Raw genomic sequence first — 57,671 nt, 5'->3', positions numbered from 1 at the left:
GCTATGGCGTTGTCGTGTCGGGCGCCGGTACGGTGACGGTCACTTCCGGTGTCACCGGTGGTACAGGCGGCAATGGCGGCAATGGCGCCAGCGGTGAAGGGACGGTGTCTACAGACCAAGGCTATGGCGGCGGTGGCGGTGATGGCGGCGTTGGCTTCTTTGCCAGTGTTGACGCGGTGACCGTTCAGGTCGATGCGGCGGGCCGGATTGTGGGCGGCGATGGCGGCTTGGGTGGCTCCGGTTTTGAAGGCGGCAGTGCAGGGAAGGGCGGCACCGGCATCAAGGGCGCCAACATGCTTGTCGTCAACGCAGGCACCATCTCGGGTGGCCTTTCGGGCGATGGCGTTACAAGGGCGCTGGCCCTTGAATTCACCGGCGGCAGCAATACGCTCACCCTTGTCTCGGGCGCGGTGCTTGAGGGCGGTGTTTCCGTAACGGGTGACCTGACCATCGATCAGACGGACGATTTTGTTCTGAGCAACAGGATCTCCGGCACCGGCAATGTGGTGAAGGCCGGAACTGGCACGCTGACGTTCAGCGGCGAGAACTTTTATACGGGCACCACGACCGTCAGCGCCGGAACCCTGGTGATCTCCGGCGGCGTTGCTCTTTGGGATAATGGCCAAGTCATCATCGATGGCGGGGCAACGTTTCAGGTCAACAGTGCCGAGAGGGTGGGGGCGCTTTCGGGAAGCGGCAGTGTTGTCCTCAACGGCGCTTCCCTGGCCATTGGCCACGGCGGCGGTTCCTCGTCCTTTTCCGGCACCCTGTCCGGATCCGGGACGCTGGTCAAGTTTGAATCTGGAACGTTCACGTTCTCCGGCACAGGCACCAACAGCTTTTTTTTTTTCGGCGATGGCGGCACCAGCGGTGAAGTCACAGGACCCATCGTCAACAATGGCACGCTGATCTTCAACCGGTCCGACAATTACACGGTGCCGGGCACCGTCTCCGGTACGGGCCGCATCGACTTCACGGGCAGCGGCCGGGTGCAGTTTGCGGGCGCCTATTCCGGGTCCACGGCTGTTCTGGATGCAAGGCTGGTGCTGGACGGCAGCGGACTGGCGGGATCTCCTGTTACCCTCGGCGGCCTGGCCGGAGAGACGGGCACCCTCGCGGGCAATGGCACCGTCGCCAGCCTGACGGTTCTGTCGGGCGGCATCGTGGCACCGGGCAATTCCATCGGCACCATCAACGTGGCCGGGCCGGTGTCCTTCGGGGCAGGGTCCGTCTATGAGGTGGAAGTCAATGCCAATGGCACGTCCGACCGGGTGATCGCCACCGGCGCAGTGACCATCGACAGCGGCGCATCCGTGCGTGTGCTGGCCGAAAGCGGCACCTATTCCCCCTCCACCACCTACAGCATCGTGAGCGGCGCCAGCGTGTCGGGCCAGTTCAATCCGGTGGTCACGACCAACTTCGCCTTCCTGACTGCGGAGCTCGGCTACTCGGCCACCGATGTGCTGCTGACGCTGACGCGCAACAGCACCGACCTTCCCGATGTTACGGACACGCCGAATGGCGGCTCAACGGCTTCCGGCCTTGAGAGCCTTGTGGGCTCGTCCGATCTGAAGACTGCAGTGACCGGCCTGTCTGCCGAAGGGGCCCGCAATGCCTTCAACCAGCTCTCGGGCGAACTGCATGCCTCTGCGGCCGGGCAGATGCTGGAAGACAGCGCCATTGTGCGCGGCGCGGCCCTCAAGCGCCTGTCGCAGGAAGCGTTTGACCGCCGGTTCGAGGGGGGCGACCTCAGCTTTGAAGGCACGCGGGTGTGGGGTGAGGCGCTTGGCAGCTTCGGCCGGACACGGGCGGCGGATACGGCCTTCGGCTTCAGCCGCAACATGGGCGGCCTGATGGCAGGCATCGAGGCGCGGCCCACGGATCAGGCGCTGGCGGGCGTCATGGCCGGTTACACGGGCAGCTATCTGGACAGCAAGCCGCTTGGCTCCACCGCAACCGTGACGGCCTATCACGCCGGCATCTACGGCAGCTATGACTTTGCGGCCACGGACATGGGCGCCCTGTCGCTGCGCGGCGGTGCTGCCTACAGCTGGCAGGACTTCTCGACCCGGCGCAATGTCAATTTCGCCAGCATCTCCCAGCGGCTGGAGGCGGATTATGACACCGGCCAGGTGCAGGGCTTCGGCGAACTGGCCTATGGCCACATGTTCAGCGGCGTGATGCAGGGGGCCTTCGTGGAAGGTTTCACCGGGCTTGCGCTGGTGCATCAGGATGGGGCGAAGTTCACCGAAACCGGCGGCACCGCCGCCTTGACCGGCCGTGGCAAGTCTCTGGAGACTGCCTTCTCCACGGTGGGTGTGCGCGGTGCGGTGCAGACCGGGGTTCAGGGCATTCCCGTCCGGCTGACGGGCGAGTTCGCCTGGCGCCATGCCTTCGGCGATGTTGCCGCAACCCAGACCATGGTTCTGGCCGGTGGCAACCCCTTCGCCATCCGCGGGCGGGCGCTGGACCGTGATGCGTTCCTGATCGGCACCGGCGTTTCGATGACGATGACGGAAAAGCTGGACCTCACGCTCGCCTATCAGGGCGAGCTGGCGGCAAAGGCCACGGACCACAGCGTCAAGGGCAGCTTCCGCCTGAGGTTCTGAGCCTTCCGCAAAGCCAATCTCCAGAACCGCCCGGATGCCAGCCATCCGGGCGTTTTTTCATGCCTGGGCGGGGAGGCCCTGCCATCATGCCGGTGCATTCTTCCTCCGTGCGTCCAAAGCAAACACTGCCCCCTGGTGGAGAGCTACCGGATTCACACATCAGGTTCGGAAACTGCCCGCAATGAGGCGTTTGCTTTTCGGGAGGACGCCTGCCGCCCCCCTCCCCACGAGGGGGAGGGGGGCTGAAACGCCGCGCTGAGTGACCAGATTGCAGCCTTTCCCCAAACCGTCTCCGGCTTCAAGCACGATGCGCATACAGTAGCCAGAGGAGGAGGAGAGGGGCACTGCACGGATTTGCCCTCATGCCCCTGAACTTGCGCAGAGGGCAGGGCCGCAGGCTGCGCCAGGTCATCCGGCGGCTGCCAATGAACTGGCGCGGCCAGTCACGGCAGATCCGGCGCAATAGCGGGAAACACATGAATGACGCAGCGGAATATGATGAAAAGACAGGGAGGACAGGGGGGAATTGTCTACGGCCATATACATTTCCGGAGTTACCAGCTTTTTTGCGTGGAGACTTCAATCCAGCCGCCATAGGCGATTGGTTTTTCCGCTGTAACTGTCCTGAGAAAGTACTGGCTGGATGCAAAGGAAGTTCAAGTAATTATCAATTAATGCAAAAATATACATATGAAATGCAAGTACAAGATATGTGATTTAATGAAAAATCTGCAACTTTTGAGTTTTGTTGGCATATTGACAGTGCTTCCATTTGCCTTTATTCCAATTTGATATTGTTTGGAAGTCTGTCTGTCCGGCTGATGCTGTAGCTCTCGTGGGGAGAGGCTGCCAGCTCCGCTGAATTGTATCCCCGGGGGAATAAATGCGCGAACGCCGCCATGTGAACGAAACTGTGCGTGCTCTTTCAGGTGCGGCGCGCCCGCGCCAAGCGGCCTTCCGGAGCGGTCTGCTGCTCACCACGGCGGTGGTGCTGGCCATGGCTGCCCAGGCCCCGGCCTTTGCCGGCGGTGGAGCCGGTGGTGCTGGCGGGAGCTCCCAGTTTAATCCTGGAGGACAGGGCGGCGCGGGCGGCGCGGCGGGAGCTGCCGGTCAGGCGGGAACTACGGGTAATGCAGACGCTGGTAATGGTGGAGCCGGCGGCGATGGCGGCGCGACAGGCAGCTCCGTGTCTGATACAGGCGTTGGTCTTAACGTAACCACCGGTACCACCGGTCAAGCTGGTGCTGCTGGTGGTGCAGGTGCACCTGCGGGGTTTACGAACGGCGCCGGCGGCGGTGGCGGCGGTGGTGGCGAGGGCGGCACGGGGCTGGTACTCGGCGCTCCAGGTTCCTACACCATTGGGAATGAGAGCGTCATTACAGCTGGTGCGGGTGGTGCGGGCGGTGCCGGTGGCAATACTTCCGGCTCCGGCTTCGCTGGCAGCGGCGGCGGTGGCGGCGATGGCGGCACGGGTGTCTTTATCAGCCAGACCGGGACGTTGCTGACCGTCGACAACGAATCGAGAGTTCTGGGCGGCAACGGCGGTGCAGGCGGCGCGGGCGGCACGTCTGCCTCTAGCGGTGCTGCTGGTGCCGCTGGCGCCGGCGGCTCCGGCATCGTGGCCTCGATGGCGACGATCAACAATTCCGGCGAAATCGTTGGCGGCAACGGCTTGACCGGTGGTTCCGGCGTCAAGGGCTCCAACCTCACCGTCACCAACGACGGGATCATCCGTGGGGGTTTGGCCGCCGATAACGTGACGAGGGGGCTGGCCCTTGAATTCACCGGCGGCAGCAATACGCTCACCCTTGTCTCGGGCGCGGTGCTTGAGGGCGGTGTTTCCGTAACGGGTGACCTGACCATCGATCAGACGGACGATTTTGTTCTGAGCAACAGGATCTCCGGCACCGGCAATGCGGTGAAGGCCGGAACTGGCACGCTGACGTTCAGCGGCGAGAACTTTTATACGGGCACCACGACCGTCAGTGCCGGAACGCTGGTGATTTCCGGCGGCATTGCCCTTTATGACAATGGTCAGGTGATCGTGAATGGCGGGGCGACACTTCAGGTCAACAGCGCCGAGAATATCGGGTCGCTCGCGGGAAGCGGCAGCGTTGTCCTCAATGGCTCCCTGGCGGCTAACAACGACGATTCCACGACATTCTCCGGCAACCTGTCCGGAGCCGGGACGCTGCTCAAGCGTGGTACTGGTACGCTTACATTATCCGGTACCAACACCAACAATGGCGGCATCGCGGTCGAAGCCGGCCATGTCATCCTCTCCGGTGGCAATACGGTGGCCGACACTGCTGGGCTGACGCTGAACGGCGGCACGGTTGAATTGCAGAGCAGCGAAACGGTTGGCTCCCTGTCGGGGTCGAGCAACCTCAGCCTCAATGCCAACACCCTGACGGTCGCTGGCGCTGACACTACGTCTTATTCCGGCGTCATTTCGGGCAGCGGCGCGCTGGTCAAGAGCGGCACGGGCACTCTGACCCTGTCCGGCAGCAATGCCTACACCGGCACGACGACTATCTCCGGCGGCACCCTGTCCATCGCCTCGGACAGCAACCTTGGCGGCGGCGCGCTGACGCTGAACGGCGGCACACTGGCGGTGACCGGCACGACGACGATTGACAATGCCGTAACCCTCGGGGCCAGCTCCGGCACCATCAACATCGCCACCGGCAATGCGGTAACACTGAGCGGCGTGATCTCCGGCAGCGGTAATCTGACCAAGACCGGCGCTGGCACGCTTGTCCTGTCCGGCACGAACAGCTACTCCGGATTCACAACGCTCACCGCAGGCACCTTGTCCATTGGGTCGGGCAGCAACCTTGGCAGCTCAGAGCTGAGGCTTGAGGGCGGCATGCTGGCTGTGACCGCCGGTATGTCCCAAACGCTTGGCAACAATATTGTCCTTACAGGCGCAAGCAGCGCCATTGATACCGGCAGCAGCAATGTCACCCTGAGCGGCGTCATTTCCGGCAGCGGTGATTTGACGAAGACCGGTACGGGCTACCTTAGACTGATTGGCAGCAATACCTTTACAGGAACCCTGTCCATTGCGAATGGAGCGGTGTTCGTTTCTTCCGGTGACCAGCTGGGAAATGGCACGCTGGCGCTCTCCGGTGGAAGTCTGACTCTTCTCGGCGATGTGACAAGCAGCGGCGATCTCGTGGTTTCTGCCGACGGCAGCACAATTGACACTGGCTTCAGCACGGCGGTGTTCAGTGGCGGCATCTTCGGTTCTGGCAGCTGGACCAAGGCAGGTATCGGCACGCTGAGGCTGACGGGGACCAACAATTCCAGCGGGACTGTCGCTATCAGCAACGGCACCCTGTCCATCGCCTCGGGTGACAACCTTGGCACCGGCGCGCTGGTGCTGAATGGCGGCGCGCTGGCGGTGACCGGGAGCACGACGATTGACAATGCCGTCACCCTTGGGGCCAGCTCCGGCATCGTCGATGCCGGTAGCGGCAATGCCGTGACGTTGAGCGGCATCATTTCCGGCACCGGCAATCTGTCCAAGACCGGCAGCGGCACGCTTCTTCTCTCGGGCACCAGCACCTACACCGGCACGACGACCGTTTCGGCCGGCACGCTGCAGGTTGAGGGCTCGCTCGGCAACACGGCCGTCAGCGTCGAATCCGGCGCCACGCTTGGCGGCAGCGGCACCCTTGGCGGTACGGTGACAGTGCTTGATGGCGGCAGCCTCAACCCCGGCAGCAGCCCCGGCACGCTGACGGTTTCCAGCCTTGTGCTTCAGAATTCCAGCCTGCTGACCTATGAGCTGGACACGCCGGGCGTCGTGGGAAGCGGCGTCAACGATCTGGTGTCCGTCACCCATGGCCTGACGCTCGACGGCATTCTCAACATCATCAGGGGCAGCAACTTCGGCACCGGCACCTACCGGCTGTTCGACTACGGCACGCTGACGGCGGACAACGGGCTGGTGTTCGGCGATGTGCCGGCCGGCTACGAGCTTTCCGTTTCCACCGGCACGGCGGGGCAGGTGAACCTTGTTGTCGATTACACCGGCCTGCAGTTCTGGAACGGCAGCCAGACCACGGCCAATGGCAGCGTCAATGGCGGCGGCGGCTTCTGGGACAGCAGCTCCACCAACTGGACCAGCCAGGCGGGCAATGTCGCCACGAGCTGGGCCGGCCTGACGGCGGTCTTCGCCGGACCTTCCGGCGGCCTTGTTGCGGTGACCGGTGACCAGACCGTGGCTGGCCTGCAGTTCGCCACGGGTGGCTACACGCTGAGCGGCACGGACAAACTTGTGACCGGCTCCGGCGGCATGGAGCTGCGCATCGACACGGGCTTGACGGCCACCATTGCAACCAGCGTCACCGGTTCCGGCGCTGTCAGCAAGACGGGCGCGGGCACCATCGTCCTGTCCGGCAGCAACAGCTACACCGGCGGCACGCTCCTGAATGCAGGCACATTATCTGTCACTGGCGATCACAATCTTGGCGATACGAGCGGCAGCATCACCTTCAATGGCGGCACGCTGGCGGCGGCGGCGGGTTTCTCTTCTGCCCGCAACATGGTCTTCAACAGCGCGGGCCGGTTTGATGTGGCAGGCGGGGCCAATCTGCTCCTGGACGGCACGCTCTCGGGCACCGGCGGCTTTGTGTGTTCTGAGCCTTCCGCAAAGCCAATCTCCAGAACCGCCCGGATGCCAGCCATCCGGGCGTTTTTTCATGCCTGCCGTTTGGGCCGCTGCCGCATATTTTCCAGCCGGGACGTACCGTCAGGGCTTCTGTTCAGGAAAAATCCGGGACCTCAATTTGCTATGATGAACATGGCGAGCAGAGTGTTATTTCAATCAATTAATAAAATATTAAATCATTGAACATGAGTAAACATTCAAAATACATGATGACTTAACACCTTATTAAGGTTGTTTATCTTGCGTTAATTTTCGTAAGTATTGACAAGTTTCCAGTATATATTTATCAAGGCAAGAAGTGAGTTGTGTCCTTTTTAAGCTTGCCGTCCGGGTTCGGCCAGAAGCCGTGGCTGGCCTGATGATTGATCCTGCTGGAGGCATGAATGCGCGAAATCCGCAAAGCGACCGAACGTGGGCCGGCTCTGTCAGGTGCGGCGCGCCCGCGCCATGCGGCCTTGCGCAACGGCCTCCTTCTGACGAGCGCGCTGGCTCTCAGCCTTGCCTCGAACGCAGCGCTGGCCGGTGGTGGCGCGGGTGGTGTGGGCCAGCAAATCAATCAGCTTACCTTTGGCGGACAGGGCGGCACGGGCGGCGCCTCTGGGGGCAATGCCGGTCAGCCGGGAGCTGAGGGGCGAGCCATTGTCATGGAATTCTTTCCGGGCCGTGGCGGGCACGGCGGTACCGGTGGCACACATGGCTTCACGGCCAACGCGTCTGGTGGCAGTGCCGATGTGCACAGCAGCACCGGTGGCGCGGGTGGCCAGGGACAGGCAGGCGAGAGTCTGCCGTTCACGCCGGACTTCGGGCCGATGATTGCCGGCGGCGGCGGCGGTGGCGGCGAGGGTGGCGCTGGTGTCGCCACTGGCTCCCCGGGCACCTACACAATAGTGAGCGGGGCAACCATTGTGGGCGGCACAGGCGGCCCCGGCGGGGCCGGAGGTGCTATCGTGTTCCCTCAGGGCACTGCCCCCGCCAGCGGCAACGGCGGCGATGGCGGCGCCGGTATTCTTGCTGGCCAGAACCTCACTGTGCTGACGGTCAGCTCCGGCGCGCAGGTTCAGGGCGGTGCCGGTGGAACTGGTGCTGCTCAAGGGTCGGGCGGTGCCGGCATTCAGGCCACCATGTCCACGGTCAACAACTCAGGCACGATCACTGGCGGCAACGGGCTGACCGGCGGGTCCGGCATCAAGGGATCGGGCCTCACCGTCGTCAACACCAATGTCATCCGGGGCGGTCTGGCGGCCGACAATGTGACGAGAGCACTGGCCCTCGAATTCACCGGCGGCAGCAACACCCTCACCCTTGGTTCAGGCGCTGTGCTGGACGGCGGCATTTCCGTCACCGGCACGCTGACCATGGAACAGACGGCCAGTTACACCCTCGGCAATGTGATTTCCGGCAGCGGCAGCCTCATCAAGTCCGGCGGCGGCACGCTGACCCTGACAGGTGCCAACACCTACAGCGGCGGCACGCAGATGAACGCGGGCACGCTCGCGGTCTCCTCTGACGGCAACCTGGGCGCCGCAAGCGGGAGCCTGACCTTCGGCGGCGGCACGCTGTCCACAACCGCCAGCTTCTCGACTGCCCGCGCCATGGTCTTCACCGGCGCTGGCCAGTTTGATGTCGCGGCCTCTTCTGGCCTGACATTGACCGGCGCGATGAGCGGCTCCGGCGGGCTGGTGAAGTCGGGCGGCGGCGCGCTGGTTCTCACCGGCACCGGCAGCTATTCCGGCGGCACCACCATTTCCGCAGGCACGCTGCAGGTGGGCAATGGCGGCACCTCCGGTTCGCTTGGCACGGGAAATGTCATCAACAACGCCGCGCTTGTGTTCAACCGCTCCGATGCAATGGTCTTCGCCGGTAACATCAGCGGCACGGGCACGGTGCAGCAGACCGGCGGCGGCACGCTGTTCCTGACCGGGGATATCTCGCATTCCGGCGGGACGGAGATTGCCTCTGGCCGCAGCCTGAGCATTGGCAATGGCGGCAAGTCGGGCAGCATCTCAGGTAGCATCAGCAACAAGGGAACGCTGCTCTTCAACCGCTCGGATGCCTATACGGTGGGCGCGAACATCATGGGCCCCGGCACGGTGGGCGTGACCGGCGGCGGCACGGCGTCCTTTGCCAGCTCATACGGCGGCCAGATCGGGGTCTTTGATGCAACGGTGCGGCTGAATGGCGCGAGCCTCAGCAACGCGTCGGTGTCGCTCTACGCCCTGGGCACCCTTGCCGGCAATGGTTCGGTAGGCTCGGTCAATGCCGGGTATGGCAGCACCGTCTCGCCCGGCAATTCCCTCGGCACGATCACGGTGAACGGCAATGTGACGTTTGAAACGGGCTCGGTCTTTGCGGTGGAGACGGCGGCCGCCGGGGGCTCGGACCTTCTGACCGCGACGGGGCAGGTGACCATTGCCAGCGGCACGCAGCTGCAGGTGAATGCCGAACAGGGCAGCTATGCCCCCTCGACCATCTACACCGTCCTGAGCGCGCAGAACATTTCCGGCCGGTTCGACCACGTTCTCTTGACCAACTTCGCCTTCCTCGACGCAGCCTTCAGCTATTCGGCAACGGATCTGAAGCTGATGCTGCTGCGCAACAACGTCAGCTTTGCCGATCTGGCAGCCACCGTCAACCACAAGGCGGCGGCGCACAGCACCTCAAACCTGCCGGACTCCTCGGATGTGAAGAAGGCCGTGACCGGCCTGACACCCCAGGGTGCGCGCAATGCCTTCGCCCAGCTTTCCGGCGAAGCACAGGGCGCCGTTCTGAGCCAGATCATGTCTGGCAGCACGCAGGTGGGGCAGACGGCGGTCAAGCGCCTGACGAACGAGTCCTTCAATCAGCGCTTCCAGGGCGGCGACTTCAGCTTCACCGGCGCCCGTGTCTGGGGTGAGGCGCTCGGCAGCTTCGGCAAGGAGCGCTCCTCCGGTTCTGTACCCGGCTTCAGCCGCAACACCGGCGGGCTGATGGCGGGCATCGAGGCAAAGCCCACGGACAACGCCATGGCGGGTGTGTTTGCCGGCTATACCGGCAGCCATCTGGATGGCAAGGAGCTCGCCTCCACGGCCACTGTCTCGGGCTATCATGCGGGCGTTTACGGCAGCTATGATTTCGACGCCACGGACTGGGGCGCTGTGTCTCTGCGCGGCGGTGCAAGCTACAGCTGGCAGGATATCTCGACCCGGCGTAACGTCAGCTTCGGCAGCATTTCCCAGCGGCTGGAGGCCGATTATGACACCGGCCAGGTGCAGGGCTTCGGCGAGCTGGCCTATGGCCAGATGTTCAGCGGCGTGATGCAGGGGGCTTTCGTGGAAGGCTTCACCGGTCTTGCGCTGGTGCATCAGGACGGGGCGAGCTTTACGGAAACCGGCGGCAGCGCGGCGCTGTCCGGGCGGAGCAAGGCGATGGACACCGCCTTCTCCACCGTGGGCGTGCGCGGCGCGGTGCAGACCGGGCTGCAGGGCATTCCCGTCCGGCTGACGGGTGAACTCGCCTGGCGCCATGCCTTCGGGGATATCACGCCCCTCATGAGCATGGCCTTCGCCGGTGGCAGCCCCTTTGCCATTCAGGGCCGGGCGCTGGACCGCGATGTGTTCCTGATCGGCACCGGCGTTTCGATGACGATGACGGAGAAGGTGGACGTCACGCTCGCCTATCAGGGCGAGCTGGCTGCCAAGGCCAGCGACCACAGCGTCAAGGGCAACCTGCGCATGAAGTTCTGATCTTCAGAAAACCCGATATCCCGAGCCGCCCGGATGCCAGCCATCCGGGCGGTTTTTCCTTGCGCAGGTGGAAAGCCCCCTCGGCGGGTGTCATCATCGCGCCATAATTAATACTTGACTCTTAATATCAGGTTTTATATCCCGGCATGTACATGACCGGCTGAACCTGTGCCGGTCATCCCAGCCAGCCCAAAGCAAGCAGTCAAACTGTAGACCGGCTCCATCCGCACAGCGGGGAGCTGCCGGGGAGCTATTTTCATGTCGAGATACGAAGGGCGCAAAGCCCTCTGGCTGGCGGGCTGCGCCGGCCTCGCCCTCCTGTGCGCGCAGCAAGGCCAGGCCCTTGCGCAAACTGCCGCCCAAACCGCCGCCCAACCGGACGCTGCGGCCACTGATGTGCAGGCAAAGGCTGATGCGCAGGGGCTGATCACCCAGCTCAGCCGCGTCACCCTTTTCGCAGACCGGCAGGAAACGGCGGTTCTGGATGTTCCCGCGCATGTGTCCGTCGTCACGGGCGCGGATATCGAGCGGCTGGGCATTTCCGACATGCAGCAGCTGACGCGCTATCTGCCCGGCGTCACCGTGGCCCGGCAGACCAGCGCCACCGATCCGTTCAACACCTTCAGCGGCTTCACCGTGCGCGGCGTTGGCGGCAACCGGGTGCAGATGCTGGTGGATGGCTCACGCGTCGCCGAGCGCATCACCGATGGCACCCGCGACTATCTGGACCTCAACTTCGTGCGGCAGGTCGAGGTGGTGCGCGGCCCGGCCTCCGTGCTGTGGGGCGCGGATGCCCTTGGCGGCATCGTCGCGGTGGAAACACTGGACCCGGAAGACGTGCTCAAGGGCCGCAAGATGGGCGGGCAGGGCAGGCTTGCCTATGACAGCCTCAACGGCTCGGGCACCGCATCAGGCGTGTTTGCGCAGCGCTGGTCGGACACATTTGCCGTTCTGGCGGCGGTGTCCCGCCAGTCGGCGCATGAGGCGCGGCTCTCCAACGCCCGCGCCGATGGCGGCCTCTATGGCTGCCCGCGCAATCTGGCTGCCGGACAGCTGCCCTGCAACAAGCTCGACAGGATGGGTACGGACAGCTACCGGGGCCTGCTGAAGTTCGTCTGGACGCCCACTACCGAGCACCGGCTGGAGCTTTCCGCCGACATGATGCGCCGGGACACGGATGTGGACTACACCCGCACCCTCGGCCGCCAGACCAATGGCAGCACGCTCACCTCCTATGACCGCAAGCTGGAGCTGACGCGCCACCGCTTCGGCGCCGAGCATCAGTGGACGCCGGAAAACGGCCTGCTGGACTCGCTGAAGACCTCCTTCGCCTATGCCCCGCACAAATATGACCGCAGCGGCCTTCAGCGCGGCGTGACATCTGCCCGGCAGGCCTACACGACCGAGGACCTGCTTGGCTATTCGGAAGACTTTTACGAACTCGACCTGCAGGCCACCAAGGGCTTTGCCACCGGCGCGCTGTCGCATGAGCTGACCTTCGGCTTCGACGGAGATTATTCCACGCAGGACTATGTCCGCCGCGACCGCACCACCAACCTCGCCACCGGCGCGGTGACCGAGGCGCGGGCCGGGGGCTTCAACTTCGCCAATGCGCAGACGCGCCGGGCGGATGTGTATGCGCAGGACAAGATCGGCCTGTTCGACGGCAAACTGGAGCTGACGCCCGGCCTGCGCTTTGCCACCTACCGCATCGAGCCCAAGCCCGATGCCGACTACAAGCTGGTGGCCGGCTCCCCGCCGTTCGTGCGCCAGGACAACGAGCTGCTGAAAAGCCTCGGTGCACTCTACCGGGTCGATCAGACCTGGTCCGTCTGGGGCAAATATGGCGAGGGCTTCAAGATGCCGACCGCCCAGCAGCTTTACACCTCCGTGCCCGGAACGGCCTTCGATCTCATCCCCGCGATGGATCTGAAGCCCGAACATGTGCGCTCGCTGGAGGCCGGTGCAAGGGCCGAGATCGACAACGGCTATGTCGCCGTCACCGCGTTCCATGCCCGCTACACCGACTTCATCCAGAGCTTCTACAACCCGCCGGGCACCAACAGCTACACCTACCGCAACCTCTCCAAGGTGCAGGTCTGGGGCATCGAGGTGGAAGGCGCCTACAGCCTGACGCGGGATCTGACGGCCACCGCCAGCCTGTCCTGGCAGAAGGGCGTCCAGAATGTCTCGGCGGATGCGGACACCACGGCGCACACGCTGCCGCCGCTGACGGCGGTGCTGGGCCTCAGCTACGCCATCCCCGACTACAACCTGACGCTGGATGCGGTGACGACCCTGGCAAGCCCCGTCTACAAGGTGGGCGAGGTCAACGGCTTCAAGCCGGATGGCTATGCGCTGCTGGATCTCTTCGCCAGCTGGAAGGTCAGCGGGATGGCCTCCTTCGATGTGGGGGTGAAGAACGTCTTCGACACCCGCTATTTCGAGGCCTCCGCTGCGGGCATGACCCTGCGCCCCTCCACCTCCGTTGCCAGCCAGAACCCGCTGGAACTGCAGACCGGCGCCGGGCGCACCTTCTCCGCCGCCTTCAACGTGAAGTTCTGAGCCCATGCGCACAGTTCTTGCCCGTATCTTCCGCCTGACGCGGCTTGCCGCGTCGGGCCCCGGCGCGCCGGTGGCGCTTGTCCTTTATGCTGTGGTTCTCGGCCTGCAATTTGCCGCCGTCTGGGTGTCGGTGCAGCTGATCAACTGGTTCAAGGTCTTCTATGACGCGCTGGAACAGCGGGATGCAGCGGAGGCGCTGCTTCAGGTCGGCCATTTTGCCCTGCTGACAGCCGCCTCCGCCGCCTGCTTCATCACCGGCGACTGGCTGCGCAAGCGGCTGCAGATGCGCCTGCGCGAGCGGCTGACGGCTTGCGTGCTGGAGGCCTGGCTCGCCAACAAGGCCTACTGGCATCTGCGCCCCGGTTTTTCGGCGCAGCCGGTGGACAATCCGGATCAGCGCATTGCCGAAGACTGCCGCAAGTTCATCGAGCGGCTGCTCATCGAAACGCTGGACGTGATCTCCAATGTGGTGGCGCTCGTCTCCTATGTGGCGGTGCTCTGGTCGCTCTCGGCTGTTCCGCTCAGCTTCACCCTCTTCGGTGTTGATGTGGAGATCGCGCGTTACATGGTCTGGGCCGCCTTCCTCTATGTGGCGGTGTCGAGCCTGATGACCCACCTGCTGGGCCGTCCGGTGAAGGGGCTGGTGTTCCAGCAGGAGCGGCGCGAGGCGGATTTCCGCCATGCGCTGGTGCAGCTGCGCGAAGGCACCGATGAAATCGCCCAGTCCTCCGGCGAAGAAGCCGAACGCCGCCGCCTTGAGCGCAGGTTCGGTGAAATCCGCCGCAACTGGCACCGGCTCATCCGCGCCGAAGTCATCCTCGGCCTGTTCGTTCAGCCCTACAGGCAGACCGTCTTCCGTATTCCTACCTTTCTGGCTCTTCCAGCCTATTTTGCAGGAAACCTGACCCTCGGCGGGCTGATGCAGCTGGCGCAGAGCTTCGTCAACACCTCGACTTCCCTCAGCTGGTTCATCTTTTCCTACCGGGATCTGGCGGAATTCGTCGCCGTGTCGGAGCGTCTGGATGGCCTGCTGGCGCTGGCGCGCCATCCGCAGACGCCGGAGGGCGTGCCGCAGGCGGTCACACGCGGGCCTGCCCCCGGCGGCGGCCTGGCGCTGCGCGGTGTGGCGCTCTCCACCCCGCAGGGCATGCGGCTGGCGCCGGTTCCCGATGTGGCGCTGCGCCCCGGCCAGTGCCTCTGGGTGGCCGGGCCATCGGGGGTGGGCAAAAGCACGCTGCTGGCGGCGCTTTCCGGCCTCTGGCCCTTTGGCGAGGGCCGCATTTCCATGCCCGATGGGCCGCGCCTTGTGCTGCCGCAGGCCCCGCGCGTCTTCCCCGAGGGCCTTGCCCATGCCGCCAGCTATCCGCTGGAGCCGGAGGAGGTGGGCCGCGAGGCCATCGAGGCGGCACTGAGAGAGGTGGGTCTCGGCCACAAGCTTGCCGCGCTGGATCTGCCGGGGGCGGAAGGCTTTGCGGGCCTGTCCATGGGCGAGCGCCAGCGCCTTGCCCTGGCGCGGGTCTTCATCCACCGGCCTGCCGTGCTCATTCTGGATGAGGCGACCAGCGCGCTCGACGCGCGCAGCGAGGTGGATCTGCTGGCCCGGCTGCGGGCGGCGCTGCCCGGTGCCACGATCATCTGTGCTGCCCACCGTCCGCCCGAAGCGCTGGGGGATTACGTGACCCTGCATCTGACTGCCCCGGACGCTGATACCCGCCCGGAGCCTGAACTATCCGCCACAGGAGCCCTTGCATGAGTGAAGAGATCAAACGCCACCGCCTTGATGCGGCACCCGCCGCCGTTCTGGCACTGCTGCCGGAGATGGACCGGCTGATGGTGATCGTGCGGTCTGGCGGCAGCCTGCACGAGCGGATCGGGCCGGTGGAGCGGGTGGTGCGCGAAAGGGATCTGCTGCGCATCGAAGGCGCCTGCCATGACAGCGAGATCCGCCTTCCGCTGGTCAAGGCGGTGGATTTCGACACGTCTTCCGTGATGAAGGACAAGGTCTATCCGCGCCTTGATTTTCTGGGCTCTGACGGCGATGTGCTGTTCTCGGTGACCGGCATGGAAGGCGAAGCGCCCTTTGCCGCCGCGCTTGCCGCCTTCCCGCGCCTGCCGTCCTTGCGCCCGGAACATCCCGGCACACCGGCGGGGCCGGAAGCGGCAGAAGAAGGCGATGCAGGCGGTGTCTTTCTGGAGGGGCTGACGGGCAAGGGTGAGGCGGCGATCCGCTTCGAGACCCCGGCCATCAGCCAGAAATGGACCGGCCCGGTGGAGACCATCCGCCCGATGAGCGGCTATTTCAACATCATCACCAGCCACTTCCACCTGCATCTGCAGGCTGGCAGCGTCAGCGGCTGGAGAGAGGCGGACGGCTGGCAGCATGCGCTTGGCGCAGGCGGCGAAGCAGGTGCGCTCGCCATCCGCCACCCGGCAGCCGCCGCATGAGCGGGCACTCCTCCCCCGTCCGTCCCGGCATCTGGCTGGCGCCAGCGGATGGGCCAGAAGGCGGGCCTGAGGGCGCGGTGCACGTCAGCCATCAGGAGGTGCTGCGCCGTGCGGCCTCAGCGCCCGCCGTCCTTCTGGGCGAGCAGCACGACAAGGCCGCCCAGCACCGCTGGCAATTGCATGTGGCCGCCGGGCTTCTGGCGCTGCGGCCTGATATTGTGATGGGCTTCGAGATGTTTCCCGCAAGGCTCGATCCGGTTCTGGCCCGCTGGGTGGCCGGGGAGCTGAGCGAGGCGGAGTTTCTGGAAAAGGCGGAATGGGGCACAGTCTGGGGCTTTCCGGCTGAGCTGTACCTGCCGCTGTTCCGCTTCTGCCGCCAGTTCGCCATTCCCATGCACGGGCTCAACTGCCGCCGCGCGCTGGTCAGCGAGGTGGGCAAGGAGGGCTGGGAGGCCATCGCGGAAGAGAACCGCGACGGGCTCACCCCCGCCGTGCCCGCCACCCCGGCCTACCGGCAGTATCTGTTTTCGATCACCGGCGGCGGCGCGCCCAACCGCAAGGCGGCGGGCCCCGATGATCCGGCCTTCGACCGCTTCGTCCGCGCCCAGCAGGTGTGGGACAGATCCTTCGCCTGCCGCATCGCCGCCCTCCGCAACCAGCCGGAACCGCCGCTGGTGATCGGCATCATCGGGCGCGGCCATCTGGAGTTCGGCCACGGCACCCCCGCCCAGCTGGCGGACCTTGGCATCACCGGCACGCAAGTCCTGCTGCCCCATCTTGATGCCGCCCCGCCCGCTGCGGGCATCGCGGATGCGCTCTTCTGCCTTGATCCGAAGGAGATGTGAGGCTCACCGCCCCGTATAGCGGCTGGGCAGGACGCCCTTTTCCTCGCGGAACACCTTGCTGAAATGGCTGAGGCTTTCAAAGCCGGTGGCAAAGGCGGCGTCGGTGACGCTGGCCCCCGAGGCCAGCAGTGCCGCTGCTGCGTCCAGCCGGATGCGGCGCAGGAACGCATGCACAGATGTGCCGATGGCAATGCGGAAGGCTTCCTTCAGCCGGCGTTCGTTGAGCCCGGCCTCGCGCGCCAGCCGGGGGATGGTCCAGTCTTCGCTGTACTGTGTTTCAATCAGCGAGATGGCCCTCTCCAGCCGCCGCTTTTCGTCAGTGTTCAGGGGCCTGACGGGCCGGTCTCCGGCCTGCTGCCGGGCCAGTGCGCCCAGGCCGATGCTCAGCGCCTCGATGGCCTTGCTGTAGAGATGCACCTGCCGGAGCTGTCCTTCCGGGTAGCGGCAGTTGATCAGGGCGGCGGCGGCCGCCTGAAGCTCCGGCGGGGCCTTGAAACCGATCAGGAAGACGTCTTCATCCGGCAGGCTGTGATCGGTGATGACCGCGCCGCCCAGACGGGCAAGGGAAATGCCGCCCAGCTTTTCCAGCAAGGGTTTTTCCACGCGGATGTCGGCGATCTGCAGCCGCCGTCCGCCCAGCACATGGTTCTCGCCGCGCGTGACCCGGTCGCAGGCAAAGAAGACGGCCGTCCCCGGCTCGATGGCAAGCGGCCTTGCCCCGTCCACGGACAGGGTGCCTGCGCCATCCAGAAATACCGAGAGGGAAAAGGTGGCAGGCCCTTCAGGGTGGAAGACGAGATCCCGCGGCGGCACCACGTCGATCATGTAGACCGTCACGTCATCTCCGGCCTGTTCCACCCGCGTGGCTTCCCGCCAGCCGAGAAGGTCAATCTCGGTATCTACAGTCTTCCTCCAGTCTCCTGCGTCCGTTGCCGGGGCGCTGCCGTCCTGTCGCGTCATGGCTGCTGTGCCGTCCATCCTGCCCCTGAGCAGTTTCAAGGCGCGATGCGTCTGCATCCCGCCGCCTTGGCAAAAGTCCCGATTCCGTCAAAGCCGGTCCGGAAAACGTTAGCCCGGCGCCTTAAAAGTGGAATAGGTAGCTCATGTTTTAGTTGGACGGGTCGAGGGGATCAAGATGCCGCGTTGCCAAAAATTGGCTCTCATGGGGACTGTGTGTTTGCAGGCACTGGCGCTTTCGCTGGATGGAAGTCTGGCACAGGAGGCTGCAACAGCCACTGAGCTGGCCACTGAGCTGGAACGGATCACGATTACCGCATCAAAGCGGGAGCAGGAACTCGGCAAGGCCGACATGTCCGTCACGGCGGTCAGCGGTGAAGAGCTTGCGGCCCAAGGCATTGCCACGGTTGAAGACCTGCAAAAGGTGTTCCCGGGCGTTTCCACCGGCATGCGCGGCAACCGGGTCTATTCCAACGTCACCGTGCGCGGCATGTCCTCGCCGGATTACTTCAACCCGACTGTTCAGGTCTATATCGACGGCGTGCCGCAGCTGCCGTCGGTCTTCGCCCAGCCTTTGGGGGATGTGGAGCGGGTGGAGCTTCTGCGCGGCCCGCAGGGCACGCTCTATGGCGCCAATGCCTATGGCGGCGTCATCAACATCATCACCCGCAGGCCGGACAAGAACCGCTACTACATTCAGGGCAACATTTCCCCCAACGAGCCCGGCACGCAGGCCGGCGGCACGATTGCGGTCATCCCCGGTTCGCTGTTCCTCGATTTCGCGGCCAATTACAGCTACTTTTCCGGTGACATCGATAACGCCACCACCGGCAAGGACAATGTGAACATTGCCGGTGAAGGCGGTGGCAGCGCCACCTTGCGCTATGCGCCCGAAGGCGGCGATTTCGACGGGCTGATTTCCTTTGCCAAGCAGAAGCTGCGCTCCCATGAGGAACTGTATGCCTTCCCCGGCGGCGTCAATTCCCGTACCTATGAAAGTGCGCTGTACGGACCGGTGCCGCTGCTGACCCGGGATGTCACCACCCTGTCGGCGCAGGGCAACTACCGTCTGGGGGACGTCACCCTCAGCAGCGTCTCCAGCTATCAGAAGAGCGATGTGGCCCGGGCCTTCAGCGCAGGCCCCGGCACGCGCTACTCCTGGCCGCAGGAGGAGGAAATGTTCTCGCAGGAACTCCGGCTGGCTTACGAAGGCGAGCGGTTCAGCGGCGTTGGCGGGCTCTGGTACAGCCACAATGATTTCATGGGCTGGAAGGATGCGATTTCACCCTGGTACGGCGCTTCCACGAACAACGTGGTCAGCGACAGCTTTGCGGCCTTCGGTGAGCTGACCTGGCATGCCACAAGCCGCCTCGACATCACCGGCGGCCTGCGCGCCACCCATGACCGCTCCGAAATCGACGCCTTCCGCGCCGACAGCTACAGCACCGGCATGGGCTTTGATTTCACCCGCAAGGCCAGTTTCTCCAGTGTGCAGCCGAAGCTGGCGCTTGGCTACCAGTTCACCCCCGATATTCGCGGCTTTGCCGTTGTCTCGCGCGGCTACAAGCCGGGCGGCTTCAACCACAGCATTTCCTCCACCATCGATGCGGCATCCTACAATCCGGAATCGGCCTGGAACTTTGAAGCCGGCGTCCGCTCCGAACTGCTGGATGGCCGGGCCAGCCTGGCCGCGTCCGTCTATCATATCCGCTCGTCCGACAAGCAGATCTATGTCGGGCAGATCGGCCAGCAGTTTATCCGCAACGTGGGCGAGGCGGAAAGCACCGGCATTGAACTGGAAGGCACATGGCGCGCCACAAACCGCCTGACGCTGACCGGCAATGCGGCTTTCGGAAAGTCCCAGTTCACAGACTTCACCGACCCCTACACCGGCACATCCTACGACGGCAACCGCATTCCCTATGCGCCCGATTTCTCCGGTCATCTCAACGTGGCCTTCCTGTTGAGCGGCAGCATCTTCGGTGGTGCGCTGACGGCAAACGGGGCCGTACATGGTTTCTCGCAGAGCTATTTCGACGAGGCCAATGTTGCGGGGCAGGGGGCTTTTGCCACGTTTGATGCCAGCCTTGCCCTTGCCCGGGAGGACGGGTTCAGCGGCAGGCTCTATGTGCAGAACATTGCCGACACCAGCTTCAGAACCTCCGGCTACATCGGCTCCGGCGGCACCGAACTGGCGACGCTCGGCAAGGGCAGAACCTTCGGCCTGACCTTCCGCAAGGAATTCTGATCCCATGCAGGCCGCATCCTCTCTCTCCCTGCCGCGCGTGCTCGTGGCGGCAGGGGGCATCTATACGGCCCAGAGCACGATTGGCGGCCTGACCTTTCTGGGTCTTCCGGCAGCCCTCAGGGCTTCCGGCATGGCGATGGAGCACATCGGCCTCCTGTCGCTGATCATGCTCATCTGGGCCTTCAAGTTCCTCTGGGCCGTGCCGGTCGAACGCTGGCGCATCCGCGCCGACGGGGGCCGCAGGACTGGCGTTACGGTGCTGGCCGGTCAGCTGGTTGCGGCAGCGGCGGTGGCCGGGCTTGGCCTGTTCGCAGGCTATGGCTTGCCGGTGATGCTGGTGCTGCTGGCCATCATGGCCTTTGCCTCTGCCACCATCGACACCGCCTGCGACGGCTTTCTCATCGAACGGGTGCCCGAAGGCCGGAGGGGGCTGGGCAACATGGTGCAGGTGGGCGGGGGCTATTTCGGCATGGTGCTGGGCGGCAGCCTCTTCGTCTGGATCTACGCCAGATATGGCTGGACCGCTGCCGCAGGCGTGATGGCGGGGCTGGTGCTGCTCATGTCGGTGCCGCTGGTGCTGCTGCGCGAGCCGTTCATTCCTGCAAGGCAGCGGGTGAAGGGCGGCCTGCTGGCTGCCCTGCGGCGGCGGGACATGCAGGCGGGCCTTGCCATGATCGTGGCTTTCGAGGCAGGCGGCCGCTTCGTGCAGGTGCTGGCCGGGCCGTATCTGGTGGATGCGGGACTGCCGCTTGAGCTTGTGGGCACCCTGACCGGCGCCGGCAGCGTTGCCGCCGGGCTGGCCGGCACCACGGGCGGCGGGCTTGCGGTGCAGATGCTTGGCGCGCCCCGTGCGATGCAGCTTGTGGCGCTGGGGCAGATCCTTGTCATCGGGCTTCTGGCCTTCGCTGCGGCCATGAGCCCGGTCAGCCTCACGCTGCTCTCCGCTCTTTTCGTCCTGCAGATGGCGGTGATGGCGGCAGGCTTTGTGGTCAGTTACTCGCGTCTTATGGCCCTAGCCTCGCCGGATCAGCCGGGGGCGGATTTCTCGCTCGTCCAGTCGGCCAGTGCGCTCACCGGTGCCGTAGCCGGTTTTTCCGGAGGCATGCTTGCCGGGCAATTCGGTTTTCCGGTGGTTTTCGCCCTGGCTGCGGCCCTGGCGCTGCCGGTTCCTTTCATTCTCGCCCGTCTTGAAGGGGTAATCAGCGGAAAGTCCTCCTCATGACCAGACCCTTGGCGATCATTTCCGGGGCCGGTGTGGCCGGTCTTGCGGCGGCCTGGTGGCTGGACCGGGCGGGCTGGCGCACGCTGATCATCGAGCGGGCGGAGCACCTGCGCGGCAATGGCTATATGCTCGGCCTGTCCGGGCTGGGCTATGAAACCGCCTGCCGGATGGGCATCCATGATGCCCTTGCGGCAGAAGCCTACGAGATCAACGAGAATGTCTATCTCGACAGCCGCGGCCGCGAGATCCTGCGCCTGCGCTACCGGGATTTCCTCAAGGACCTGTCTTATCTGGCAGTGCGCCGCACCACCCTCGTCAAGGCGCTTCAGGATGTGCTGCCGGCCAGCGCCACCTTGCGCTTCTCGCGGCAGATTGCGGGCTTTGCCGATCACGGGGCCTCGGTCACGGTGACGCTGGATACTGGTGAGGAGCTGGCCTGCGACCTGCTGATCGGTGCGGATGGTGCCCGCTCCGCCCTGCGCCGCCAGCTTTTCGGTCCCGATGGGATATGTTTGCAGCCGCTCGGCTATTACTTCGCCGTCTATGATCTTGAGGCGCCGAAGGAGTTCGACACCGATTTCGTCTCCTATGCCGAGCCGGGCCATCTGGCGGAATACTATTCCCTCAACGATGGGCGCCTTGCGGCCATGCATGTCTGGCGCGATGCGGCACCGGGGCTGGAGCAGCAGACGGACAAGGCTGGCCTGCTTGCCACAGTCTGCGCGCAAAGCCATCCGAAGGTCCGTCATCTGACGGATCAGCTGCGCGTCTCCGGCGCGCGCCCGGTCATCGACAGCCTGACCATGATCGATCTGCCGCGCTGGTCCAACGGGCGCGTGCTGCTGCTGGGCGATGCAGCCCATTGCCTCACGCTTGTCTCGGGGCAGGGGGCCGGCATGGCGCTGGCTTCGGCGGAGATGCTGGCGGAAGCGCTGATGGGCTCAGCTTCGGTGGAGGCGGCGCTGGCCCGCCACGAGGCCCGCCTGCGGCCCGTGATCACCCGCCTGCAGGCCCGCAGCCGCAAGATGGCGGCGGTCTTCATTCCGCAGAGCCGGTTTGCTTTCCACCTGCGCAACGTCATCATGCGCAACATGCCCAGATCCTGGCTCGGGCGTTACTTCACCAGCGCGCTGCGCAGCGAAATCGAGCTGGCAAGGGTGAGCGGCTGAGGCCCCGGCAGCCCTCACAGCCCGCGACCGGCCAGAACATGCAGGGCGAGGAGGAGGCAGAGGAGGAGGGCGAAGCCGCCGCCCAGCCCCACCTGCCAGCCGCGCCCGGCGTGGCGCAGCTCGGCGAAGACCAGCAGCACGGTCATGACCTTGACGAAGGTGAGCGCGAAGAGCAGCGGTGCGAGGCTGGCGGGCAGGGCGCTTGCGGGGAGTGACAGGGCGGTCAGCACCAGAAGTGCGGCCGCGCTGATATGCAGGGCTTTCATCGCATCACCTCAGGATATAGACCGTGGGGAAGATCAGCAGCCACACGATGTCGGTGAAATGCCAGTAGCGGACAAAATCCGGCAGGTTCTGAGCCTGTGAGCGTGCGAAGGACACCAGCAGCAGCACCAGCCCGAGGATGACATGCAGGGCGTGGAAGCCGGTCAGCAGGTAATAGATCTGCGCGAAACTCTCCTCATAGCTGAAGGCTTCAAGGCTCTGCGCATATTCGCCCGCCTTGAACACCAGAAACAGGCTGCCGAACCCTATTGCCCCTGCGAGAGCAGGCCGGATGCTGCGGCCAAGGCGCTGGCGCTCCACCGCAATGGCCGCCAGCCAGCCGCTGAGGATGAGCGCAAAGGTCTCCATCAGCGCCGCAGTGCCCGAAAGCTGCGCCTGCCCGGCGAGAAAGGCCTCCCGGTTCAGCAGCTTGGCCACACCAAAGCCGCCCAGCAGCAGGGCAAACACCGCAACATCGCCGAGGATGAAGATCCACATCAGCACATTGCCGGGCAGGCCTTCGAGATCTTCCTGCTCCGGCTGGGCTGTTGTTGACGGGTGGGGCATCGGATGGGCTTTCATGTTCCCGCTCACGGCGGCAGTTGGTGTTTACCCGGCACGGCGTTTCAGCTCCTCTCCCCCTTGAGGGGCAGTGTTTACATTGGACGCACGGAGGAAGAATGAACCTTCGTTTTGCCGCAGCGCCCCTCTCCCCCCTTGAGGGGGAGATGTCTGCGTTAGCAGACAGAGGGGGGTGGCAGCGCTTCAACACGGCCGAAACTCTCTTACAAGCGGACAGGCAATTACCCCCCTCTGCCCCCTGCCGGGGGCATCTCCCCCTCAAGGGGGAGAGGAACTGGTGCCTGACTGGAAGTCCGTTGTGAACAATGCCCCACTAGGGAGAGGGGGGCGGAGAGGCCATGCCACAGTCCGAATGCCTCACTGCCTCCAATGCAAACCCAGCTCATGGCAGGAAGAACCGGCTCTGGGTTGCGGCTTCCCCGCCGTTGGCCGGGTTTTGCAGGGTGAAGCGGATGTCTCCGGCGAGTTTACGGCTGCCTGTCAGCGTCACCCGCAGCTTGCGGCTGCCATCGGCGGCAAGATCCACCGCAAGGCTGCCGTCCTCATCCGGCTCAAGTCCGGGGGAGGCGAGGGTGAGCGGGGCGGCGCCCGTGGCCGACAGGCGGATCAGCGACGCCTCGCCCGCGGTGTTGGTGATCCGCACCTCATAGGCATTGCGGATCTGGCCATCGCCGAGCTGCACGGCGGCGGGGGTGCGCTCGTGGATGACGGCAAGGGCCAGCGTCGCACGGCCCGACAGGTGGATGGCCATACCGGCGGCCAGTGCCAGCGCGGCCAGCGCAATGGCCAGCACCTTGGGCCGCAGCAGGCGCACGGGCTGGCGTGGCTTGCCCTGCATCTCCCGCTCGATATTGGTCCAGCTCTCGTAGTCGATCAGCCCGCGCAGCCGGTCGAGCCGGAACATGGTGCTGTCGCAGGCATCCACGCACAGGCCGCAATTGATGCAGGCAATGCTCGGCCCCTGGCGGATGTCGATGCCCATGGGGCAGACGGCAACGCAGGCATTGCAGTCAACGCAATCGCCCGCCGGAAGGCCCATCTCCCGTGCGATCACGGCCTTCTTGGCCGACATGCGCGGTTCGCCCCGCTGCGGGCGGTAGTTCACGGTCAGCGCCTGCGCATCCCAGATCGCCCCTTGCAGGCGCGGCCAGGGGCACATGAAGGTGCAGACCTTTTCCCGCGCAAGGCCCGCCAGCGCATAGGTGGTGAAGGTGAGCGTCAGCACCATGCTGTAGGCCAGCAGCGGTGCTTCGCCCGAAGCAAGACTGCGCAGCAGGGTCGGGGCATCGGCGAAATAGAGCACGAAGGCGCCGCCCGTGGCCGCCGCAATGCCCAGCCAGACCACATGCTTGGCCGTCTTGCGCCAAAGCTTCGAAAGGGTGAGCGGCTGCTTCAGCGCCTGCATCTGCTGGCGGCGGTCACCCTCGAACCTGCGCTCCACCAGCAGGAAGAGATCCGTCCAGATGGTCTGCGGGCAGAAGAAACCGCACCAGACGCGCCCGGCCAGCGCATTCATCAGCACCAGAACGAGAGTTGCCAGCACCAGAAGGCCGGTGAGGTAATAAAGCTCCTGCGCCCGGATCTCGATGAAGAAGACGTAGAAGCGCACATTGGCGAGATCAAACAGAACCGCCTGATCCGGCTGGCCGGCCCCGCGGCCCCAGCGCAGGAAGGGCAGCACGTAATAGACCGCAAGGCACAAGACCAGCAGCCGCCATTTCAGCGTGCGGAACTTGCCCTTCACCGCCTGCGGAATGACGCGGTCGCCGTTTGCGGCGGGCAGGCCCAGCGGCCGGGATGGCCTTGCAGCTATTGGTTTTCCCGTTATGGGGGGAATGATCTGATAGGTCATGGCCTGCCGATCCGCACCCGCCAGATCTGCGGGCCGCTTTCCAGAGTGTCCCAGGTGAAGCCCGCAACGGACCGCTGGGCGAATTGCGCCTTGAGGGGCGAGGGGTCGCGGTCGTTGACAAGCTCGAAAGAGCTTCCGGGCAAGAGGGCATCAAACGTCTCGCACACAAGCGCACGGCGGATGACGCAGGGCAGGCCGCAGACATCGATGGCGGGGATGGTCTCGAACTGCGGAACGGTCATGCGGGCCTCCGGGCATTGTCTTGCAGGATCAGCCGGATCCTGACAGGGCGGGGGCGCTGCTTCTTTGTGCGGGCACAAACTCGGCAGGCGCAGGCGCCGCTAATGTCCGGCGCATGTCCCGTGACGTTGCGCCGCCTTCTCCCGAACTCACGCCCGCAACTGGCCGCCTGTTGCCGTGCCAGCCGCTGTTTCTGCTGGCGGGTCTCTGGGCGGCGCTCGTGCCGCTGGTCTGGCTGCTTCCGGCCGGATGGGTGCCGGAGCGCGGGATCTGGCATGCGCGAGAGCTTCTTCTGGGCATGGCAGGGGCAGCGGCGGGCGGCTATCTGCTGACGTCCCTGCCCGCCTGGACACAGGGGCAGCTTGCCCCGTCCCGCGTGACAGCGGGGGCCGTGGTCCTGTGGTGTCTGGCGCGGGGGGCGGCGGGCCTGGAGCTGATGGCCGTGCTGCCCGCAGGCGGCAGCATCACGGGCCTTGCCAATGCGCTTTACTTTCTGTTCGTGGCCATGGCTCTGGCGGTGCCGCTGGCCCGTGCCGGAACGCTGGCCCGTGCCGGAGTGGCGGGCCGGGGCTGGATTGCGGCGGGGCTGATGCTGGCGGCTGCGGCAGGTGCAGGCCTGTCCGGCTTCGGCCATGTGCCTGCCGCCGCCCTGCTGCTGCCCTTCACCCTGCTGCTCGCCCATGTGGGCGGCAGAGCGGTGCCTGCCTTCACGGGCGTCTGGCTGGCGCGGATATCCGCCGCTGCCCCGCCTCAGCTCCTCGCCCCGGTTCCCCTGCTTCCCGTCATCGCCGCTGCAAGCCTGCTCGAATGGTCCGGCTGGCTGGCGGCGTCTGGCTGCCTGTGGCTCGCCGCTGCGGGGCTCGTTCTTGTGCGCCTGCCGTCCTGGAAGACCTTCAGAACTCTCGGCTATCCGGCGCTCTTGTGGCTGCACATTGCCTATGGCTGGCTCCCGGCCGCCTTCCTGCTTCAGGCTCTGGCCATCTGGCGGCCGGAGCTGATTGATCCGGTCTCCGCCCGCCATGCCCTGACGATGGGCGCCATGGGCGGCATGATGATGGCGGTGATGCTGCGCCCGGCGATGCGGCGGCATGACCGGCAGTTGATCATGACACCGCTGATGACCGCCGCCCTGATGCTGGTCCAGATCTCGGCGCTGCTGCGGGTTCTGGCTGCGGGCATCGCGTTGGACGGGGCGGTGAAGGCGGCCGCGCTCGCCTGGGTCCTCGGCTGGGCCTGTTTCACCTGCGCCTTCTGGCCCGCCGTCACCGGCCCCGTCCCCCGCCCGGCCTTCAGCGCGCGGCTGGAGTGAAGCGGGGCGACAGGCGGAAACGGTCGGGGCGGGAAAGGGTTTCGGTCATCGGCTGGCTCTCGGGTTTGGCGGCTGCTGGGTGCACTGATCGTGCTGGACGAGGTTCAGGGTTTTGGGACGGCTGTAATCTGGGTGACTGGGCAGGGCCTCTAAGCTCCCCTGCCCTCAAGGGGGAGGGGAACAGATAGGCCGTGCCATTGAAACAACGGCTGCCATCACCTCCCCATCCACCCTGAAGTCTATCCCCACCCCTCACATGTCCTTCACCAGCCGCAGCGCATCATAGATCGCGGCGTGGGTGTTGCGGGAGGCGACGGCGTCGCCGATGCGGAAGAGCTGGAAGGTGCCGCCGGGGTTGCGGCAGATCTCCTGCGGCTGGCCCCCGATCAGCGCCTCGTGCGACACTTCTCCGAGGTTCGACGACAGCGGCTTCAGCTCGAAATAGAGATCGGCCAGCGGCAGGGTGCCGTGGTTGATGACCACCTGATCCACCGACCGCGTCTCACTGGCTCCGCCGTAATCGCTGCCCAGATGGGCGGTGAGCAGGTTGCCCTGCCGTTCCACCGCCTGCAGCCGCCATGTCACGGTGAAGCGCGTGTCCAGCGTCTGCAGGCTGCGCATGTAGGGCACCAGGTTCATGGCCATCACCTCCGGCGCAAAGCTGCGGTCGGGGGTCATGATCTCGACGCTGGAGCCGCTCTTTGCGATCAGTTCCGCGGCCTGCAGGCCGGTGTGGTCGCCTGCATCGTCATAGACCAGCACCTGCCGTCCGGGCTTCACATCGCCGGAGAGAATGTCCCAGGCGGAAACCACCAGATCGTTGCCCGCACTCAGAACCTCCGTATCCGGCAGGCCGCCGGTGGCGATGATCACCACATCGGGCTTGTCCGCCAGAACATCGGCGCTTTCCGCCCAGGTGTTGAAGCGGAAGGAGACGCCGAGCCGCTCGCATTCGGCCATGCGCCAATCGATGACCGGCAGCATCTCCCGCCGCCGTTCGCTCTGGGCGGTCAGGCGGATCTGGCCGCCGGGCCGGGCGGCGGCCTCGAACACGGTCACCTCATGCCCGCGCTCACCGGCCACCCGTGCGGCTTCCAGCCCGGCGGGGCCTGCGCCCACGATCACCACCTTGCGGCGGCGCGCGGCAGGGGCGATGTCATGCGGCATCGTCTCCTCGCGCCCGGTGGCGGCGTTGTGGATGCAGAAGGCAAGGCCGCCCTGATAGATCCGGTCGAGGCAATAATTGGCGCCGGTGCAGGGGCGGATGCGCTCTTCCTGCCCGGCGATGATCTTGCGCACCAGATGCGGATCGGCCATGTGGGCGCGGGTCATGCCGACGAGGTCCACCTTGCCGCTGGCCACCGCATGGCGGGCGGTGGCCACATCGGGAATGCGCGCCGCATGGAAGGTCGGCAGCTTCGTCTCCGCCCGGATGCTGCCGGCAAAATCCAGATGCGGCGCGCTGGCCATGCCCTGAATGGGGATTACGTCCGTCAGGCCCGCATCCGTATCGATATGGCCGCGCACCACGTTGAGGAAGTCCACAAGGCCGCTGTCCTTCAGGCGGCGGGAGATTTCCAGCCCGTCCTCCGGCGTCAGCCCGCCGTCGAGCCGTTCATCGGCCGTGTAGCGGATGCCGACGATGAAATCCGGCCCGGTGCGCTTGCGGATCTCGCGCAGCACGTCGAAGGCAAAGCGCAGCCGGTTGTCGAGCGGGCCGCCATAAGGGCCGTCCAGCGTGTTGGTCAGCGGCGACCAGAACTGATCCATCAGATGGCCATAGGCTTCCAGCTCGATGCCATCCATGCCGCCGGCCTGCATGCGCTCGGCCGCATCGCCATAGTCCTTGATGATCCGCTCGATATCCCAGTCTTCCAGCTGCTTCGGGAAGGCCCGGTGCGCGGCTTCGCGTGCGTGAGAGGGAGAGACGACGGGCAGCCAGTCGCCCTTGTCCCAGCGGGTGCGGCGGCCAAGGTGGGTGAGCTGGATCATGATGGCCGCGCCCTGCTCATGCACCGCGTCCGTCAGCTCCCTTGTCCATTTCACCACCTCGTCCTTCCAGGCGAGGATGTTGTTGAACACGGGCGGGCTGTCGCGCGACACGGCGGCGGAGCCTGCGGTCATCGTCATGGCCACCCCGGCCTTCGCCCGCTCCACGTGATAGGCCCGGTAACGGCCCTTGGGCATGCCGTCTTCCGGATAGGCCGGCTCATGCGAGGTGATGATGATCCGGTTGCGCAAGGTGAGATGCTTGAGCTGGAACGGCTGAAGAAGCGGGTCGCTGGACATGGGTCTTTTGCCTCTCTGGAAGGGCGGTTTTCTTCAGCAAAGTGGAAATGTGCACTGGTGTCAAGTTTCAGTGCATGAGTGTCGTTTTCTTTGACGGGCCTGCGCCATCTGCTAGATTTGCGGGATGAAACAGGACACTGACATCACGGCGGAAACCGGCATCACGGGCGAAACCGGCTGGCGCGGCTCTGCGGACCTGTGGCTGGATGCGGCCCTTGAGGCGCTGCTGGAGGCGGGCGTGGAGGCGGTGAAGATCCAGCCTCTGGCAAAGAAGCTCAATCTGTCGCGCACCAGCTTCTACTGGTTCTTCAAGGACCGGGAGGCGCTTCTGGCTGCGCTGGTGGCGCGCTGGCGGGAGAAGAACACCGGCGCCATCCTCCGCCAGACGGGCGCCTATGCAGAGACGCTGGCCGAGGCGATGCTGAATGTGATCGACTGCTGGCTCGACCCGGCGCTGTTCGATTCACGGCTGGAATTTGCGCTGCGCAGCTGGGCGCTGCAATCGCCGGACATTCTGCGGGAGGTGCAGGAGGCCGACCGCCTGCGGCTGGAAGCGCTGACGGGCCTCTTCACCCGCTTCGGCATCAGCGGCACAGAAGCGGACGTGCGCGCCCGCACGGTCTATCTCACCCAGACCGGCTACATCTCCATGCAGACCCGCGAAGACCTCCCCACCCGCATGCACCGCATCCCCGCCTATGTCACCATCTTCACCGGCCAGCCCCCGAACCAGCGCGAACTGGCAAGGTTTCACGCAAGGCACGGGTTTGCAGGGGAGGGAGGGGTGGACTGAAGGAAGGGCCTGTTCCGGATTGTCCGGCCATCTGCAAGCCATTGATTTGTATAGATCCTCGACACAAGGCCGAGGATGGCGATGGAGGGCTACAGGTTTGTCAGCAGTTTGGAGCCGTTCACCCGCCCGCCTTCTCCCTGATCCTCTCCAGCAGCGCGTCCACGTCTGCCATCAGGTCACGCGGGTCTTCGAGGCCGGTGCTGATGCGCAGGGCGGAGCGGGTGTGCTGCCAGCGGGGGCTGGTCCGGTCCTCGCGGATGGGCTGCGGCGCCATCAGGCTGCGGCTGCCGCCCCAGGAGGCGCCGATGGCGAAGGTGGTGAGCCCGTTGAGGGCAGGGGCCACATGCGGCAGCGCCTCAGGGCGGAACAGCACGGAAAACAGGCCGCTGACCCCGGCAAAGTCCCGCTTCCAGATCTCGTGACCGGGGCATTCCGGCCGTGAGGGCAGCAGCACGGCTTCCACCAGATCATCTGCGGCAAAGCGGGCGGCCAGTTCCTGCGCCACCCGTCCGGCATGGGCAAGGCGCAGGGGCATGGATTCCATGCTGCGCAGGATGTGGCTGGCATCATCGGGCGAGACGCCGATGCCATAGCGGCCGAACTGGTTGCGCAGGGCATGGGCCAGCGCCGGTTCGCGCAAGCTGATGGAGCCCATGAGAATGTCCGACGTGCCGGAGAAATATTTGGTCAGCGCCTCGGTGACGATATCGGCGCCATGCGCCAGCGGCTTGAACAGCAGCGGCGTTGCCCAGGTGTTGTCACACCCCACCAGCGCGCCGGACCGGTGAGCAAGCGCGGCGATGGCGGGAATGTCCTGCACCTCCATGGTGGTGGAGCCGGGAGATTCGCACCAGACGAGGCCGGTTTCCGGTGTCAGCCGGGCTTCCAGATCGGGCACGGACAGCGGATCGAAAAATTGCACGGTGATGGACTGGCGGGCAAGGTCCTGCAGCGCGAAGTCCCGCACCGGCGGGTAGCAGGATTCGGTGATGAGCACCTTTTGCCCCGGCTTCAGCACCGCCAGCATGGCAAAGGCATTGGCGGCCTGACCGGAGGGGGCGAGGAAGGTGTGGAAGCCGCCCTCCAGCGCGTTGATCCGCGCCTCCAGCGCCCGCGTTGTCGGTGTGCCATGGAGCCCGTAGCTGTAGCCATCCAGCCCCCGCTCGCCGCGGCTTGCAAAGGCCTCCGCGGTGTCAAAGACGATGGTGGAAGCCCGGTGCACCGGCGTGGTGAGGCTTGCAAAGCCTTCCTCGCGCACATCCGGCTTCACCACGCAGCGGGTCATGTCATGCATTGCCAGGTCTCCTGTTCCGGCGGGCAGGAAACCACGGCGCGGTGGCGGCCGTCCAGCGTCAGGTCATGCGCTGCTTCAAACCGTCCGGCTGCGTGAGAGCAGCCAGAGCAGATAGAAGCCGCCGAGAAGGCCCGCCGTCAGGCCGATGGGCATGTTGATCTGGAAGGGCAGGCGCTGGCTCAGCAGGTCGGCGGCCATCAGCAGAACCATCCCCATGAGTGCGGCAGAGAATACCGGCACCTCCGGAGCGCGGGTCAGCCGGCGCACCAGTTGCGGGGCGGCGAGGGCGATGAAGGCGATGGGGCCCGCCGCTGCCGTTGCAATGGCGGTCAGCGCCACGGCGGCCAGAACCATGGTGAGGCGCAGCCGTTCCGTGGAAAGGCCAAGCTGGCTGGCGGTGTCATCGCCCATTTCAAGCAGGGAGAGCCTGCGGGCATGGAACAGCGCCACGGGGGCGGCAAGGGCAAGCCCGGCAGCCGCCGGCAGGACATGCGCCCAGGTGCGGGCGCTGAGGGAGCCGGCGAGCCAGAGCTGGGCGGAGGCCGCCTGATCCAGATCCCCCATGACCAGAAGCACGGTGTTGACGCCGGAGAGCATGGCGCCGCAGCCGATGCCGGTGAGCACAAGGCGGTAGCTGCCGGTGCTGCGCCCGCGCATCGACAGCACGAAGACCAGCGCCGCCGTTGCCATGCCCGACAGCACGGCGGCAAGGGCGGTCTCCACCGGTCCGGCGTTGAACAGGATGATCTGGACGATGGCTCCGGTGGCAGCCCCCGTGGTGAAGCCGATGACATCCGGCGAGCCAAGCGCATTGCGCGAGACGGATTGGAAGATGGCGCCCGCCATGCCGAGCGCGGCACCCACAAGCATGGCGGTGAGCACGCGCGGCAGGCGCAGGCGCAGGATGATCCTGTCCACCGCAGGGTCCGTGCCCGGTGACAGCAGGCTGGCGGCGATGTCTGCGGTGCTGATCTTCAACGAGCCGGTGGCCAGCAGCGCCAGCATCAGGACGAGGACGGCGGCTGCCAGCAGGGCGCAGATGGCGGCGGTGCGGGGCCGCAGGCGCAGCGAAAGCGGGCCGGTGCGGAATGTGATCTGCGTGGATGGTTTCATCAGCGCCTCACATCTGCCGCAGCCGCAGGCGCCGCACGATGGCAACGAAGAATGGCCCGCCGGCCAGCGAGGCGATGATGCCGGCGGCGACTTCGGCAGGCATGGCAATCAGGCGGCCTGCCACATCGGCAGCGAGGAGAAGGATGGCCGCAATCAGCCCCGAGAACGGCAGGATCCAGCGGTAATCCGGCCCGGTGATGCTGCGGGCAATGTGCGGGGCGACGAGCCCGATGAAGCCGATGGGCCCGGCAGCGGCGGTGGCCGCGCCTGTCAGCAGCATGATGGCAAGGCAGGAGGCGGTGAACAGCGCCCTTGTGTTGACCCCGAGCGCCTCGCCCGTGTCGCGGCCAAGCGCCAGCGCATTGAGGCCGGGTGCCAGAACCTGCGCGATCAGCAATCCGCAAAGCGTGGCCAGTGCCAGCACGGTGGCGACGGAGAGGCTGCGGCCTTCAAAGGAGCCTGCGGCCCAGTTGCGGAAGCCGTCCAGCACTTCGGGCGGCGAATTGATGATGATGAGGGAAGAGGCAGAGCCGAGCATCACCGACAGGCCCGCACCGGCCAGAACCAGCCGCACGGGATTGGTGCCTGTTTCATGGGCCTGCCCCAGCGCGAATACGGCCAGGCCCGCGAGCCCCGCACCGGCAAAGCCGAACCAGACGTATTCCCAGATGCTGACAAATCCGAAGAGGGAGATGCCGGTCATGACGGCAAGGGCGGCACCCGCATTGATACCCAGCAGCCCCGGTTCGGCGAGAGGATTGCGGGTCAGCGCCTGCATCAGCGCGCCTGCGGTGCCAAGGGCAAGGCCGGTGAGGAGCGCAACGCACATGCGCGGCAGGCGCAGGGACCAGATGATCAGATGCAGGTCATTCTGCGCATCATAGCTCAGCAGAGCCTCCAGAACGGCAGCGGGCGGCATGGGGCGTGAACCGGCAAACAGGCTCACCACAGCCCCCAGCAGCAGGATGGCCAGCGCAGCGGTCAGCCAGATCATCCGCCTTCGCCTGCGGACACCCGGCCTTGGCACGGCCGGCGCGGCACATCCTGCGGCGAGGCTCATGGCCGGGCGAATCTGGCCGCAATCAGGCTCATGATCTCCTGACCCGAATAGTAGTCGATGCGGTGCGAGGAGGGGCCAAGGGGATAGACCTGGCGGTTGCGCACCGCCGGCAGGTTGGCCAGCACCGGATCGGCGAGGAAAGCCTCAACGTCCTTGTCCGTTGCGCGCAGCAGGAAGACCGTTTCGCCCTGAATGGCGGCGGGCAGGTTTTCCCGCGAGATCAGGTCGAAGTCCGAGGAGCGCGTCACCTGTCCGCGCATGTTGTCCGGCAGGCCTGCCACGGTCATGCCAAGGGAGGAAAGCAGCCGTGCATGGGGACTGTCCGGCTTGCCGATGGAGTAGCTGCCGCCGATGTTGTAGCCAACGATGCTGACGCTGCCTTTGGGCGGCACGATGGCCTTTGCCGTGCTGGCGGCCATGGCGTCAAAGCGCTGGATGGCCGCTTCCGCTTCCCCCTCCAGTCCGGTTGCTTCACCCAGCTGGCGGGCAATCGCCTGCCAGCTCTGGTTGGAATAGTTGAGGACGATGACAGGCAGGTCCTGCGCCTGCAACTCGGCCAGATGGGCCTTCACGCTGTCGGCACCCGTTGCCGAAACCACGGCCAGATCTGGCGCACTGCCAATCACGGCTTCCAGATCGAAGGCCAGATTGCTGTAAAGCACCTCCACCCCGCGCGCATCGGCCTCTGCCGCCCATTGCGAGAAGAAGCCCTTGCTGTCCGTGAGCGGGCCGGGCGTGGTGGCGGCACTGGCGGCAACCGGGGCATTCATCGCCAGCAGGATGCCTGTCAGGCTGGGCGTGGTGGACACGATCCGCTGCGGGGCGGAATCCAGCACCAGCTCCCCGCCCTCATGGGTGATGGTGCGCGGCCAGTCACCGGCACTGCGGGCGGGTTGCAGCGGCGCGGCAAGAAAGAGGGCCAGAGCCGTGAGAGTGGCAAACCGGGTGGTAAGACTGGTCATGGGATGTCCGGTGCTTGCTGGGTCATACAGCCCCCTGACAGCCTGCATGTGCAGGTGGCTGCAATAAAATATGAGGCATATACTCCATATTTGTATTTGTCCATATTGAAGAACGCATTCCACAATGCAATACGTTTGGCGCCCGCCAGCGGGGCCGCCAGAAAGGAAAGCCATGACGTCCCGGCTGCATGCCAACTCTCTCACCCTTGCCTATGAAGAGCGCTCCGTGTCGAAGGATCTGACGGTTTCGGTGCCGGACGGGTCCTTCACCGTCATTGCCGGCCCGAATGCCTGCGGCAAGTCCACGCTTCTGCGGGCTCTGGCACGGCTGATGAAGCCGCTGGCCGGGGATGTCGTGCTGGACGGGCGCAGCATTGCCTCGCTGCCGGCGAAGGAAGTGGCCCGCCGCCTTGGCCTGCTGCCGCAGAGCCCGGTGGCTCCGGCGGGGATTACGGTTGCCGATCTTGTGGCGCGCGGCCGCTATCCGCATCAGAGCTTCCTGCGGCAATGGTCGCGGGAGGACGAGGCAGCCGTTGGCGCGGCCATGGAGGCGACACGGGTTTCACCGCTTGCGGACACGCTCGTCGATGAACTGTCCGGCGGCCAGCGCCAGCGCGTCTGGATTGCCATGGTGCTGGCGCAGGAGACGCCCATTCTCCTGCTTGATGAGCCGACAACCTTCCTCGACATCGCCCACCAGATCGAACTCATGGATCTGCTGGCCGATCTCAATCACAAGGGCCGGACGGTTCTGGCGGTGCTGCATGACCTCAACCATGCCTGCCGCTATGCGACCCATCTGATTGCCATGCGCGCTGGCCGAATCCGCGCCGAAGGCCGGCCTGCCGATATCATGACGCCCGAACTGGTCGAGGATGTCTTCGGCCTGCCCTGCGTCATCATTCCCGACCCCGTATCAGCCACGCCGCTGATCGTGCCGAAGGGCCGCCACCACGGCGCCTGGAAGCCCTGAATTTCCAAGGAACCTCCATGACCCGGACACAGATGCACATCGGACTTTGCCTCACCGGCACCTGGATGAACGGGCAGGAGCCGGAACCTGATGCCCTTGAACGCCATGTGGCCGATCCGCTGGCGCAGCATATCAGGCTCGCGCAGGCGGCCGAGCGGGCAAAGCTGGACTTCATCTTCCTGCCGGACACGCTCGGGGTGATGCCGCGCAAGGGGCGCAGCCGTCCGATGCCGGGTCTTGATGTGACGCTGGTGATGGCGGCGCTGGCGCGGGAGACGAGCCATGTCGGCCTTGTCACCACCGCGTCCACCACCTTCAACCCGCCCTATGTGATCGCCCGCCAGATGCAGACGCTGAACTGGCTGAGCAATGGCCGGGCGGGGTGGAACATCGTCACCTCCATCGAGGGGGCGGAAAACTTCGGCTCGCAGCCGATGCCCGCGCCGGAAGAGCGCTACCGCAAGGCCGCCGAATTCACGCAGGCCGTGCGGGCGCTGTGGGACAGTTTCCCCTATGAGGCGCTGACCGGGGAAAAGTCCATGGCACCGGCAGCGCATGAGGGGGAGTTCTTCTCTGTCGCCGGGCCGCTCAACGTGCCGGGCCATCCCGCCGGAAGCCCGCCGCTGTTTCAGGCCGGCGCGTCGGACGCAGGACGGGCCTTCTCCGCCTCGGTCGCCGATGCCACCTTTGCCGCAGCCCCCGACATGGCCGCCGCGCTGGATCTGCGGGCTGATCTGAGGGCCCGGGCCGAGGCCTGCGGGCGCAATCCCGATGCCATCAAGGTGCTGCCGGGGCTTTATTTCTTCCTTGCTCAAACGCGGGAGGAGGCCTGGGCCATGCACCGGCGCGCCCATGCGCATCTGACGCATGAGCACAGGATCGAGTCGGTGCGGATGATCCTTGGCGCTGATCTCTCCGGCCATCATCTGCAGACCGTGATCACGCCGGATCTGCTGCCCGAGCCCGATCAGCCCGTGCGCAGCCGCACCCATGCGGATCTGCTGCGCCGTTACATCGAGCGCGAGCGCCCCACGCTGGGCCAGCTGCTGGACCGGCCCGAAGTGGTGGGCTCGGCCCACTGGGTTTCCGTTGGCACGGTGGAGGATGTGATGGCCGATATCATCAGCTGGCACGAGGCCGGGGCAATCGACGGCGTCATCGCACTTCCCGGCGGCTCACTGGACTCCTGCCGCCTGTTCCTTGAGGAGCTGGTCCCGGCCCTTGCGGCAAAGGGCCTGTTCCGTACGGATTATGCGGGCAAGACCCTGCGGGAGCATCTGGCTGCCTGATTGGTACGGGGCCGCACTCTCTTTTTGCCGCAGTGCCCCTCTCCCCCCTTGAGGGGGAGATGTCGGCGCAAGCTGACAGAGGGGGGTAGCAGCGCCTCAATACGGCAGGATCTCTCTCATAAACGGACAGTCCGTTACCCCCCTCTGCCCCCTGCCGGGGCATCTCCCCCTCAAGGGGGGAGAGGAGTTGGTGCCTGACTGGCAGTCCGTTGTAAACACTGCCGCTCAAGGGGGAGGGGGGCTGAAACGCCGTGCCGTGTAAACACTGCCCACCGATTGCCGGACCCGGCCCGTAAATCACATCCGGCCCGAGTCCCGCGTGGCTTCCTGCGCCGCAGCGAACAGGGCATCGCGGTGGTGTTCGGCTTCTGCCCGCTCGACGAAGGAAACGGTGGTGGCGACGCAGGCGATTTCGCCATGCACGTTGAACACGGGCGCGGCCTTGCCGGTGAGGGCGGAGAACAGATGCTCGTCCAGATCGGCGCCGCCTTCCCGGCGGATCTGCTCCAGAATGCCGGCGCGGGGCGGCTTGCCGCGGAAGGCGGCGGGCTGAATCTTGCGCACGGCTTCAATCCGCTCCGCGTCCATATAGGCCTGAAACACCAGCCCGCAGGCCGAATTGTCCAGCGGCAGAACATCGCCCAGCGAGACGGTGCTGATGGAAAAGGCGGCGCTGCGGTACCACTGCACGATGGTGGGGCCCCTGTCCGTCCAGATGGCGACGCCGCAGCTGGCGGCAATGCGCGATGACAGGCCCCGCATGTGGCGGGCCGTGACATCCACCGGGCTGATCCGCCGCAGGGCGCTGACGCCGATATTCAGTGCGGCAGGTCCGAGATCATAGCAGCCGGTTTCCGCATCCTGCGACACCAGTCCTTCCAGCACGAGGCTCTGCATGTAGCGGTGAGCCGTCGAGCGGCCCGTGTTGGCGCGGCGGGCCAGCTCGCCAAGGGGCAGGGCGCCATCGGACTGCGCAAGGATCTGCAGGAAACGGGCGGCGATGGACACCGACTGGATCGTGCCCGAACGCTTTGCACCTGCGCTGCCGCCATCCTCCTCCAGCAGTTCCGTCTCGTCTGTCATGCGGCTGGCCTCCCTCGTCAGTCCCTGACGGCTGCGTCTGCAATGCGCTGCAACCTAGAGCATTTTCCGCCAGGGGCGGAGTCCCCGATTGCGTCCTCCCAAGGCTGTTGCAGAAGTGTGACTCTGTTTCAAGAGACTTCAATATGCCGAATTGTGGAACATATTCCCTATTGCGGAACAGTTGCCGCCTGCGCTAATTCAACATGAATGTGAAACTCATAAATTGGGCGGGGCCATCTGATGTCTGGAAGCCGTGTTTATCTCAATGGCGTGAGCCTGCTTGCGCTGTCTCTTTTAGTGGCCGCACCGGCAGCCGCGCAGGATGCTGCGCAAGCTGCGGGGGCCGTGACGGAGCTGAAGAAGATCGTCATCACCGGTGAAAAGGTCGAGCGCGACCTGAAGAACACCGCAAGCTCCGTTTCGGTTGAGGACAGTGAGGAAATCACCAAGGAGAAGGCGGGCGATGCCACCGTGCCTGAGGTGATTGCCGATGTGCCGAACGTCGTCTTCCCGGACAGCGTCAGTGCGCCGGTGATTCGCGGCCAGGACACGCAGGGGCCGAACACGGGTGCCACGGCCTTCTTCGCCGGCACGGTGCCCCGGGCGACGATCAATGTGGATGGCCATTATCTGACCTACAATGAATTCTATTTCGGCAGCTCTTCGGTCTGGGATGTGAACACGATCGAGGTGTTCCGCGGGCCTCAGACCACCTCGCAAGGCGCCAATGCCATTGCCGGTGCCATTGTCGTCAACACCAAGGACCCGACCTTTACGCCGGAGGCCGCCTATCTGGCCGAAGTCGGCAGCTACAACACCCGCCGTGCTGCGGCGGTCCTGTCCGGGCCGCTGATCGCCAATCAGCTCGCCGCACGCCTTTCGGCGGATTATTCGGGGCGCGACACCTTCATCGACTATGTGAATTCGCGCTTTCAGGGCAACGGCACCAACCAGAATTTCGAAGCCTTCAACACGCGCTTCAAGCTGCTCTGGGAGCCGGAGGAACTGCCGGGGCTGACGGCCAAGTTCACCTATGCCTATACCTTCAGCAACCGGCCGAGCCAGGAAGCGGCATCAGCGCCTTACGAGGACCTGAACCACATCACCACGACGATGCCGACCTGGGACCAGTACACCCACTATGGCGTGCTCGATCTTGGCTACGACTTCGGCAACGGCTGGAAGCTCTTCAACAAGTCCCATGTCTCGGACACCTACGCCAACCGCACGACGGGCGTGGTGAACAACGGTGATGCGGGCATCTGGCAGACCAACGTGTCCGACGAGATGCGCGTCACATACGGTGATCAGGAAGACGTGATCAGCGGCATGGCCGGGGTCTATTATTCCCACAGCGATCAGGACGAGATCCTCTATCTGAGCGGCATTTCGACCTTCGATGACACCAAGCAGAACCTCGGCGTCTTCGGCGAGACCAGCTACCGCATGACGGACCGGCTGACGCTGACGGGCGGCCTGCGCTTCCAGAGCGACCAGATCCAGCGTGAGGGGCTTTCCGTCTATGCCCCCACCCGTGTCGATTTCGACAAGACCTTCAACGCCGTCCTGCCCAAGGCCAGCCTCGCCTATGCGCTGACGCCGGACTGGACCGCCGGCGGCATGGTCAGCCGCGGCTACAATCCGGGCGGTGTCTCGCTCAACATCAGCGCCCGCAAGTGGATGACCTTCGAGGAGGAAACCTCCTGGAACTACGAGGTGTTCACCCGCATGAGCCTGCTGGATGACCGGCTGATGCTGAACGGCAACGTCTTCTACACGGATCTCAAGAACGCCCAGTACAACATCCCGGTGGTGATTTCGTCCGGCGTTGCCCAGTCCTACACGATCAACGCCGAGAAGGCCCATTCCTACGGCCTTGAAATCGGTGGTGACTACAAGCTGCTCGACAACCTGATGCTGCGGGCAAGTGCGGGCCTGCTGAAGACGCAGATCGACGAGATTTCCAGCAACGTTGCCTATGAGGGCAACGAGTTTGCCAAGTCGCCCGGCTACATGCTGACCCTCGGCCTGAGCTGGGACGTGACGGACAAGCTGAACCTCTCCGGTCAGGTCCGCCATCTCGATGGCTATTTCTCCGACACGGCCAACACGGCCGCCTATGCCATCGATCCCTATACGGTGGCTGATGTGCGGGCGACCTATCAGCTGCGTGAGGCCTTCCAGCTCTATGGCTACGTCAAGAACGTCTTCGACGAGCGCGCACCCACCTACAAGCAGCAGAACCGCGGCATCGGCGGCACGGAAGCCAGCATGACCGAGCCGCGCATGTTCGGCATCGGCATCAAGGGAACCTTCTGACGGCAAGTTGCGGTGCGCTTGATTGAACTCCCGGCTGGTGAGGCCTGCCGGGAGTTTGCGTGAGAGGCAACGGAAAATCCCTTCACAATGTCCGGGGCTCAGGCAGTTCAGCGGCAGTCCCGGGCGATCAGGCCGAGGCGGACCCCGTCCAGATTGACCGGCTGCATGTGATAGGTGGTGCCATTGAACGCGATGGCCTTCGCATCCGGCGCCGTGGGGGAGCCTGTGTCCACGCTGTAATAGACTTCCGGGCCCAGGTTCAGCGGCGACAGGGACAGATTTTCCCAAGCATCTACATCAATGTAGTTTATTTTGTCCTTTGCCATATTGATGAAGTTGAAAGTGACAGGATGCGGGCATGTGTTGGTGAGCGTGATGGGGGCCCCCACTGCCTGTCTGTCGCTGTCCAGACGAAAGCGGGTTGCGCCCGGTGCCAATGAACCCTTCCGGACGGCGTCCATGCGGGCATAATCGGCATCACTGAAAAAGCGCCCCGAAACCGTGAAGATGTGCTGGTTTTCTTCCTCCGCATTCTTCGGCGGGCGCACTTCCCTGCGGTATCGTGCAAATCCGGCAAACCGCATCTTCCCGTCCTTGCCGTGCACCCGCAGAAGGCCGGTCTGCCCGGCCTGTGCGCCGGCCGTCATTGGGGAAATGCCTGCAAAAATCAGTGGCACCGCGAGAAGCTTGTCCTTCTCGAAGCTGGGGCCTTCACTGCTCCAGTAGCGCAGGCCTTTCACCTCCTGAGGATAGGCGAGATCCTGAAGCGGCATCGTCTGCTCGACAAAGGCGGGGGGCTCACTGGTGCTGATGGTGAGATAGCCGGACAGGCCGGTCCGGGCGCTGGCATCTCCACCTGGCGGGGGCTCAAGTTCCGCCAAGGCCACGGTGTTGGCCTCAGAACCGAAGCCCCAGTAGTGGAAGGCCCTGACGGCGAAACGGCGCTCGATGATCTGGCCATCCCGGGCCGTACGGAACAGGAAGTCTGCCACCGCCCTGCCGCCGCTGCCGGTCTCTTCAATCGTGGCCTTGCTGAAACAGCTGGCGTCGAAGGCGGCAAAATTGTCCGCGATCATGGCTGCCCCGCAGCTGTAATCCCGCTCTTCGGCACCAAAGATGGCCGCTATCCTGTCCTGCAGCACGATCATGCCCTGTCCCGGAAACGCGGCTCCCCATTCCTCGCGGGGGGCAAGGTCTTGCGGATTGAGGTCAACGGCGGCCATCGCCTCCTCGCTGAGCGGGCCGGAATAGGGGCTGTTCACATGATCATAGACGACCCAGCCAACAAGGGCGAATGAGCCGAGCAGTGCCAGATCGCCAAACCCGAGGCGCCGCTTCTGTGACACTTTGGCGGCTTTGGCGGCCGGGTCCGGCGCGGCCTTTTTCTTTTCGGGTTCGGGCTTTTGGGGCGCTGCGGCGGGGGGCTGGTCAGCCTCCTGTTCTTCCCTTAAGGGCGCCGCTTCGCCCGGCGTGTGCACGGTCGTGACCGCTTCCTGGCGCAGCACCAGCAGGGCCTTGCGCTCCTTCAGCCGGTCTCCCCGTGCCACTTCCGCAGCGTCGATGATGCCGGGAAAGGGTGCCGAAATATTGATCCAGCCTGATGCTGAATTCAGAACCGCGATGACCTCCTCTTTCCTGACGTAGTGGTCCTTGCGATCCTCCACCCAGATGACCGTGAGCGGATAGTCTGCGTCAGTTGGCGGAAAGATCTGAAACTTTGCCACGCATGCCCTCACGCATGATTCACTGTGGCAGCAGTATTGCCTTTGAATACAGGCCTGACAACGCCGGAACGGTTGCCGCCCGGTCAAGCCGGGGAGGTTACAGAGACTTGCGGTAAGACTGCTCAGCCGTGGCCAGATCCCACGAACAGACAACGCAGTTGCGCCCGCGTTCCTTGGCCGCATAGAGGGCGGCATCGGCGCGCCTGAGGGCATGCTTGATGCTGAACTCGCCGTCCGTCACCATCGTCACGCCAAAGCTGGCGGTGATGCTGGTGGTGTCCGGCAGGTATTTCGACAGCCGGTCGCGGGGCATGGCGGCAATGCACTGCTGCAGGCGCCGCGCCACCTTGCCGGCCACATCCGGCGCGGTGGCGGGCAGCAGAACGGAAAACTCCTCGCCGCCGATCCGCGAGAAGGCATCATTTTCGCGCAGGGCCGCCTGACAGGTGCGGCTGACTTCTTTCAGCACTTCGTCGCCGGCCGCATGGCCGTAGGTGTCGTTCAGCTGTTTGAAGAAATCGAGATCGAAAACGATCAGCGCATTCCTGTGCCCGTCTGCGCTTCCGTCTCCGCTTCCACTTCCGCTTCCGGCGGACAGGAGGGCACGGCTGCGCCGCTCGAAGGCGCCGCGCCCGGGAACGCCGGTCAGCCAGTCATTGTCGGCCACGCGGCGCAGTTCCAGATTGTGCATGACGATGGCAGCCAGCTGCTGCAGGATGTCCTCGTCGCGGGGCGTAAAGTCACGGGGCTTGCGGTCGAAGATGCTGACCGTGCCGATCCGCACACCGCCGGGGGCAATCAGCGGCGCCCCGGCATAGGCGCGCCACTGATCCGGGCCGGTGACATAGGGGTTGTCCCGCGTCCGCTCGTCGGCCAGGGCGTCAGGGATCAGCAGCGCCTTGTCCGAAAGCACCGTGAAGCGGCAGATCGCATGTTCCAGCTGGGTTTCCCGCTTGTCAAAACCGGGGTGGGACTTGAACCACTGCCGGTCCTTGTCGATGAAGCAGATGACGGCAACCGGCGCCTCGAAAACCGTGCGCGCCAGCTCCGTGATCCTGTCGAACCCGGCCTCATAACCGCTGTCGAGGATCTGATAGCCATCCAGCACCTTCTGCCTGTCCGCGTCCTGCATCGTCATCTGCCCCTCCAGGCTGTCCGGATCAGCATAAGTGGGACTGCTTAAAAACTGTTCCATCACGGGCATGGAAACTTTCCGGATCTGCTGCCGGTTCTTCCGCCGGGTTTAGCCGGTTTGACGACGCTGCGTCAGCTGCGCCGGACCTTGCGCGAAGCTTGCCGCGCCTTTGGATGCAACCGCAAAACAATCGCAGGGTTGCTTTACAGGGTGGCTTGGCAAAAGTACGAGGGCGCCTGAGCTCCGGTTGCGGGAAACTGGCACCCGGACACTCATGACGTGCAGCGGAAGCCTGGGCAGGTGTCTTCCGCTGAGTGGAAATCACAGGGAAGAGACGCCTTGTTTCAGACGTACCTGTCCGCAGTGCGCGTGATCACACGTGCGCAGCGAATGGCTCCTTTTTGCTCTGTGAGTGCCCCTCGTGGCCTCTCCCGCCTGCTGGTGTGCGCGGGTCTTGCCCTGATGCTGGCTGCGGCTGCGGGTGGCAGCGAGGTGTCTGCGCAGGGCGTGCCCGCCGAGGCCTTGCGGCAGAGCGAGGATCTGCAGCGGCGGCAGCAGGATTTTCTCGATCAGCAGGAGCGGCTGTTCCGGCAGGTGGCCCCGCCGCAGGGTGGGCCGGTGGCGCCGCGCGAGGAGGGCGGCATAGCGCCCGAAGGCGGCACCTGCATTCCGGTGAAGCGGGTCATCTTCAGCAAGGCCAGCGTCTTTGAGCCTGGGCGGCTGCAAAAGCTCGTGCCGGACCGTGATTGTCTCGGCATCGCGCAGATTTCCGCCATCGTCCGCGACGCGACCAATCTTTATGTCGACGCCGGTTTTGTCACCTCGCGCGCGTATCTGCCGGAGCAGGATCTTTCCACCGGCGAGCTGCGCATCGAGGTGCTGGAAGGGCGGGTCGAGACGGTGGAGATCCACCAGAACGGCGAATTGCGCCAGCGCGGCCATGGCGCTCTGCCCGGCGTCACCGGCCAGATCCTCAACATCCGCACCATCGAGCAGGGGCTCGACCAGATCAACGGCCTGTCCTCGAAAGACGCCAAGATCAGCCTCAAGCCCGGCGCGGAGGCAGGTTTCAGCATCGTCGTGGTGGAGATCACCGCCAAGCGGCCCTGGCGGGCGAGCGTTGCCGTGGACAATTCCGGTTCGGAAAGCACGGGCGACGTGCAGTTTGAAGGCTCCTTCACCGTCGAGGACCTGTTCGGCCAGTTCGAAACCCTGTCGCTGGTGCACAAGCGCAGTGATCCGTCCCTCGGCGAGCCGAAGGCCAGCGAAAGCACCTCGCTGCAGCTTGCCGTGCCGCGCGGCTTCTGGACCTGGCGCTGGTCGTCCTCCTTCTTTCAGTATTCCTCGGAAGTTGAGGGCCAGCTGCAGAGCTTCCGCACCTCCGGCACCAACTGGACGCACAAGGGCGAGATCGAGCGGCTGCTGTGGCGCGATCAGGTGAGCAAGACCCATGCCCGTGTCAGCGTCTCGGTGAAGGATGCAAGGAACTATCTGGAAGACACGAAGCTCGGCACCTCCAGCCGCATTCTCAGCGTGCTGCGCGGCGAGGTCTCGCACACCCGCCAGATGCTGGGCGGCAGCCTGACACTGCAGGCCGGGCTTGATCAGGGCACGACCTGGTTCGGCGCGGCGAAGGACAGGCTGGCAGAGACGGGCGCGCCAAGGGCGCAGTTCCTCAAGAGCGACGGCGAAATCAGCTTCCTGCGCGGCTGGCAGATCGGCGGTGTGCAGGTGGTGGCCAGCACCCGCCTTGCCGCGCAGCACAGCCCGGATCTGCTGTGGAGTTCCGAACAGCTGAGCCTTGGCGGCAGCTCCACCGTGCGCGGCTTTGACGGGCAATCCCTGTCGGCGGTCAACGGGCTTTACAGCCGCAACGAACTGTCGGTGACGCCGCCGCTGATCCCCGCAGACCTGGCGAAATACGCCGGTCAGCTCAGCCTCTTTGCCGGGCTCGACAGCGGCTGGCAACTGCCGGGGCCGGGCGCCGTCGAGGGGCAGGAGCATGTGCTGGGCGCTGCCGTTGGCGCGCGTCTGCAGGGCGGCATCGTCTTCGGCGAAATCTCCTACGAGCGGGCGCTTCAGGCCCCGCGTTCCTTCACCAGAGAGCCCGTGCTGCGCCTGCGCGCCGGGCTGACACTCAGCAATTTCTAAGAGGGGCCCAGAGCATGTCTTCTTCCCTGAACAGCCTTTTGAGCCGCCGCCTGCGCAAGGCCGCTTCCGCCTCTGTCTCCCTGCTGACAGCCACCAGCCTGCTGCTGCAGACGTCCTATGCGGTCTATGCCCAGACAGTCGTGGCCGATCCTTCTGCACCGGCGGCCAACCTGCCGCAGGTGACCACGGCGGGCAATGGCGTGCCGCTGGTGAACATCGCCGCGCCGAACGGCTCCGGCCTGTCGCACAACAAGTTCAGCGACTTCAATGTCGGCACACAGGGCCTGATCCTGAACAACGCGCGCACCATCGGCCAGTCGCAGCTCGGCGGCATGGTGGTGGCAAACCCCAATCTGGCCGCCAGCCCCGAAGCACGGCTGATCCTCAACGAGGTGACCAGCACCAATCCGTCCCTGCTGCAGGGGGCGACGGAAGTGCATGGCGCGCGCGCGGACTACATCCTCGCCAATCCCAACGGCATCACCTGCAACGGCTGCGGCTTCATCGGCACGCCGCGGGCAACGCTGACCACGGGTACGCCCGTGCTTGATCCGGCCACCGGCGCCCTGACGGGCCTTTCCGTTGACCGGGGCATGGTGACCATCGGCGCGATGGGGCTGGATGCGCGGCAGGCGGATTACTTCGACATCATCAGCCGGGGCCTTGCCATCAACGGCGTGCTGCACGGGCAGGATGTCAGCGTCATCACCGGCCGCAACGATGTGGACTACGCCACCCGCACGGTGAAGGCCGTGAAGGCGGATGACGGCAGCGAAAAGCCGGAGTTCAGCATCGATTCCTCGGCGCTTGGCGGCATGTATGCCGGTCGCATTGCGCTGGAGGGCACGGAGGCGGGCGTCGGCGTGCGCACGCCGCAGAACATGTCGGCCGGTGGCGGCGGCATGGTGCTGACCGCCGATGGCAAGCTGGTGATGCAGAAGACCGTCTCCCAGGGCGCCATCAAGGCCCGCTCCCGCTCGGCAGATGTGACCGTGAAGGGCAATCTCCACGCGGGCACCTCGCTGGACCTGCAGGGCGCAACCGCGATCCGCGTGCTGGAGCATGTGGTGGCAGGCGCGCAGCGCGACGTGACGCTGAAATCCGGCGGCGATGTCAGCCTGAAGGGCGATGTCCTCGCCGCCGGGCTGGCGGGTGATGGCAGCGCCAGCCAGAGCACGGGCAATCTCGGCATCGAGGCGGGCGGCAATGTGGATGTGGCGGCCTCGCAGACCCTGTCGGCAGGCGAAGCCCTCACGCTCACCGGCGGCGGCAGCCTTGCCTCAGGCGGCAAGATCACCGGCGGCAGCCTCTCGATCGCCCTTGGCGGCGGCCAGCCCGGCGCGGGCCGCAATGCTCTCACGACCAGCACGGACAGCCTGCTTCTGGCGCGCAGTGGCCCGTTGATCCTCTCGGCCGGAAACTGGACCCATGCAGGCACGGCAGGCGCGGTTGGCAATGCCTCCATCGCCCTGTCCGGCGCGCTCGCTTCCTCGGGCGGAAGCCTGATCCTTGCGCAGGGCGGGGCACTCGGCCTCAGCGCCGCTGCCCTGGACCATGCGGGCAAGCTGGAGGCGGGCAGCAGCCTGACGCTGACCCTTGCCGGAGACCTTGCCGCCCGCAGCGGCAGCCTGATGGCCGCCCATTCCGGCAGCATGGTGGTCAACGCCGCAAACTGGACCCATGGCGGCGAAGCCACGGCCAGCGGTGCTCTCACGGCGGGCCTGTCCGGCGCGCTCAACACGCAGGCAGACAGTCTCATCCTCGCACAAGGGGGCAACCTGACGCTGAACGCCGCCAGCTGGTCTCACGCGGGACAGGCAGCGGCCTCCGGCACCATCCGCGCCGTGCTTTCGGGTGGTCTTGAGACCCATGCCGCCAGCCTTGTACAGGCGCAGACCGGCGCACTCGATCTGCGGGCGGCGAGCTGGCAGCACGCGGGCGAGGCAAGCGCCCATACCGCGCTGACAGCCGCCATCGGCGGTGCGGTTCTGACCAATGCGGGAAGTCTCATCCTCGCCGGTCCGGGCGGCCTGATGCTGAATGCAGGCAATCTTGCCCATGCCGGAAAGGCCGGTGCGGCAGGCACTGTGGCCGTGACCCTGGCCGGGGACGCAAGCCTTGCTTCCGGCGGCCGCCTGATCGCAAATTCCGGATCTCTGACGCTTGATGCAGCCAATCTCGCCCATGCGGGTGAACTGGCCGCAGGGTCTGCGCTGGCCTTGCGGCTGCGCGGCGCGCTGGACAGTGCTGCAGGCAGCGTCATTCTGGCGGACGGCGGCAGCCTTCAGCTTGAGGCAACGCGCTGGACCCATGCGGGAGAGGCGAGTGCAGGTGGCCGTGTCACCGCCGTCATCGGCGGTGCGGTTGAGACGCTGGCGGCCAGCCTGATCCTGGCCGAAGGCGGTGATCTGGATCTGACCGCAGGTACGCTGACCCACGGCGGGCAGGCGGGAGCGGCAGGGTCCATCGCCGTAGCGCTCGCCGGGGACGGAGCCGTGCTCTCCGGCGCCCGGCTGATCGCAAGCGGAGGCTCCCTGAGGGTCGACGCTGCCGGTCTCGCTCATGCCGGTGAACTGGTTGGGCAGAAAGACCTGAGCCTGCGCCTGAGCGGTGCGCTATCCAGCTCCGCCGGAAGCGTGCTTCTTGCAAGACAGGGCGCCTTGAGGCTTGAAGCAACGCGCTGGACCCATGCCGGGCAGGCGGGCGCCGGTGGCCGTGTCACCGCCGTCATCGGCGGTGCGGTTGAGACCGCAGAAGCCAGCCTGATCCTGGCCGAGGGCGGTGATCTGGATCTGACGGCTGGCAGTCTGATCCATGGCGGAGAGGCGGGAGCGGCAGGCGATGTGGCCGTGACGCTGTCCGGCGATGGCACCGTGCTGTCCAGCGGACGGCTGATCGCAAGCGGAGGCTCCCTGACGGTTGACGCCGCTCATCTTGGCAATGCGGGTGAACTGGTTGGGCAGAAAGACCTGAGGCTTCGTCTGCGCGGGGCGCTGAACAGTTCCGCCGGGAGCGTACTTCTTGCAAGACAGGGCGGCTTGACGCTTGAGGCAACCCGCTGGACCCATGCCGGGCAGGCAGGTGCCGGTGGCCGTGTCACCGCCGTCATCGGCGGTGCGGTTGAGACCACTGGGGCAAGCCTGATCCTGGCCGAGGGGGGCGATCTGGACCTGACGGCTGGCAGCCTGACCCATGGCGGACAGGCGGGTGCTGCAAGCGATGTCGCGGTGACGCTGTCCGGGGACGGAACCGTGCTGTCCGGTGCGCGCCTGATCGCCAGCTCGGACTCGCTGACATTTGAGGCCGCCAATCTTGTTCATGCAGGGGAACTGGCCGGGCCGGAGGGCGTGAGCCTGCGGCTGCGCGGGGCGCTGGACAGCGCTGCGGGCAGCATCATTCTGGCGAAGCGCGGCAACCTGCTGCTTGAAGCGGCGCGATGGAGCCATGCCGGTCAGGCCGGTGCCGGTGGCCGCGTGAGCGCGGATGTTGGCGGCGCCATCGAGACCACAACGGGCAGCCTGATCCTCGCCGAAGGGGGCGACCTGACCTTGCAGGGCTCCGGCCTGACCCACGGCGGGCAGGCGGGAGCGGCAGGCCATGTGGCCGTGACGCTGTCCGGGGCGATGCGGACGCTGACCGGCAGCCTGCTGGCCGCAGAAGCGGGAGACCTGGATCTGGCGGCAGGCGCCTGGACCCACAATGGGCAGGCCACGGCCAGCGGATCGCTGACCGCCCGTCTGTCCGGTGCCCTTGCCACGCAGCAGGGCAGCGTGATCCTTGCCTCCGGCGGGCGGCTTGATCTGGCTGCGGAAAGCTGGGGCCATGCCGGGCAGGCCGGCGCTGCGTCCGGGCTGAAAGCCGTTTTCTCCGCTGATGTGGACACGGGCGCAGGCAGCCTGATTCACACCGGCAGCGGCAGCTTCGATCTTTCCGCCGCAAACTGGCGCCATGCCGCCGAGGTGAACGCAAGCGGGGGCATTTCAGCGGATCTGTCTGGAAGCCTCACCACAGCCTCCGGCAGCGTGCTGTCGGCCGCCTCCGGCAATATTGATCTGAACGCTGTGGGCTGGACCCATCGCGGGGCGGCCGGTGCTGGCGGAAACATTGTTGCGGTTCTGACCGCAGGCCTTGTCACGCTGGCCGGAAGCCTTGTCTCGGCACAGGCGGGCGATCTGTCCGTGACGGCCGCCAGCTGGAGCCATGCCGCTGAAGCCGGTGCTACCGGCAGCATCACCGCCAGCCTGACCGGCACGATGGATACGTCCGCGGCCAGCCTGATTTCGGCCCAGTCCGGTGCGCTGAACCTCTCCGCAAGCAGCCTGACCCACTTCGGCCGGGCGGCGGGCGGCACGGATCTGCGGCTTGTGCTGGCCGGTGGCCTGACGGCGGCGGGCGGCAGCCTGCTGCTGGCCCGGAACGGCACGCTGGATGTTTCGGCCGGCAGCTGGGTGAATTACGGCCAGGCCGGAGCAGGCGGCAGCCTTGCCATCCGGCTGACGGAGGATCTCTACACGGACACAGCCAGCCTGCTGGTGGCGCAGGGCGGCGGGCTGACGCTGACAGCCCGCAACTGGACCCACGCAGGCGAGGCAGCGGCCTTTGGCAGCTTCAGTGCGAACCTCTCCGGCACGCTCTCCACCCTTTCGGGCGGCACCGTGACGGCCCATGCCGGGGATCTGCTGCTGTCCGCAGACGTGTGGTCCCATGCAGGGGCTGTCAGCGCCGGGCGCAACGCCACCCTGTCGGCCGGCGGGCAGCTGGTGACGCAGGCGGGCAGCTCTGTCGCCGTCCGCTCCGGCCTCCTGACGCTGAATGCCGGCACGTGGTTCCATACGGGCGAGCTGAAGCTGGCGGCGGGCCTTGATGCCACGGTTGCCGGTGCCTTCACCACCACAGCCGGAAGCCTGATGGCCTCCCAGGATGGCACCCTCGGGGTGAAGGCGGCCGTCATCCACCATGACGGGCGCATCAGCTCGGGCGGCAACATCAGCCTTGAGGCCCTGTGGGAGCTGCGCAACACCCAGACCAGCATGCTGACCACCAGCGGCGGCGATATCCGGCTTGCCGGGGGCTCCCTTGTGCATCTGGGCGGACTGGGCGCCGTGCGCAATGCGCTGCTGCGCGTCACGGGAGACACCTACAACGAAGGCATTCTGGCCGCGCAGGGCGACCTCGACCTCTCGCTGGGCGGCAACTTCCTCAACACCGGCACGATGCTGGCCGCAGAAAACCTGACCATCGGCGGCCTTGCCGCAGGTCAGGCGGCGGGTTCCGTCGTCAACGAGCTTGGCCATATCGAGGCGATTTCCGGCGGGATGTCGATCCGGGCAGGCTCCGTCATCAACCGCGGCACGGCCCCCAGCGTCACCACAACGGAAACAGTCAGCACCGAATCGATCGACAAGGGACGGTACAACAGCTTCTATTTCATTGAAGTCGTCACGACTAAGCGGATCACCGAAGTCTTTGCCAGCGCCGGGGCACCCGCACAGATGCTTGCCGGTGGCAACCTCTTCATCAGTGCCGGAAGCATCCTCAACGAATATTCCACGATCTCTGCCAGCGGCAACATCCGCATGGAGGGCGGCTCCCTGATCAACAAGGGGCGGGAGCTTGTCGAGCAGTTAATCGTTACGACGATCCGGGATGTCTACAAGCGGAAGCCCTGGAAGTACCGGTATTCGGATGACCTCGGCACCACCGCCTCCTCAGCCACGATAGGCTCCGTCCCGGCCATCATCGCCGCAGGGGGAAGCTTCAGCGGCAGCTTCACCGGGCAGGTGGACAATGTCTCCATCCGCCAGAATGCCGGGCAGGTGGGCCAGTCTTCCGGCGCAGGGGTGCCCTCGGGCTCTTCCACCGACTTCCTGATGCCGGGCCAGCTGCCGGGCTCCAGCCTTGGCAGTGCGGGCACGGTTTCCGGCGTGGCGGGCTCTGGCGGCGGGGTGAATGCCTCCGGCACGCTGGCGGGCTCGCTGGCAGGCAGTGGCGGCGTTTCCGGTTCCGTCTCCGCCGGCGGCATTGCCGGTTCCGTCTCCGCCTCCGGCCAGTTGCCGGCGGGCGCGTCCGGCTCTGCCTCTGCCCCTGTCTCTGGCCCTGTCTCTGGCCCTGTCTCTGGCCCTGTCTCCGGTTCCAGCGTCCGTCCCGCAACCTCCGCCACCACCGGCCTGCCGCTGCCGGTACTGGTTCTGCCGGTGTCGGCGCTGACGATCGTCAGCGAGAACCCGCAGGCGAAGTTCCTCTTTGAGACGCGGCCGGAATTCGTCGATCTCAGCCGCTTCTACGCCTCGGACCGCTTCCTCAACAGCCTTCCGGCCTTCAACCCGGACATCACCCAGAAGCGCCTGGGCGATGCCTATGTGGAAACCAACTTCATCCGCGAGCAGCTGCTGCGCCAGACCGGCAAGCGCGCGCTGGCAGGCACCTACACCGACTATGACACGGTGAAGCTGCTCTACGACAACGCGCTGACCATGCAGGGCGCGCTGCAGCTGACGCCGGGCGTGGCCCTGACGCCGGAGCAGATCGCGGCCCTGACCGTGGATGTGGTGTGGCTGGAGGAAGCCGTCGTCAACGGCCAGAAGGTGCTTGTGCCCCGGCTTTATCTTGCCCCCGGCAACCGGCCGGATGTGCAGCTGGCCGGGGCGCGCATCACCGGCAGCGGCGTGTCGCTGGAGGCGGGATCTCTGACCAACAGCGGCAGCATGATTGCCTCCAATGGCATGACCCTGCGCACGGGCGGCGACCTCGTCAACTTCGGCGGCACCCTGTCCGCCGCCACCATGGACCTCACCGCAGGCGGCACGCTGGCCAATCTCTCCGGCCAGATCACCGGCGGCAGCATCCGCCTGACGGGGCAGGACATCCGCAACGAAACGCTGGCGCGCACCGTGGACGTGTTCAGCGGCACCATGCAGACCAACCAGCAGCGCGCCACCATCACCGCCTCCGGTCCGCTGAGCCTCAACGCCGTGCGGGACCTGACCAGCATGGGCGGCACCCTGTCTTCCGGCGGTGACATGCGCCTGTCCGCCGGGCGCGATGTGAAGCTGGAGACGCTGAAGACCGAAACCAGCTTCCGGATCGGCGGGGGCCGCAGCAGCACCCTCGTGGACATCACCAGCCATCAGGGCTCGTTGCTGGATGCCGGCGGCAATCTGACCGTGACGGCAGGCCGCGATCTCTCGGTCCTTGGCTCCACCCTGGCCGCGACAGGGGACACGCGCCTTGCCGCAGGCGGGGACGTGACCATCGCCTCCGCCGAAAACCGTCACCGCACGGAGCAGACGGCCAAACGCCACCACTCCGTGAAGGACCACGGCCAGACCGTTGGTTCCCTGGTGGATACGGGCGGCAGCCTGAAGATCACCTCCGGCGGGGACACCGCCATCACCGCCAGCAGCCTGCTGGCCGGGGAGGATCTTGCCGTTGCCGCCGCCGGAAACCTCTCCATCGAAGGGGCAAACTCCATCCAGCGCGAGTCCTATGCCTCGAAGTCCAGCGGCTTCCTGCGCAAGAAGGAAAGCCGGGGCAATTCCAGCGAGGATGTCTACACCGGCTCCATGCTGCTTGCGGGCGGGGATGTCAGCCTCAGGTCCGGGCAGGACCTGACCGTCACCGGCTCCACCATCATCGGCGCGGGCGATGTGGCGCTCTCCGGGGACAGCGTCACGCTCACCACCGGTCAGGCCGCCTTCGACAGCTACACCTTCGAGAAGAAGTCCGGCCTCTTTGCCGGGCGCAGCCCGGGCGGCTCCGGCTTCTCCGCCGGCTACCGCCGCACGAAGGAGGAAAGCTCCACCTCCGGCGTCACCAATATCATGTCCGCCATCAGCGCCGGTCAGAACCTGACGGTCACCGCCGCGAAGGACATCAACGCCACGGGCACGGCCCTGATGGCGGGCGAGGATCTGACACTGGCCGCAGGCGGTGACGTCAACCTCCTGGCCGCCACCGACAGCTTCGCCGCCAGCCACCACAGAAGCGACCTCTTCATCGGCGCCACCGTCTCCGCCGCCTCCCCCCTCATCGACGCAGGCAACAAGATTGTCTCGGGGGTGCAGACCGTTGGCAGCGGCAAAGGCAATCTTGGCTACAAGGCCCTCTCCGCCGCTTCCGGTGGCCTGAAAATCCTGGATGCGGTCAACGCCCTTGACGGGATGTTCGGCAAGGAAACCGTCTCCGGCCAAGATGAAAAGCAATGGAAGGGTGGCACCATCGCCAGCCTGACGCTTGGCGTCGGTGCTTCCAGCTCGAAGAGCAGCAGCAGCCAGTCGGGAGAGGCAGCCCGTGTCACGACCCTTTCGGCGGGGAATGATCTGATCATCAGCGCCGGGCGGGACATCGTCTCGCAAGGCGCGCAGATTGATGCTGGCAATGATGCGCTGATCGCCGCCGGGCGGGACATCGAGCTGAAGTCCGCGGTCAATACCACCAGCATGGATACGTCCAGTTCGTCGCGCTCGGCCGGTGTCAGCGTGACGGTGGGCGTTGGCATGAAGGGGGAAAGCGTCAGTGTCGGCGCCAGCGTTTCGGCGCAGAACGGCACCTCCTCCAGCGCGCAGACGGCCCACACCAACACCAACATCACGGTTAGCGGCCATGCGGATATTTCAGCCGGACGCGACATTGCGCTGAAGGGCGCGCTTGTTGACGCCCGGTCAGCAGAAGTTGAGGCGGGCCGCGACCTGACGGTGGAAAGCCAGCTGGACGCAGGGACTGGCTCCAGCGCGTCAAAGGGCATGAACGCCGGTGTCAGCTACAACTTCACCACCGGCCAGTTTGGCGCCAATGCAGGGGTCAACGCTGCGCAAGGCTCGCAAAGCCGGGCCTGGGTGGAAACGCCGTCCGGCATTGTCACCGACAGGGATCTGACGGTCACGGTTGGCGGCCACACGCAGGTTACGGGCGGTGTCATCGGCTCGCGTTCGGGCGAACTGGCGCTGGAGACGGAGACGCTCGGGACGCAGGATCTCATCCTGCATGAGACGAACCGGCATGTCTCCGGCGGGGTGAATGTCTCTGTGGGCGTCTCGGAAAAGGGTGACGTCTCGCCCGGCGGCTCGCTCGAAGGGGCCTATGCCAACGCAGAGAGGGAAGGCATCGCCAAGGCCACGATCGGCCATGGCACCATCGTGGTGCGGGACGGGGATGGCAACGGCGTGACGGCCGCAAAGCTGCGGGCTGAGGCCGACGCAGCAGAAGCCTCCGGCGACCCCGCCACCGCCGCCGCCCTGCGCAAGCAGGCGGATGCGGAAGAAGCCTCCGACAAGGCGGCCACGGACACCCAGCTCGCCAGCCTCAACCGCGACCTTGACACGGTCATCGAAGTCACCCGCGAGACCGAAGAGGGCTTTGACCTCTATGTTTCGGACACGAGTGTGAGGGCGGCTGTTGACGCCATCGAAGTCGTTGGAAATGCGCTTGGCGAGGCATTTGCCCAGGTTGGAGAGGCTCTGAGCCGCTCTGGAGAACTGACGCCGGAGGAACTGGAGACGGCGAAAAAAGTCGCCGCTGCGATAAAGGAGGGACGCTTCGATCTTCAGGCGCTTGTGAATTGTTCCGGCAAACAAGGGTTCAACTTCTGGGACCTGATTGTTTCGCCTGCACATGCTTCATCCGGTTGCGCTCTGGTGGACAAGGATGGCGTCAAGATTGCCGACCTTACTGCAAGGGAAAGGGAAGCCTGCGTCCAGATACTTGCGGCTATTATCGAGAAATATGCTGACAAACATCTGGGCGAATCTGACGGGACAGCTGAACTTCCCGCGTCCATCAGGACGATTGCAGCCTCCCTGCGGGCCCTTCTGCCTGATGAGGACGCCATTCAGTTCCTGAACGCAATGGGTATGGCTTCGGGGTACATGCGGGACCTAGCGTTGCGCCACATAGTGGAGAGCTACGACCCGCAGGCCTACAAGGATATTCAGCAGGCTTTCCAGGAACTTGGCCAACTGGGCGAGTTGAGCGACGAGGCCGTCGCCTTGGCGATCGATGCGATTGCCAGCAAGCACGGTTTTAACGAAGCCGACCGGAAGGATCTCAAGCTCGTGGCAGGCTCAGCCGCCGCTGTCCTGATCGGTCTCGGTGGCCGACGGTATACGGGGAAGGCTGTCCATAACAAGGCGCCAGATGTAACGAATACGGGATCGGGAAGATTTTCCTCGATTCAGCCAAGGAATGCAAACGAGGCTCAGTTCCTTGCGAACGCAGAAGCGACATTTGGTAACAGCACCACTTGGGGAGGAGTGACACGGCACCGCAATGAACTGATCATTCAGCGTTCAGATATTGAACTGAGCCCGCAAAACATCAACCTTATGAAAAATGGTCAAGCGCCATTTGTTCGTGGTGCCGATGGTCAGTGGGAGCGAATCCAGTTGCACCATGTTGGGCGAGAGACAGGAAAGCTGATTGAAGTGACGCGGTCGCAGAATCGCTATGACTCTGCGACTGGCGGGCCGTTGCACATCCCGGGACCGGGAGGGCCTGTGCGTCAATCTGGCTATTCAGAAACATATTGGAAGCAACGGTATCAAGACTTCGTGAACTCGGGGCTGGGCACTCCTTAGGAGAGTATTCATGGGAATGGAGCGTGAGAATTTCGAACAGTTGTGCCGGGCCGGGATTATCTCTGGTCCTGTCGATGACTTGGTAATTGAACAGGCTGAATCTGAACTAGGCGTTCAATTTCCAAGCGAATATCGTGAATTATTGCGGGAGTATGGCGCTGTGCTGGCGGATGGTATTCATGTCTATGGGCTTCCGAAGGCAGAGGAAAACGATCCACCACAATGGGAGGACGTTGTTGTCGTGACCAAGCAGCTGCGGGAGTGGGGCCAGGTTGGTACTGATCGACAAAGCTTTATCCCTATTTGTGACGACGGTTCTGGGGTTTACTTCTATCTCGATACGTCTGCTTCTCCTGCGACCAAGATTCACGCAATTGGCCCGGGGGTCGAGCAGGCTTACGGCGCTGGTTTGTTCAGGTTTTTGCTTGATCTTTCGGCGGGAAAGATAGTTATCTAAATCTTCGCGTTCTTCTTCAATCCAATACCTTGGCATCCGACCGGCAGAAGGGCCGCCTGCCGGCATTCTGGCGCAAGCTGGTGCGTGCGTGGTTGCACTATAGCGGGTGGTCATCGTTGCGGATGAGCGGCGAAGCTGATTACCGCCCATGCCGATGATCCTGAAGTTCTGGCCCAGCTTGCCGCTTGCGGCCAGCGGCGGAGCGATGCCCGGCCCAGCCTGTTCGACTGGCTGATCCCGCCTGCCTACGCGGCGATAAGCTGCGAGATCTCCATCGGCGGGGAAATGGTTATCATCCCGCCGGATGTGGCGATGAACTGTCTTCAGATCGTGCAGCAAGTCAGGGGTGCGGCCACAGTTGCTGTTGCCGCAACGGCGCTGCTTGCCGGTGGCTTCTGGCTTGCATCGACGAGGGAAACCGGCGGTGCGATTGATGAAACGCAGACGCTGGATGACGGCACGGTGGTCCGGCTGACGGGCTATGGCTCGGACCGGATCCGCACGATTACGGCGACCTCCCCGGATGGTGTGGTATCCGTGCTTGAGGTTGAAGCCACGGGCTACGGCTATACGTTGATCGGCGGCGCGGTTGATGGCAAGCCAATGACGCCGGACCAGCTGCGCTCCGCCGCCCGGCAGGCGAGCGGCGGTCAGGTGCAGGTTGTCTACAACAGTACGCCGGGCAAGGGGCAGGGGTCACAGACCGGCGCCGCAGGAAACAGTTCCGCTGGCGCTGCCGCTGGCGGCGCGCCGGGTGGGCCGGAGGATGATGAGAAGCCAAGGCGCATATCGAATCCTAAACATCACAGAAACTCAAATAGCCCGGAGCCGCAGAATGTCGATGAGTTATATGAAAAGTCTATAGTTGATAAGAATGGTGTAAGGTGGTCGAAGGATTCGAACGGTATAATACATAGGTTCTCAAAGCCAAGTAATGGCGAGACGCATTGGAACGGATCGACAGGAGGTGTCGATCCAATCAGGGCGCAAAATATTCCAATAGAGATCCGAAGAATTCTTGGAGTTAAATAATGTATATTATAGTTTCAGGAAATCAAAAAAAATTTGCTATTGAATCTGGTGTAGAAAATTTCCTATCGCGCCCAAGTCAGCGAGCGCTGGGATATTTCATTATATATGTTAAAGATAAAATCTATGGCGTTCGCAAGAGTGATGCAACATTACTTGCTTGCTCTTTCGATGCTATACAGCGTCGGCTTGAACGCCGCGGAACTCACGTCAGTTCATTCGGGTTTGATTTGTCGGCAGGCGAACTTGTCCATCATGTGTATTCTTCTATTTATGAGGATCCGCAGAACTTCGAGAGTGTTAAAAGATTCACTTTGGATCAGATCCGTGATGATTTGATTAGGCGTGAACTAATAATGGCTCCCGACGGAGACGCGGCATTTGATGATGGAAGTCATATCGTTCAATTTGACTGCGATAACCAAGTGCGTTTGGTCGCTTTCAGGAATCCTAGTTTAGATTCTAGTGAGGTTCATTCGATTGATGAGTTGTATATAGATTCAGACGAATTTTATAAAATATTAGAGAATTGGAGAGATAGTTTTATTTATTTCTGGGAAAAAGAATTCAAATAATACGCTGGTTCTCGGAATATTTTATCACAAATTTTACAGAGTGTACAGAGACGGTATTCGCCTGACACCCTGCCACTCTGAACCCCGGCGCCATTGGCGGCGTCATCGAGGAGTCCGGGTCTGCGAGCCAGAGCCGCGTTACCGGTG

33 protein-coding genes (1 of these 33 cut by a window edge) are annotated in these 57,671 nt (G+C 64.8%); 20 read left to right on the top strand and 13 right to left on the bottom strand.

Annotated features, from left to right (window positions below; all coding sequences use genetic code 11):
• The 7 genes from H163_RS23745 to H163_RS0115170 form a co-directional block, all read left to right on the top strand.
• Positions 1-2,609, top strand: the 3' portion of a protein-coding gene (locus H163_RS23745) for an autotransporter outer membrane beta-barrel domain-containing protein (RefSeq protein ID WP_208975414.1). The gene continues 508 nt to the left of window position 1, outside the view; only the last 2,609 of its 3,117 coding nucleotides appear in the window; its start codon lies off the left edge, out of view; its stop codon occupies positions 2,607-2,609.
• Between the two features lie 883 nt (positions 2,610-3,492).
• A complete protein-coding gene (locus H163_RS23740) occupies positions 3,493-7,470 on the top strand; it encodes a beta strand repeat-containing protein (protein WP_019965455.1) in 3,978 nt (1,325 codons plus the stop codon).
• 200 nt (positions 7,471-7,670) lie between these two features.
• Complete coding sequence (locus H163_RS0115190) at positions 7,671-11,009, top strand: autotransporter outer membrane beta-barrel domain-containing protein (RefSeq protein ID WP_019965454.1); 3,339 nt, start codon at positions 7,671-7,673, stop codon at positions 11,007-11,009.
• Positions 11,010-11,267: 258 nt separating this feature from the next.
• On the top strand, positions 11,268-13,574 hold the full coding sequence (locus tag H163_RS22965) for a TonB-dependent hemoglobin/transferrin/lactoferrin family receptor (RefSeq protein ID WP_019965453.1): 2,307 nt from the start codon (positions 11,268-11,270) through the stop codon (positions 13,572-13,574).
• A 4-nt stretch (positions 13,575-13,578) separates the two neighbouring features.
• On the top strand, positions 13,579-15,327 hold the full coding sequence (locus H163_RS0115180) for an ABC transporter ATP-binding protein/permease (RefSeq protein WP_019965452.1): 1,749 nt from the start codon (positions 13,579-13,581) through the stop codon (positions 15,325-15,327).
• Positions 15,324-16,019 (top strand): hypothetical protein, encoded by a 696-nt coding sequence (locus tag H163_RS0115175; RefSeq protein WP_019965451.1) that lies wholly within the window; start codon positions 15,324-15,326, stop codon positions 16,017-16,019. The genes H163_RS0115180 and H163_RS0115175 overlap by 4 nt, the downstream gene beginning before the upstream one ends.
• Positions 16,016-16,864, top strand: a complete 849-nt coding sequence (locus tag H163_RS0115170) for a ChaN family lipoprotein (protein WP_019965450.1) — start codon at positions 16,016-16,018, stop codon at positions 16,862-16,864. The genes H163_RS0115175 and H163_RS0115170 overlap by 4 nt, the downstream gene beginning before the upstream one ends.
• A 3-nt stretch (positions 16,865-16,867) precedes the next feature.
• On the opposite strand, the gene H163_RS0115165 is transcribed toward H163_RS0115170, so the two are convergent.
• Positions 16,868-17,824, bottom strand: coding sequence for a helix-turn-helix transcriptional regulator (locus H163_RS0115165; protein WP_051105408.1), 957 nt, complete (start codon positions 17,822-17,824; stop codon positions 16,868-16,870).
• Between the two features lie 202 nt (positions 17,825-18,026).
• Here H163_RS0115165 and H163_RS0115160 point away from each other — a divergent pair, with 202 nt between their 5' ends.
• The 3 genes from H163_RS0115160 to H163_RS0115150 are packed head-to-tail and all read left to right on the top strand — an operon-like array spanning position 18,027 to position 22,460.
• The gene (locus tag H163_RS0115160; RefSeq protein WP_115336656.1) at positions 18,027-20,069 is read left to right on the top strand and encodes a TonB-dependent receptor; all 2,043 of its coding nucleotides are present in this window, start codon (positions 18,027-18,029) and stop codon (positions 20,067-20,069) included.
• A gap of 4 nt (positions 20,070-20,073) precedes the next feature.
• Positions 20,074-21,291 carry an MFS transporter gene (locus H163_RS0115155; RefSeq protein WP_019965447.1) on the top strand — a complete coding sequence of 406 codons (1,218 nt, stop codon included), beginning with the start codon at positions 20,074-20,076 and terminating at the stop codon, positions 21,289-21,291.
• Entirely contained in the window at positions 21,288-22,460 is a 1,173-nt protein-coding gene (locus H163_RS0115150; protein WP_019965446.1) for an FAD-dependent monooxygenase, read from the top strand. The genes H163_RS0115155 and H163_RS0115150 overlap by 4 nt, the downstream gene beginning before the upstream one ends.
• A 14-nt stretch (positions 22,461-22,474) precedes the next feature.
• On the opposite strand, the gene H163_RS0115145 is transcribed toward H163_RS0115150, so the two are convergent.
• The 4 genes from H163_RS0115145 to H163_RS0115130 form a co-directional block, all read right to left on the bottom strand.
• The gene (locus tag H163_RS0115145) at positions 22,475-22,726 is read right to left on the bottom strand and encodes a cytochrome C oxidase subunit IV family protein (RefSeq protein WP_019965445.1); all 252 of its coding nucleotides are present in this window, start codon (positions 22,724-22,726) and stop codon (positions 22,475-22,477) included.
• A 4-nt stretch (positions 22,727-22,730) separates the two neighbouring features.
• Positions 22,731-23,306, bottom strand: coding sequence for a cytochrome c oxidase subunit 3 (locus H163_RS0115140; protein WP_081626037.1), 576 nt, complete (start codon positions 23,304-23,306; stop codon positions 22,731-22,733).
• Positions 23,307-23,688: 382 nt separating this feature from the next.
• Positions 23,689-25,158 carry a cytochrome c oxidase accessory protein CcoG gene (ccoG, locus tag H163_RS0115135; RefSeq protein ID WP_019965443.1) on the bottom strand — a complete coding sequence of 490 codons (1,470 nt, stop codon included), beginning with the start codon at positions 25,156-25,158 and terminating at the stop codon, positions 23,689-23,691.
• Positions 25,155-25,400, bottom strand: a complete 246-nt coding sequence (locus H163_RS0115130) for a DUF2249 domain-containing protein (protein WP_019965442.1) — start codon at positions 25,398-25,400, stop codon at positions 25,155-25,157. Before H163_RS0115130 ends, ccoG begins: the two co-directional genes overlap by 4 nt.
• A 113-nt stretch (positions 25,401-25,513) precedes the next feature.
• On the opposite strand from H163_RS0115130, the gene H163_RS22960 reads away from it, so the two are divergent.
• Positions 25,514-26,707, top strand: a complete 1,194-nt coding sequence (locus tag H163_RS22960; RefSeq protein WP_051105405.1) for an NnrS family protein — start codon at positions 25,514-25,516, stop codon at positions 26,705-26,707.
• A gap of 252 nt (positions 26,708-26,959) precedes the next feature.
• Here H163_RS22960 and H163_RS0115120 read toward each other — a convergent pair whose 3' ends face one another.
• Positions 26,960-28,996 (bottom strand): NADH:flavin oxidoreductase, encoded by a 2,037-nt coding sequence (locus tag H163_RS0115120; RefSeq protein WP_019965440.1) that lies wholly within the window; start codon positions 28,994-28,996, stop codon positions 26,960-26,962.
• Positions 28,997-29,120: 124 nt separating this feature from the next.
• On the opposite strand from H163_RS0115120, the gene H163_RS0115115 reads away from it, so the two are divergent.
• Positions 29,121-29,789, top strand: coding sequence for a TetR/AcrR family transcriptional regulator (locus H163_RS0115115; RefSeq protein WP_019965439.1), 669 nt, complete (start codon positions 29,121-29,123; stop codon positions 29,787-29,789).
• A 118-nt stretch (positions 29,790-29,907) separates the two neighbouring features.
• Here H163_RS0115115 and H163_RS0115110 read toward each other — a convergent pair whose 3' ends face one another.
• The 4 genes from H163_RS0115110 to fepB form a co-directional block, all read right to left on the bottom strand.
• Positions 29,908-31,083 (bottom strand): trans-sulfuration enzyme family protein, encoded by a 1,176-nt coding sequence (locus tag H163_RS0115110; protein ID WP_019965438.1) that lies wholly within the window; start codon positions 31,081-31,083, stop codon positions 29,908-29,910.
• A gap of 75 nt (positions 31,084-31,158) precedes the next feature.
• A complete protein-coding gene (locus H163_RS0115105; RefSeq protein ID WP_019965437.1) occupies positions 31,159-32,196 on the bottom strand; it encodes a FecCD family ABC transporter permease in 1,038 nt (345 codons plus the stop codon).
• Between the two features lie 7 nt (positions 32,197-32,203).
• Positions 32,204-33,190 carry a FecCD family ABC transporter permease gene (locus tag H163_RS0115100; protein WP_019965436.1) on the bottom strand — a complete coding sequence of 329 codons (987 nt, stop codon included), beginning with the start codon at positions 33,188-33,190 and terminating at the stop codon, positions 32,204-32,206.
• 62 nt (positions 33,191-33,252) lie between these two features.
• Positions 33,253-34,218 (bottom strand): Fe2+-enterobactin ABC transporter substrate-binding protein, encoded by a 966-nt coding sequence (gene fepB, locus H163_RS0115095; protein WP_019965435.1) that lies wholly within the window; start codon positions 34,216-34,218, stop codon positions 33,253-33,255.
• Positions 34,219-34,390: 172 nt separating this feature from the next.
• Between fepB and H163_RS0115090 the strand changes: the two genes are divergently transcribed.
• Together H163_RS0115090 and H163_RS0115085 are read left to right on the top strand one after the other, a co-directional pair.
• A complete protein-coding gene (locus H163_RS0115090) occupies positions 34,391-35,191 on the top strand; it encodes an ABC transporter ATP-binding protein (RefSeq protein WP_019965434.1) in 801 nt (266 codons plus the stop codon).
• Between the two features lie 17 nt (positions 35,192-35,208).
• Complete coding sequence (locus tag H163_RS0115085; protein ID WP_026355897.1) at positions 35,209-36,480, top strand: NtaA/DmoA family FMN-dependent monooxygenase; 1,272 nt, start codon at positions 35,209-35,211, stop codon at positions 36,478-36,480.
• A gap of 297 nt (positions 36,481-36,777) precedes the next feature.
• Here H163_RS0115085 and H163_RS0115080 read toward each other — a convergent pair whose 3' ends face one another.
• Positions 36,778-37,563 (bottom strand): IclR family transcriptional regulator, encoded by a 786-nt coding sequence (locus tag H163_RS0115080; RefSeq protein ID WP_019965432.1) that lies wholly within the window; start codon positions 37,561-37,563, stop codon positions 36,778-36,780.
• Between the two features lie 240 nt (positions 37,564-37,803).
• On the opposite strand from H163_RS0115080, the gene H163_RS0115075 reads away from it, so the two are divergent.
• Entirely contained in the window at positions 37,804-39,882 is a 2,079-nt protein-coding gene (locus H163_RS0115075) for a TonB-dependent receptor (RefSeq protein WP_019965431.1), read from the top strand.
• Positions 39,883-39,989: 107 nt separating this feature from the next.
• Here the strand turns inward: H163_RS0115075 and H163_RS0115070 are convergent, their stop codons facing one another.
• Positions 39,990-41,606: a hypothetical protein gene (locus H163_RS0115070; RefSeq protein WP_019965430.1), complete on the bottom strand. Its 1,617-nt coding sequence runs from the start codon at positions 41,604-41,606 to the stop codon at positions 39,990-39,992.
• A gap of 97 nt (positions 41,607-41,703) precedes the next feature.
• Entirely contained in the window at positions 41,704-42,744 is a 1,041-nt protein-coding gene (locus H163_RS22955) for a sensor domain-containing diguanylate cyclase (RefSeq protein ID WP_160118288.1), read from the bottom strand.
• Positions 42,745-43,149: 405 nt separating this feature from the next.
• Between H163_RS22955 and H163_RS0115060 the strand changes: the two genes are divergently transcribed.
• The 5 genes from H163_RS0115060 (at position 43,150) to H163_RS24020 (ending at position 57,524) form a co-directional block, all read left to right on the top strand.
• Positions 43,150-44,892: a ShlB/FhaC/HecB family hemolysin secretion/activation protein gene (locus H163_RS0115060; RefSeq protein WP_147290471.1), complete on the top strand. Its 1,743-nt coding sequence runs from the start codon at positions 43,150-43,152 to the stop codon at positions 44,890-44,892.
• Between the two features lie 14 nt (positions 44,893-44,906).
• A complete protein-coding gene (locus H163_RS0115055; RefSeq protein ID WP_019965427.1) occupies positions 44,907-55,463 on the top strand; it encodes a two-partner secretion domain-containing protein in 10,557 nt (3,518 codons plus the stop codon).
• A 10-nt stretch (positions 55,464-55,473) separates the two neighbouring features.
• The gene (locus H163_RS0115050) at positions 55,474-55,920 is read left to right on the top strand and encodes an SMI1/KNR4 family protein (protein WP_115336657.1); all 447 of its coding nucleotides are present in this window, start codon (positions 55,474-55,476) and stop codon (positions 55,918-55,920) included.
• A 285-nt stretch (positions 55,921-56,205) separates the two neighbouring features.
• On the top strand, positions 56,206-56,952 hold the full coding sequence (locus H163_RS23735) for a hypothetical protein (RefSeq protein ID WP_019965425.1): 747 nt from the start codon (positions 56,206-56,208) through the stop codon (positions 56,950-56,952).
• The gene (locus H163_RS24020) at positions 56,952-57,524 is read left to right on the top strand and encodes an Imm42 family immunity protein (RefSeq protein WP_081626036.1); all 573 of its coding nucleotides are present in this window, start codon (positions 56,952-56,954) and stop codon (positions 57,522-57,524) included. Before H163_RS23735 ends, H163_RS24020 begins: the two co-directional genes overlap by 1 nt.
• Positions 57,525-57,671 lie beyond the last annotated feature (147 nt).

It is taken from the genome of Pannonibacter phragmitetus DSM 14782 (assembly GCF_000382365.1).
Taxonomy (GTDB): Bacteria; Pseudomonadota; Alphaproteobacteria; order Rhizobiales; family Stappiaceae; genus Pannonibacter; species Pannonibacter phragmitetus.
This window is presented reverse-complemented; position numbering and strand designations above follow the sequence as displayed.

Coding starts and splice junctions, on each gene's coding strand:
- H163_RS22960 (WP_051105405.1), top strand. CDS start 25,514: ATGTCCCGTGACGTTGCGCCGCCTTCTCCCGAACTCACGCCCGCAACT.
- H163_RS0115050 (WP_115336657.1), top strand. CDS start 55,474: ATGGGAATGGAGCGTGAGAATTTCGAACAGTTGTGCCGGGCCGGGATT.
- H163_RS0115190 (WP_019965454.1), top strand. CDS start 7,671: ATGCGCGAAATCCGCAAAGCGACCGAACGTGGGCCGGCTCTGTCAGGT.
- H163_RS0115115 (WP_019965439.1), top strand. CDS start 29,121: ATGAAACAGGACACTGACATCACGGCGGAAACCGGCATCACGGGCGAA.
- H163_RS23735 (WP_019965425.1), top strand. CDS start 56,206: ATGGTTATCATCCCGCCGGATGTGGCGATGAACTGTCTTCAGATCGTG.
- H163_RS0115140 (WP_081626037.1), bottom strand. CDS start 23,306: ATGAAAGCCCATCCGATGCCCCACCCGTCAACAACAGCCCAGCCGGAG.
- H163_RS0115085 (WP_026355897.1), top strand. CDS start 35,209: ATGACCCGGACACAGATGCACATCGGACTTTGCCTCACCGGCACCTGG.
- H163_RS0115100 (WP_019965436.1), bottom strand. CDS start 33,190: ATGATCTGGCTGACCGCTGCGCTGGCCATCCTGCTGCTGGGGGCTGTG.
- H163_RS22965 (WP_019965453.1), top strand. CDS start 11,268: ATGTCGAGATACGAAGGGCGCAAAGCCCTCTGGCTGGCGGGCTGCGCC.
- H163_RS0115160 (WP_115336656.1), top strand. CDS start 18,027: ATGGGGACTGTGTGTTTGCAGGCACTGGCGCTTTCGCTGGATGGAAGT.
- ccoG (WP_019965443.1), bottom strand. CDS start 25,158: ATGACCTATCAGATCATTCCCCCCATAACGGGAAAACCAATAGCTGCA.
- H163_RS0115130 (WP_019965442.1), bottom strand. CDS start 25,400: ATGACCGTTCCGCAGTTCGAGACCATCCCCGCCATCGATGTCTGCGGC.
- H163_RS0115055 (WP_019965427.1), top strand. CDS start 44,907: ATGTCTTCTTCCCTGAACAGCCTTTTGAGCCGCCGCCTGCGCAAGGCC.
- H163_RS0115150 (WP_019965446.1), top strand. CDS start 21,288: ATGACCAGACCCTTGGCGATCATTTCCGGGGCCGGTGTGGCCGGTCTT.
- H163_RS0115175 (WP_019965451.1), top strand. CDS start 15,324: ATGAGTGAAGAGATCAAACGCCACCGCCTTGATGCGGCACCCGCCGCC.
- H163_RS0115165 (WP_051105408.1), bottom strand. CDS start 17,824: ATGACGCGACAGGACGGCAGCGCCCCGGCAACGGACGCAGGAGACTGG.
- H163_RS0115075 (WP_019965431.1), top strand. CDS start 37,804: ATGTCTGGAAGCCGTGTTTATCTCAATGGCGTGAGCCTGCTTGCGCTG.
- H163_RS0115180 (WP_019965452.1), top strand. CDS start 13,579: ATGCGCACAGTTCTTGCCCGTATCTTCCGCCTGACGCGGCTTGCCGCG.
- H163_RS24020 (WP_081626036.1), top strand. CDS start 56,952: ATGTATATTATAGTTTCAGGAAATCAAAAAAAATTTGCTATTGAATCT.
- H163_RS0115120 (WP_019965440.1), bottom strand. CDS start 28,996: ATGTCCAGCGACCCGCTTCTTCAGCCGTTCCAGCTCAAGCATCTCACC.
- H163_RS0115080 (WP_019965432.1), bottom strand. CDS start 37,563: ATGACAGACGAGACGGAACTGCTGGAGGAGGATGGCGGCAGCGCAGGT.
- H163_RS23740 (WP_019965455.1), top strand. CDS start 3,493: ATGCGCGAACGCCGCCATGTGAACGAAACTGTGCGTGCTCTTTCAGGT.
- fepB (WP_019965435.1), bottom strand. CDS start 34,218: ATGACCAGTCTTACCACCCGGTTTGCCACTCTCACGGCTCTGGCCCTC.
- H163_RS22955 (WP_160118288.1), bottom strand. CDS start 42,744: ATGACGATGCAGGACGCGGACAGGCAGAAGGTGCTGGATGGCTATCAG.
- H163_RS0115110 (WP_019965438.1), bottom strand. CDS start 31,083: ATGCATGACATGACCCGCTGCGTGGTGAAGCCGGATGTGCGCGAGGAA.
- H163_RS0115090 (WP_019965434.1), top strand. CDS start 34,391: ATGACGTCCCGGCTGCATGCCAACTCTCTCACCCTTGCCTATGAAGAG.
- H163_RS0115170 (WP_019965450.1), top strand. CDS start 16,016: ATGAGCGGGCACTCCTCCCCCGTCCGTCCCGGCATCTGGCTGGCGCCA.
- H163_RS0115145 (WP_019965445.1), bottom strand. CDS start 22,726: ATGAAAGCCCTGCATATCAGCGCGGCCGCACTTCTGGTGCTGACCGCC.
- H163_RS0115105 (WP_019965437.1), bottom strand. CDS start 32,196: ATGAAACCATCCACGCAGATCACATTCCGCACCGGCCCGCTTTCGCTG.
- H163_RS0115155 (WP_019965447.1), top strand. CDS start 20,074: ATGCAGGCCGCATCCTCTCTCTCCCTGCCGCGCGTGCTCGTGGCGGCA.